Here is a 57,220-nt window from a genome sequence, read left to right as displayed (position 1 = left end):
TCGAGCGCGCTGACACGCACGTCAAGTTCCTGGCCCGCTGAGCAGCAGAGGAGCACACCCATGAAGACCAAGACGATCGCCACTCGCGGGCTGACCATGCTCGCCCTGGCCGGGACGCTGGCCGTGGCCGCGCCACAGGCCGCGGTGGCCGCGGAGTTCATCAACCCGTGCAACCTGGCGGAGAAGGTCGACGAGCTGCAGGGCTTCGGCTCGGACAAGTCCAAGAACATCCTGGTCTACAAGGCCACCGCCTGGGGTGGCGGGCACTTCAACGACATCGTCACCCAGGGCACCGCCAAGGCCGTGCCGTGCGGGAACGCCTTCCCACGCAACCACGACTACCACTGGGTGGTGTTCAAGGGCGACGGCGAGTTCACCCGCAAGGGCGACGGCGGTTTCCGGAACTGGGCCTTCTACGGCAGCTTCGACCGCGACGACAACCTGGTGAAGTTCCACCGCCGATGACCACCCGGGATGCGGGGTGGGGCACCGGGCGCCCCCACCCCGCATCCGGCCGTCAGTTCCCTGGCAGCCGCACCGAGGTGTGCAGGCGCAGGTCCCGGGAACTCGCGCCCACCATGATCTTGTGCTCGCCGGGCGCCACCCGCCAGCGGTGCCTGCCGGTGTCCCAGTAGCTGAACGAGCGGGCGTCCAGGGTCAGCTCGACCCGCTTGGCCTGCCCCGCCTCCAGTGCCGCCTTGGCGAAGCCCTGCAGCTGGGACGGCGGTTCCGGCGCGCTCGCCGTACCCGGATCGCCGACGTAGAGCTGCACGGTCTCCACCCCGGCCCGGCTGCCGGTGTTGCGGACCTCCACGCTCACCCGCACCTTGTCCCCGTCCCGCCGGGCGGTCAGGCCGCGGTAGTCGAAGCTGGTGTAGGACAGGCCGAAACCGAAGGGGAACAACGGCTGCACACCCTTGGCGTCGTAGTGCCGGTAGCCGACGAAGATCCCCTCCGAGTACCGGACATCCACGCCGATCCCCGGATACCGCTCGGGCGTGCTGGCTGGGACGTCGCCCTCGGCCCGTGGGAAGGTGATCGGCAGCCTGCCCTCCGGGTTGACCGCGCCGAAGAGCACATCGGCCACCGCGTTGCCGTCCTCCTGCCCCGGATACCAGGCCTGCAGCACCGCGGGCGCCTGGGCCAGCCAGGGCATCAGCACCGGGCCGCCGGACTTGACCACCACCACGGTGCGCGGGTTGGCCGCGGCCACCGCCTTGACCAGCGCGTCCTGCTGACCTTCCAGGGACAGGTTCGGTTTGTCCCTGCCCTCGGTCTGGTTGTCCCCGACCATCACCACCGCCACCTGGGCGGCGCCGGCCGCGGCGGTCGCGGCGGCCAGGTCGGCTCCGTCGTGCAGGGTGACCTTGGCGTCGGCGGACAGCTTGGCGCGCAACCCGTCCAGGGGCGGCACCGTGTAGAGCGGTTTGACCTTGGAGCTGCCGCCACCGCCGGTCTTGGCCTCGGTGGCGAACGGCCCGATCAGCGCCACCGAGCGCAACTCGTTGGCGGACAACGGAAGCAGCCCACCTTCGTTGCGCAGTAGCACCATGCCGCGGGCGGACAGGTCGCGGGCGATCGCGCCGTGCTCGCGCGCCGGGATCGGCGTGACGGTGGCCGGTCGGTCGAACAGCCCGGCCCGGATCATGGTGGTGTAGCGGCGGATCAGCTTGTCGTCGAGGGTCGCGGTGGCCACCTGACCGGCCTGCACCGCCTTCTTCAGCTCCGCGCCGAAGAACTTGCCGGTGGGCATCTCCACGTCCAGCCCGGCGTTGGCGGTGGGCACGGTGGAGTGCACCGCGCCGAAGTCGGAGGTGACGAAGCCCTGGAAACCCCACTCCTGCTTGAGGATCTTGGTCAGGAACAGGTGGTTCTCACAGCTGAAGGTGCCATTGATCCTGGGGAAGGCGCACATCACCGAGTCGACCCCGGCCTCCTTGACCGAGGCCTCGAACGCGGGCAGGTAGATCTCCCGCAGGGTGCGCTCGTCGATGATGTCGTTGACCTTGAACCGGTTCTGCTCCTGGTTGTTGCCCAGGTAGTGCTTGACGTTGCCCATGGGCGCCTCCATCAGGTTCCGGCCGATGTGCCTGGTCTCCTTGCCGAGCAGGTCGCCGTAGCGGTGCGCGGCCGCGGTGTCCCAGGTGGCCGCCAGGGAGATCGGCGCGGGCAGCGCGGTGGCCGAGGGCTGCACCACGTCACCGGGTCCGACCCCGGCCGGTCCGTTGGTCACCAGCAGCGGCGGGCAGGGTGGCGGTCGCGGACAGGGTGAGCGCCAGGGCCAGTCGAAGCGTTCGCATCACTGCGCTCCCGAGGTCGAGTGGTACAGCTGCGTGCGCGGCACGATCTGTTGCGGCTGGTTCGGGCTGGACCACAGCAACTTGGCGAAGGCCTCGCCGGTCTGCTCCCGGTACTCGATCCGGATGGCGTGTCGCTGCCCGGCCGTCAGCGCGAGGCTGGTCTTGTCCACCCTGGTCTCGTGCGGGCTGTTCGCCTCGATCACCAGTTTCCCGTCCACCCAGACCCGGATCGCCTCATCGGAGACCGTGCGCAGGGTGTAGGTCTCGGAGAACCGCGGCTGCAGGAAACCCTGCCACCGCACCGAGAACCGGTCCCCGGCGAACCGCCAGGCGAAGTTGACCTCCGGGTCGATCCGGCGCAACTCTGGCGGGCCGGCGAGGTCGGGATTGCCGAAGTACTCCGCACTCAGCCCGGTGCCATTCCCTGGTGGCGCAGGCGATTGCGGGCGGATGCGCAACTCGATCACGGTGGCCGAATCGTTGGTGAACTTGCCGCTGGGCGTGAGGTCGTAGCCGTCGCCGGACGGGGTCACCCGGACCGGTTGCGGACTGCCCAGCACCCGGGCGCCGAGCACGGTGAACGGCGCGATCGCCTTGAGGTGCAAGGACTTCCCTGGCTGCGGCCACTGGTAGACCGCGGCGTGCAGGGTGTCGCCGGTGCGGCTCACCGCGCCCCAGTCCGGATCGGCCACCACGCCCGGTTCACCCGCGCCCAGCACGGCCGCGCCCTGACCCGCGGTGCGCAGCCAGTTCCCCATGGCGCGCAACCGGTCCGCGGCGATCGTCGGCACCACGCCGTGGCGATCCGGGCCGACGTTGAGCAGGTAGTTGCCGCCGCGACCGGCGATGTCGGTCAGGTTGCGGACGAGCTGGGTGTGGTTCTTCCAGTTGGTGTCCCAGCGGGCGAAGCCCCACTTCGAGGCGATGGTCATGCAGGACTCCCACAGCTGGGCGTCCACCGTGCCGGTCGGGAAGGTCTGTTCCGGGGTGCCGAAATCACCGTCGACCACCCGCCGCTCCTTGACCCCGGCCGGGCGGTAGCTGATCCGGTTGTTGATCAGCAGGTTCGGCGACTTCGCCCGCAGGTAGCCCTCCAGCTCGGCGCCGTCGCGGCGGGTCCAGTGCAGGGTCGGGCTGTCCGCGGCCCAGTCGCCGTCGAACCACAGCACCGCCGGGTCGTAGCGGTCGACCAGCTCGGTCAGCTGGGCCCGCATCCGCGCCTTGTACTTCTCGTAGCTGGCGAGCTGGGCGGCGTCCGGGTCGTGCCAGTCCCAGATCGAGTAGTACAGCCCGAACTTGATGCCCTGCCGGTCCGCCTCGGCCTTGAGTTCGGCCAGGATGTCCCGGTTCTTGTCGAACGCGGAGTGCTCACGCAGGTTCCACTTGTTCACCGCGGTGGGCCACATCGCGTAGCCGTCGTGGTGCTTGCTGGTGATCACGATGTACCGCTGGCCAGCGGCCTTGGCCAGGCCGACGATTTCCTTGGCGTTGAACCGGGACGGGTTGAACGCCTTGGCCTGGCGCTCGTACTCGGTCACCGGCACCTTGCACTTGCGCATGATCCACTCGGCGTCCTGGCACAGCGAGCCGTCCGGCCTGCGGTACTCGCCCTCCAGCTGCGAGTACGCGCCGAAGTGGATGAACATGCCGAATCGGGCGTCCCGCCACCACTGGGTGCGGGCGGCGGTGAACGGGTCGTCGGCGGCTGCCCCCGGCGGTGGGGCGGGCGGTGCGGCTGAGGTGATCGGGCTCGTGCTCAGCAGCGCCGCCAGGATCACGGCGCACAGTGCGGCCATCCGGCGCATCGCTCCTCCTTGAGCTTGGCTGACCTCGACGCTAGGAGCGGCATACATCGGACGTCAATCGGCCTTCGGTGGGGAACCTGCCGATGAAAGCGTTCATCATCCAGTCATAGATCGGATCTATTTCCGGCGGCTGCTGGCCCTATGCTCAGCCCGTGCGACTGGGTGGATGGACACGGCGGATCGGGGTCACCGCGGGCGTGCTCGCGGTGCTGGGCAGCGTTCTCGCGTCACCGGAGGTCTCGGCGGCGGAGGCGGAACCAGGGCAGCCGGTGCTGCCGCACGTGGTGGTCGGCAAGGCGGGCCCGCTGGGCGCCTGGCAGGCCGAGCGCGCGGTGCGGCAGGCAGGCGGCACCGTGGTCGCGGCCTACCCGCGGATCGGCGTGGTGGTGGCCTACTCGGCCAGGGACGACTTCGCCGCTACCGTGCGCAAGGCCCGCGGCGTGACCGAGGTCGGCGCCACCCGCACCACCAAGCTGCCGCTCGACTACTTCAAGCCGCGCCGCGACCTGCGCTACACCGGCCCGGGTTCACCCACCAGCGCCCAGGTCCCGCCGGAGGGCACCGCCTGGGACGTGCCCGCGCTCGGCCTGGACGAGGCGCACCGGGAGACCACCGGCAGCAGGCAGGTCGTGGTCGGCGTGCTGGACACCGGCGTGGACGACACCCACCCCGACCTGCGGCACGCGGTGGACACCCGGAAGTCGGTCTCCTGCGTCTCCGGCTGGGCCGACCGCAGCCCCGGCGGCTGGCGGCCCACCCTGGACGGCCACGGCACGCACGTGGCGGGCACCATCGCCGCCGCCCGCAACGGATCCGGCGTCGTCGGCGTCGCGCCGGGGGTGCGGCTGGCCGCGGTGAAACTGGCGGAGCGGGACGACACCGAGACCGCGGAGAGCATGATCTGCGGCTTCATGTGGGCCGCCGAGCACAACTTCCGCATCACCAACAACAGCTACCGGGCCACCCCCTGGCGCTACCACTGCCCCGGCCAGGCCGACCAGTCCGCGATCCGCACCGCGGTGGGCCGCGCGGTCGCGCACGCCCAGTCCCGCGGCGTGCTGGTGGTCGCCTCCGGCGGCAACGGCGCGCTCGACCTGCACAACCGCACGGTCGACACGGAAAGCCCGGCCGACGGCACCCCGGCCCGCCGGGAGATCAGCAACGACTGCATCCGGCTGCCGCACGAGCTGCCCGGCGTGCTCGGCGCTGGCGCGGTGGACGAGAAGCTGGTCAAGGCCCGCTTCTCCAACCACGGCATCGGCCCGATCGGCCTGGCCGCCCCCGGTGTGCGGGTCTGGTCCACGGTCCCCAACGGCGAGTACGCGGCCTACAGCGGCACCTCGATGGCCGCCCCGCACGTCAGCGGGGTGGCCGCGCTGCTGGCCTCCCGGCACCCGTTCTGGCGCGGCGACCGGCTGGCCGCCGAACTCCAGGAACGGGCGATGTCCTTGCCCTGCCCCGAGTTCTACGACCCCAACGGCGACGGCAAACCCGATGCCACCTGTGTCCCTGGCGAGGACCGCAACAGCTTCTACGGCACCGGCCTGACCCACGCCGGGGCGGCGCTCACCCGCTGACGCAGTCGAACCGCTCGCGCAGGTCGGCCATGAACTGAACCAGCTGATCCCGGCTGGTCACCAGGTCGTCGATGCGCGCGTTGATAGTGCTGAGCTGGGTGTCCAGCATCTTCATCAGCGGCGGGCAGTCCTCGGCCGTGACCGGGTACTCGGGCTGCTCGCCGTGCAGGGCCTGCAACACCGGCGCGACCAGGTGCGAGGGCAGCGCCGAGGAGATCATGCAGCGGATCTTGCCGACCCGGTCCACATCGGCCTCGGCGTAGACCCGGTAGCCGGACTCGGTCCGGTCCGGGCGCAACAGCCCCTGCTCCTCGTAGTATCGGAGCATCCGGATGCTCACCCCGGTGCGCTGGCTCAGTTCGCCGATCCGCATCTGACCTCCGGTTATTCCCATCGCGACGGAAGAGAGCGATGGGTCACCCGCAGGTTGACCCTCACACTCATGTCAGACTTTAGCGTCTTCCCGTGATCGCTTTCGTCCTGATGTTGTGCGCGTTTGCTGTGGGGACCTCCGAGTTCGTCGTTGTCGGCGTGCTGCCGGAGGTCGCGTCCGACCTGGGCGTCCCCCTGTCCGTGGCCGGATTGCTGGTCACGGGCTATGCCATCGCCGTCGCTGTCGGTGGCCCCGTGCTGACCGTGTGCACCCGCCGCCTGCCCCGGCGGCCCTTGCTGATCGCGGTGATGGCCCTCGGTGTCGCGGGCAGCCTGCTCTCCTCCCTCGCCGAGAACTACACCGTGCTGATGGGCGCCCGGATGGTGGCCGCGCTGGCCCAGGGCCTGTTCTTCGCGGTCGCCTCCCAGGTGGCCACCGCCTCGGTGCCGCCGGAACGCCAGACCGCGGCCATCGCCAAGGTGGTCAACGGCGTCGCACTGTCCACTGTGGCCGGTGTGCCGGTGGGCACGCTGGTCGGCCAGGCCTATGGCTGGCGGGCTTCCTTCGTGCTGGTGACCGCGCTGGCCTTCATCGGCATGCTCGGCGTGATCCTGGCCTGCCCCAAGGTGGAACACGCGCCGGACGCCGGTTTCCGGGCCAGCATGCACGTCTTCGGCCGCCGTTCCATCCTGCTCGGCCTGACCACCACCGTGCTGGCCTTCACCGGCATGATCACCACCTTCACCTACGTCACCCCGGCGCTGCGCGAGATCACCGGGTTCTCGCCCGGCTGGGCCACGGTGGTGCTGCTGGTCTACGGCCTGGGCACGGTGGTGGGCAGCAACATCGCCGGCCGGGTCCGGCCCGAGCTGATCCCCAGGGTGCTGCCGTTCACCATCGGCGCGCTCAGCCTGGTGCTGCTGGTGCAGGGATTGGCCATGCACACCAAGGCGACCAGCGTGCTCGCGCTGTTCCTGCTCGGCGCCTCGGCCTTCGCCACCGGTCCGCTGCTGCACACCTGGCTGATGCGGCAGGCCGAACCGGCGGGCGGGCTGGTGGCCTCGGTGAACATCTCCGCGTTCAACGTGGCCGCCGCGTTCGGTCCGGTGCTCGGCGGCGCGGTGATCACCGGCGGGTTCGGGCTCGACCTGGTCGGCCCGGTGGCCGCGCTGCCCGCGCTGGCCGGACTCGGGGTCGCCTTCCTGGTGCGTGGCTGGGCCCGGCGGCAGGACCAGGCCGGGCAGCCGGACGGGGCGGCCCGCCCGGTCCCGGTGGCTGCCTGATTTGTCCTGATTCTCGCTGGGCGGAAACTCCCGCGTTGACCGTCGGCGTCGCCGGTGCCCACGATCAGGACCATGCCCAAGGTCCTGATCGTCACCGGCGACGCCGCCGAATCGCTGGAGGTCCTCTACCCCTACCAGCGGCTGCGCGAGGAGGGCTACGACGTGGACATCGCGGCGCCCTCGGCCAAGCGGCTGCAGTTCGTGGTGCACGATTTCGTGGACGGGCACGACACCTACACGGAGAAGCCCGGCTACACCTGGCCCGCCGACCTGGCCTTCCGCGAGGTGGATCCGGCCGGGTACGTGGCGCTGGTCATCCCGGGCGGGCGGGCGCCGGAGTACCTGCGCAACGACGAGCACGTGCGACGGATCGTGACCCACTTCTTCGAGGCGGGCAAACCGGTCGCGCACCTGTGCCACGGCGCGCTCGTGCCTGCCGCCGTGGGGCTGCTGAAGGACCGGCGGACCGCGGCCTACCCGGAATGCGCGCCGGACGTGCTGGCCGGTGGCGGGGAGTTCGTCGACGACGAGGTGGTCGTGGACGGTCCGATGATCACCGCCCGCGCCTGGCCGGACCACCCGGCCTGGATGCGTGAGTTCGTGGCTGTTTTACGGGCCAGGGCGCCCATCGCGTAACCAGGTAATGCCCGGAAGGTCCTTGTGCCAGGCCGGGTCGGACGGCAACCCTGTCGGGCATGCCTGACCCCGGACCACCGCCACTGCCTGCGCCCGCCGGGCTGCTCGGCTCGGTGCGCCGCGCCCTGCAGGTGCTGGAGGCGGTGGCCGACTTCGGCGACGGCGTCACCGCCAAGGCGGTCGCCCGGCGGCTCGGACTCAACCTGTCCACCACCTACCACCTGCTGAACACGTTGGTGTACGAGGGATATCTGGTCCGGCTCAACCAGCAGCGGGGTTACGGCCTCGGCTACAAACTGACCACTTTGGACAGAGCGCTGCGCAGCCAGCTGGAGGTCTGCCCCGAGGTCTCCGGGCTGCTGCGCGAGGTGCACGAGCTGGCCGGGGTGCCCGCCTACTACACCGTGCTGCGGGACAACGACATCGTGGTGGCCGAGATCGCCGACTCGGTGGCGGCGCCCCGGGTCGAACCCCTGGACGTCGGCTTCCACGAGGCGGCGCAGGGCACCGCCTTCGGCAAGGTGCTGCTGGCCGCGATGAGCCCGCAGCGGCGCCGGGAGTACTTCGCCGGGGCGGGCATGCGGCGGGCCACCGAACGCACGCTGACCTCGCTGCCGGAGCTGGAGGAGCAGCTGCTCGCGGTCCGGCACACCGGGGTGGCCGCCGAGATCGAGGAGTTCCGCCAGGAGCTGGCCTGCGTGGCCGCGCCGGTGCGGGACTGCGCCGGGCGGATCAGCGGGGCGCTGGCCTTCTCGGTGCCGCTGGCCGAGTTCGGCCTCAGACGTGCCGAGCTGACCGAACAGGCCAGGGCGGGCGCGGCCCGGTTAGGGCACCTGCTCGCCCTGCGGGCCACCCTGGGCTGACCCGCCGCGCGGCACCCGCACGGTCGGATTGGTGTCCGCGGGCGAGCTGACCGGCGGCAGTTCCACGGTCGGTCCCAGCGGCGACACGCCCGGACCCGGCGGCGGACCGGGTGGTTCCGGCGCAGGCCGGACCGGCCCGTCCTGATCCGGCTCGTTCTCCTGCGCGACCTGCCGCCACGCCTCCTGCTCGGCCTGACTGCGCAGCTTCTCCGCGGTGCGCACCATCTCCAGCCGCCGCCAGCGCCGCCGCTCCCGGCGGGTCATGCTGGCAGGCCACAGCTCCTGGATGGCCGCGTTGAAGTGCGCGCCGAGCACGATCGCGATCCCGATCACGAAGGCGAACAGCAGGAAGGCGATCGGGGTGGCCAGCGCGCCGTAGGTGAACCCGGTGCTGGTCACCCAGGAGATGTAGAGCCGCAGCCCGTAGCTGGAGATCAGGAAGAACACCATGGCCAGCGCCGCGCCCGGCAGCCCGCGGTGCCAGGGCAGTTTGCGCGGCAGCGCGACCTTGTACAGCGTGGCCAGCGCGAGCACCAGCAGCAGGCCGGTGCCCGGGTAGTAGAACCGGTTCACCCACAGGCTGACCGTGGGTTTCCAGCTCTCCGGGAACACCTCCGGCAGCAGTTCAGGGCCCAGGGCCAGCACCGGCAGCCCGATGATCAGCAGCACCAGCGTGACCAGGTAGAGCAGCAGGGACAGGATCCGCTGCCAGACCAGGTTGCGGGCGCCGTACTGGCCGTGCGCCACGGTGATCGCGTCCACGAAGGAGGCGGTGGCCGAGGAACCCGCCCACAGCGAGATCAGGAAGCCGACCGAGACGATCTCGCCCTGGCCCTTGGTCAGGATGTTGCTGACGGTGTCGCCGATCACCCCGTCCACCACGTTCGCGGTGAACACCTTCCCGGACAGCTCGATGATCCGGCTCTGCACGATGCCGATCACGTCCGGGCCGATCCAGTCCGCGATGAAGCCCAGCGAGCCCAGCAGCCCGAGCAGCAGCGGCGGCAGGGACAGCGTCTGCCAGAACGCGGCCTCGGCGGCCTCACTGAAGATGGAGTCGTCCCAGGCCTTTTGCAGGGTGCGCGCCAACAGCCGCAGCGGCCCGCGTCGAGCACGCTTCGGCTTCGCGGCGCTCGTACCGCGTTCGTCCGGGTCTTCCTGCGGCGAAGTCATCGCACCGCCAAGCATGCTGCATGGCCCGCCGTGGTGATGCGGAACCCCGCAAAACGGGTGTGTCGTCACCCTCATCGGTTACCCGCCGGCCGGGTCGTGGAGCGGAGCACCCCCGTCGGCGGGGTAGGCTCGCAGGGCCCTCGGGGACCACTGTCGCGGAGGGCTTTCGCATGTGACCCAATGGGTGTGGATCTTCGAGCGGCGAGGGGAGCGCGAGAGTGACCGAGGCCCTGGAAGCCCCACCGAAGGTCGCCACTAGACCCCTGCGCGCCTGGCAGCGCCGCGCGCTGACCAAGTACCTGGCGGCGAAACCGCAGGACTTCCTGGCCGTGGCGACCCCCGGCGCTGGCAAGACCACCTTCGGGCTGCGGGTGGCGCTGGAGCTGCTGGCCGACCGCACGGTCGAGTCGGTCACCATCGTCACGCCGACCGAGCACCTCAAGCACCAGTGGGCGCAGGCGGCCAGCGAGGTCGGCATCGCCATCGACCCGAACTTCCGCAACACCACCGGCGTCACCTCGCGGGACTACCGCGGCGTCGCGGTCACCTACGCCCAGATCGCCGCGCACCCCACGCTGCACCGGGTGCGCACGGAGAACCGCAAGACGCTGGTCATCCTGGACGAGATCCACCACGGCGGGGACGCCAAGAGCTGGGGCGACGCCGTCCGGGAGGCGTTCACCCCCGCCGTGCGGCGGCTGTCGCTGACCGGGACGCCCTTCCGCAGCGACGACTCGCAGATCCCGTTCATCACCTACGAGCACGGCGGCGACGGGTTCCAGCGCAGCCGGGCCGACCACTCCTACGGCTACGCCGACGCGCTGCGGGACGGCGTGGTCCGGCCGGTGATCTTCCTGGCCTACTCGGGCGAGGCGAGCTGGCGGAACAACGCCGGCGAGGAGTTCAGCGCCCGCCTGGGCGAGCCGCTGACCCAGGAGCAGACCGCGCGGGCCTGGCGCACCGCGCTGGACCCGGCGGGCGAGTGGATGCCCGCGGTGCTCAAGGCCGCCGACCGCCGACTCACCCAGAAGCGGGGCGAGGTGCCCGACGCGGGCGGCCTGGTCATCGCCACCGACCACGTCACCGCCAAGGCCTACGCGAACATCCTGCACCAGGTCACCGGCACCGAGCCGACCATCGTGCTCTCCGACGACCCCAAGGCGTCGGGCCGGATCAGCCAGTTCGCCCAGAGCGAGGACCGCTGGCTGGTCGCGGTGCGGATGGTCTCCGAGGGCGTGGACGTGCCCAGGCTGGCCGTGGGCGTCTACGCCACCAGCGCCTCCACCCCGCTGTTCTTCGCCCAGGCCATCGGCCGCTTCGTGCGGGCCAGGCGGGCGGGGGAGACCGCGAGCGTGTTCCTGCCCAGCGTGCCGGTGCTGCTGGGCCTGGCCAGCGAGCTGGAGGCACAGCGCGACCACGTGCTGGGCAAGCCGCACCGGGAGAAGGACGGCTGGGACGACGAACTGCTCCAGCAGGCCAACCAGCAGCAGGACGAGCTGGGCGAGGACGAGAAGGCCTTCACCGCGCTGAGCGCCTCGGCCGAACTGGACCAGGTGATCTACGACGGTTCCTCCTTCGGCACCGCCGCGATGGCGGGCACCGAGGAGGAGCAGGAGTACCTGGGCCTGCCCGGCCTCCTAGAGCCCGACCAGGTCCGCACCCTGCTCCGCCAGCGCCAGGAACAACAACTGGCCAACGCCACCAAGCGCAAGAACGCCCAGCCGGCAGCCGTACCCCCACCCCCGCGCGCGGTGTCGGTCTCCGAACGCATCCACAGCCTGCGCAAAGAACTGAACACCCTGGTCGCGATGATCCACCACCGCACCGGCAAACCCCACGGCGTGATCCACAACGAACTCCGCCGCCAATGCGGCGGCCCGCCAACCCCGATGGCCAGCATCGAGGAACTAGAAGAACGAATAGTCACCCTCCGAACCTGGTGAGGCCACCCCTCGCCGCGCGTGTTGGCCGTTGTCGTACGCCACGTTGGCCGTTGTCGTACGGGGTGTTGGCCGTTGTCGTACGGCACGCTGGCGAATCGGCGACGTGATCCGCACCCCCGCACCACTTGGCCCAACTGGTACGCCCACTTGGGCCAACTCGACGTACCAGTTGGCCCAACTCGCCGGATAACAGCGGCGAGCAGTCCCGGTGGCGACCGGTCTCGCGCGTCCACAACCGCCAAACCGGTGTCCCATACCGGCCAACACGCCGTCCCACAACGGCCAACACTCCGTCCGTAACGGCCAACACGCCGTGCTGGCGCGGTCCGGGGGTGTGACGCGATTGGGCGTAAGCGCTGCTACCTCTGCGAACGCGCTCTCACGACGGTTACGGGCCGGTTATCAGGCCGTGCCACCATCGTGTCTCTTCTGTCCTTCTGTATGGATTCAGAAGGCTTCCGAATCGCCTATCCGAGGCATACGTTGTGACCCACAACATTTCCGGGTCGTGACGCTCGTCGCGGAGTGTCACGACCACGGCAGTAGGAGGAACGGGCGGATGCGGAGCAAGACGCTTGGCCTGATCGCCGTCGGCTCGGGGCTGGCCCTGGCCCTGTCGGCGTGCGGAGCGAACAGCACGGGTGGTGGCGGTAGCACCACCGGCGCGAGTGGGTCCGAAGGCAGCGGACCCAAGGTCGGTGTGATCCTCCCCGACACCAAGACCTCGGCCCGGTGGGAGGGCTTCGACAAGCCCCTGCTGGAGAAGGCGCTCAAGGAGGCGGGAGTCACCCCGCTGATCCAGAACGCGGAGAACGATCCCGGCAAGTTCTCCACCATCGCCGACTCGTTCATCACCCAGGGCGTCAAGGTCCTGATGATCGCGCGCCTGAGCAACGAGGGTGGCGCGGCGGTGCAGAAGAAGGCCAAGGCCGCAGGCATCCCGACCATCGACTACGACCGCCTGACCCTGGGCGGTTCGGCGGACTACTACGTCTCCTTCGACAACACCAAGGTCGGCGAGCTGCAGGGGCAGGGGCTGGTGGACTGCCTCAAAGGCAAGGCCACCCCGAACATCGTGCAGATCAACGGCGGTCCCGAGGACTACAACGCCACCCTGTTCAAGAACGGCGCGGACAAGATCCTCAAGCCGCTCTACTCCTCGGGCCAGGCCAAGCTCGGCGGCGACCAGTGGGTGCAGAAGTGGGACAACCAGCTCGGCAACACGATCTTCGAGCAGGAGCTGACCCGCAACAACGGCAAGGTTGACGGCGTGCTCGCTGCCAACGACGGCCTCGCCTCCGCGGTGATCACCGTGCTGAAGAAGAACGGCCTCAACGGCAAGGTCCCGGTCACCGGCCAGGACGCCGACCCGGCCGCGCTGGCCAACATCCTGCGTGGCGACCAGTGCATGACCGTGTTCAAGCCGATCGCCGAGGAGGCCGGCAACGCGGCCAAGATCGCGATCGCGCTGGCCAAGAACGACAAGGCCTCGGCCGACGCGCTGGCCACCGGCATCGAGAAGGACCCGGAGGGCAAGCGCGACGTGAAGTCGGTGCTGCTGTCCGCGCAGACCATCACCAAGGCCAACGTCAAGGTCGTGGTGGACTCGGGCTTCGTCAAGGCCACCGAGTTCTGCAAGGACGACCTGGTCGCGAAGTGCAAGGAAGCCGGTATCACCGTCGGCTGATCGACGGATGAGACTCAGCCGGGCAGATCCGGCTGGTTGATCGCCACGGCAGGGCGGCGCCCCCCGACCCGCCCTGCCGTTGGCTCATGCCTGAGCACTTTCTTCTCAACCTGGAGTTCCAGCAGTGAGCAACATTCTCGAACTGCGTGGCGTGAACAAGAGCTTCGGTCCGGTGCACGTGCTGCACGACGTGGACCTGGCGGTCAAGGCCGGTGAGGTCACCGCGCTGGTCGGTGACAACGGCGCGGGCAAGTCCACGCTGGTCAAGTGCATCGCCGGGATCCACCCGATCGAGTCGGGCGAGATCCTGTTCAACGGGGAGCCGGTGCACATCGGCAGCCCGCGGGACGCGGCCGCGCTGGGCATCGAGGTCGTGTACCAGGACCTCGCGCTCTGCGACAACCTCGACATCGTGGACAACATGTTCCTCGGCCGGGAGAAGACCAACGGGCTCACCCTGGACGACGCGGCCATGGAGCAGGCGGCCCGCCAGGTGCTCGCCGACCTGTCCGTGCGCACGGTGAAGTCGGTGCGCACCCCGGTGGCCTCGCTCTCCGGTGGGCAGCGGCAGACCGTGGCCATCGCCAAGTCGGTGCTGTGGGACAGCAAGGTGGTGCTGCTCGACGAGCCGACCGCCGCGCTGGGCGTGGCCCAGACCCGCCAGGTCCTGGACCTGGTGCGCAGGCTCGCCGACAACGGTCTCGGCGTGGTGCTGATCAGCCACAACATGAACGACGTGTTCGAGGTCTCCGACACCGTGGCCGCGCTCTACCTGGGCCGCCTGGCCGCCCAGGTGCCGACCAAGAGCCTGACCCACGGCCAGGCGGTCGAGCTGATCACCGCTGGCCGCACCGGCGACATCGGTATCGCCAAGCCGGAAGCCGCCACGATCTGACGATCGAGGCCCAGCCCGCCTGAAGACCTTCCCGCGCACTTTTTCACCCAAGGAACTCCAGATGACCGAGACCCAAGCCGACACCGGGGCCGCCAAGCCCGATGGCGGCTCGACCGCCGTCGCCGACTTCGGCATCGACAACACGCAGCGCAGCTTCGGCCAGTCCGTTGGCGACTACGGCGCCCGGCTGCGCGGCGGTCAGCTCGGCGTGCTGCCCGCACTGGGCGGACTCGCCGTGCTCTTCGTTTTCTTCGCCAGCCAGTCCAGTGACTTCCTCACCCTGGGCAACCTGTCCAACCTGCTCGCCCAGGGCGCCGGCACCGTGGTCATCGGCATGGGCCTGGTGTTCGTGCTGCTGCTCGGCGAGATCGACCTGTCCGCGGGCACCGCCTCCGGGGTCACCGCGGCGATCTTCGCGCTGCACCTGTCCACCGGCGGCAACCTGCTCGGCAAGATGGGCCTCGCGGTCTTCATCATCACCATCCTCGGCCTGCTGCTGGCCGCGGTGATGGCCGTGCTGACCAGGCTCTGGGTGGCCGCCATCCCGGCCGTGCTGGCCGCCGGGATCATGATCGTCGGCGTGCCCGCGAACCCGTGGGTGGAGATCCTGCTCGCGATCTGCTTCGGCACCGCGATCGGCTGCCTCACCGGCTTCCTGGTCGCCAGGGTGGGCATCCCGTCCTTCGTGGTGACCCTGGCCCTCTTCCTCGCCTGGCAGGGCGTGGTGCTGCAGTACATCGGCGAGGGCGGCACCCTCGGCGTCGGCGACGGCGTGCTGTTCGAGGTGGCCAACGGCAACCTGTCCACCGGGCTGAGCTGGCTGCTGCTGGTGCTGGCCGTCGGCGGCTACGCGGTGGCCGTGCTGACCAGGCACTTCGGCAGGCTGAAGAAGAAGCTGGTGGCCCCGCCGACCTCGCTGGTGCTGGTCAAGGTCGGCGCGGTGGTGGTGCTCGGCGCGATCGGCACCTACCTGCTCACGCTCAACCGCAGCCTGAACGAGGCGATCACCATCTCCGGCGTGCCCTACGTGGTGCCGATCGTGCTGTTCCTGCTGGTCATCGGCACCTTTGTGCTCGACCGCACCCGCTACGGCCGGCACGTCTACGCCGTGGGCGGCAACGCCGAGGCGGCCCGCCGGGCCGGTATCGACGTGCGCAAGATCCGGATGTCGGTGTTCGTGATCGCCTCCACCGTCGCCGCGATCGGTGCGATCATCTACTCCTCGAAGGTCGGCTCCGTCGACCCGCAGGCCGGTGGCGGCAACACCTTGCTGTTCGCCGTCGGCGCGGCGGTCATCGGCGGCACCTCGCTCTTCGGCGGCAAGGGCCGGGTCCGGGACGCGGTCGTCGGCGGCGCGGTGATCGCGACCATCGAGAACGGTCTGCGACTGCTCGGCGAGCCCGCCGCGGTGGTCTCCATCGTCACCGGGCTGGTGCTGTTGCTGGCGGCCAGCGTGGACGCGCTGTCCCGGCGGCGCGCGCCTGCCGGGGTGCGCTGAGCTGACGCGAGTCGGACCGGGTTCGGCGGGGGCCGAGGACGTCCCCCGCGTGCGTCGAGCAGGGGAGTGACGTTGAGCAGCGCGCCCACCGCGGGCACCAGACCGGACGAGGTCCGCAGGCACAACCGGGCCGCGCTGCTCCGACGGCTGCATGTGGACGGCCCGAGCACGCGAGCCGAACTGGCCACCGAACTCGGGCTGAACCGCAGCACGATCAAGGCACTGGTGGACGAGCTGACCGCGCTCGGCCTGGTCACCGAACAGGTCCCCACGCACCGCCAGGGCGCCGGACGGCCCTCGCTGCTGGTGCTGCCCCAGGCGCGGGCGGTGCCGGTGCTGGCGGTGGACGTGGGCGTCGAGCAGGTGACCGTGGCCGCGGTCGGCATCGGCGGCGTGGTGCTCGGCGGCAGGCACTGGGCCCAGGCCAGGGGCGGAGCCGATCCGGAGACGGTGCTGGCCAAGGTGGCCGCCGCCTGCCGGGAACTGGCCACCGAACTGGGCAGGCCGCCGGTGCGCATCGGCGTGTCCGTGCCCGGCGTGGTGCGACGCGCCGACGGCCTGGTGCACGAGGCGCCCAACCTGCACTGGACCGGGGTGCCCTTCGGCCGGATGCTCTCCACCGAACTACGGCTCCCCGTCCAGGTCGGCAACGACGCCGATCTGGGTGGGCTGGCCGAGCACATCCGCGGGGCGGCCAGGGACGCCGCGGACATCGTCTTCCTCTCCGCGGAGGTCGGCGTCGGCGGCGGGGTGATCGTCGGCGGCGCGCCGTTGCGCGGCACCGGCGGCTACGTCGGCGAGCTGGGGCACATGGTGGTCAACCCGCAGGGCCGGTCCTGTTACTGCGGCTGCCGGGGCTGCTGGGAGACCGAGATCGGCGAGGACGCGCTGTGCCGCGCGCTCAACCTCACCGGGGGCGCCGCACGATCGGAGATCGCGGCTGAACTGGCCTCGCTGGCGCTGCGGCCCGAGGACGCCAGGCACCGGCTCGAGGGGTTCGCCGGGTGGCTCGCCCTTGGTCTGACCAACGTGGTCAACGTGGTCGCGCCCGAACTGGTGGTGCTGGGAGGACTGCTGGCCGTGCTGCCGCCCGTGGTGGTGACCGAGGTGGCCGAGACGGTGTCCCGGCGCAGTCTGGTCGGGCGGGCCGCGGGCCGGCTACGGATGGTGACGTCCACGCTGGGCGCGGACGCCGCGCTGGTGGGCGCGGCCGAACTGGCGTTCGAGCAGGTGTTCGCCAACGGCTGAATCAGCGGCCCGCGCTGATCCGGTGCCAGTCCCGCGCACCGCCGTCCGTCAACACCTGCTCGTGCAATGGCAACCCTGCTGTCGGCCGCCGTTGGCCCGTTGCGTGTTCGCTGAGAGCTGAAAAAGATCCGGGATGTGTCACGGGCGGAGATCCCGGTCAAAGGATCTCCGCCCGTGGGGCTCGTCGGATCAGGGACTGTGCGCCGATCACCCTTCCTGGATGTTCGCCGCAAGCTCCTTCAGCTTGGTCTCGTGTTCCCTGGCGTGGTGACCGCAGAACAGGAGCTCGCCCCCGGACTGCAGAACGGCACGAACTCGAGCAGCGGCCCCGCAACGGTCGCAACGGTCGGCAGCGGTCAGCTCGGGGCGGGTGAGTGTTCCAGGCATGTGAATCTCCCTCCGTCCCGGCACCGGCTCATCCGGTGCCCGTTGTTGCCAGCGAGACTCCGAGGCGGTGTGGCTGCTGCCGCGGTGTCGCGCTGGTTCCACTCTATGCAGACGTCCGGCGGTTCGTTAGTGTTCCCGACCTCGTGGCGATGCCGGTCACGTCCGAACTACCCGGTTGTCGCAGGGTTGAACACTACGAGTGTGCATGGGCGGTTGTGAAGATCGCCCACCGACATCCAGATGCCTTATCAAGTTGCCGCCGTTCGTCCTCAATAACCGTGACATGGCGGCAACTCGTGCCCAGGCTAGGGCTGACCTTGTGAAACTGTGGTGGAGTCACCGTTGCTGTGGGTAACCGGGCTGGTCAGCGCTGCGGCAACCAGTGGGCTCCGGTTGGCCTGATGCGGTTCGAAGTCCAGTACGTGTCTGTTTTGTTGTACTGCGCCGGAGTATGGGTTCCCGAATTCTGGGAATCAGACCGCGACCGGCTGGCGGGCGATCCCGTTCGGCACCGGCATCATGGCCATCCGCATCGAGGGCTGCTCGGCCAGCGGCTGGAAGAACGCGTGCAGATCGTTCTGGGTGCGGATGGTCGAGTTGTGCGGCCACAGCGCCGAGTTGAGCCGGATGTCCACGCCGGCGGCGCCCACGGTGAAGCCGAGGCCGCGCAGGTGGGTCAGCCAGGCGTCGTTGCCCATCCGGCACTGCCCGAACACCCACTGGAACCCGGCCTCGCGGTAGTGCTTGGCCATCCCGCTCAGCAACCGGCCGACCAGGCCGTGCTGGACCGTCTGCGGCAGCACCGCGACCCCGTTGACCGCGATCAGCGAGCGCACCAGCAGCCGGTTGGCCTCCGCGGGCAGCCCGAGCCCGCCGATCAGCGTGCGCGGCACCCCGGCCGCGGCCATCCCGACCAGCTTCTCCTCGTGCCGCCGGTCGGCCGCCACCAGCACCAGCCCGTGCGAGCCGTCGGTGCCGTCCGCGCGGTCGGCGTCCACCGAGGCCCGCAGCGCCTTCCCGGTGGCCGGATCCGACACCAGAAGCTGCTCGACCTGGCGGCCCTCACCGGGACGCGCGGGCCGGAGCCACACCGAACTACCGAGGGGGCGGTCACTCCGCCGAGTCTGCGTCTTCCGTTTCGTCACGCGGAGTACGGTAGCGCTCACCGGTCGTGCACCTCCGAGTGGGGGTACGGGTACCGCCGTTCGCCCCGGTCACTCCCTAGGGGACGAAATCCGGGGCGTCTCAGGTGCCACCCGTCCCCACGCGTCCCCGCCGCTGGGCAGCCTGGAGGGTGAGTCCCCGAGCCCCGCCCGAGGAGCGCCCCGTGTCCTGCCGCGACTGCCGCACCTGCACCGACCCCGGCTTCGTCTGGCTGGTGAAGCGGCTGTTCATCGCCGCCGTCTACCTGGCCACCCTCGGCCTGCTGTACCTGCTCAAGCACTTCCTGCGCCGGCACTGCCCGCAGTGCGGCCACATCCTGGCCAACCACCGCCGCCGCGCCGACGGCTCGTTCAAGGACTGAGCACCCGGGAACTGAGACCGGCACGGCAGAGGCCGCCGAACCCTGGAGGGAGGGGTCGGCGGCCTCGTGGTGTCCGTGCCGGAACTCAGTCGAGGTAGTCGCGCAGCACCTGCGAGCGCGACGGGTGCCGCAGCTTGGACATCGTCTTGGACTCGATCTGGCGGATCCGTTCCCTGGTCACGCCGTAGACCTGGCCGATCTCGTCCAGGGTGCGCGGCTGGCCGTCGGTGAGCCCGAACCGCAGCCGGACCACGCCGGCCTCGCGCTCGGACAGCGTGGCCAGCACGGACTGGAGCTGGTCCTGCAGCAGGGTGAAGGAGACCGCGTCGACCGCGATCACGGCCTCGGAGTCCTCGATGAAGTCGCCCAGGTGCGAGTCGCCCTCGTCGCCGATGGTTTGATCCAGCGAGATCGGCTCTCGCGCGTACTGCTGGATCTCCAGGACCTTCTCGGGCGTGATGTCCATTTCCTTGGCGAGTTCCTCGGGAGTGGGTTCGCGGCCCAGGTCCTGGAGGAGTTCGCGCTGTATGCGGCCGAGCTTGTTGATGACCTCGACCATGTGCACCGGGATGCGGATGGTGCGGGCCTGGTCGGCCATGGCCCTGGTGATGGCCTGCCGGATCCACCAGGTCGCGTAGGTGGAGAACTTGTAGCCCTTGGTGTAGTCGAACTTCTCGACTGCCCGGATCAGGCCCAGGTTGCCCTCCTGGATCAGGTCCAGGAAGGCCATGCCGCGGCCGGTGTAGCGCTTGGCCAGGCTGACCACCAGGCGGAGGTTGGCCTCCAGCAGGTGGTTCTTGGCGCGTTCGCCGTCCCGGATGATCCAGCGCAGGTCGCGGCGCATCTGGGTGGAGAGCTGGGTGCCCTCCTCCTCGATCTGGCGGTAGCGCTCGGCGGCGTAGAGACCGGCCTCGATCCGCTTGGCCAGGGCCACCTCCTCCTCGGCGTTGAGGAGGGCGACCTTGCCGATCTGCTTGAGGTAGGCGCGGACCGAGTCGGCCGAGGCGGTGAGTTCAGCGTCCTTGCGGGCCTGCCGCAGCGCCTCGGACTCCTCCTCGTCCCAGACGAAGCTGCCGGTCTTCTGCGGCTCCTCCTCGGCGGGCTCCGGCTCGTCGGCGACGACAAGATCGGCCTCGAGTTCGAGGTCCTCCTCGATGTCCTCCAGGACCGGCTCGTCGCCGTCGGTCGGCTTGGCCGCGGCCTTGCCTGCCGGACCGGCCTTCTTCGCCGGGGCCTTGGCGGCCGGGGTCTTGCCCGTGGCGGCCTTGGTGGTCCGGGCGGCGGGCTTCTTGGCGGCAGGCTTGGCCGCCGTCTTGGCCGGGGCCTTGCGGGCCGGGGTCGCCTGCTCGTCGGCCTCCAGCGCGGGGGAAGGCCGGGTAGCGGTGTCTGCGGTGGCCACGTACGCCCTTTCGCGGGGATCGTTCACTGGCAGGCCAAGGGCGCGAACCTAGGCCGCCGGAGTGTTCGGGGGAGCGCCCCCGGCGCAGAGTGCCGCGGGCGTCCACCATTGTAACGACGGGCCTGGCCCGTCCGTTGCGGGCCGGGAAAGGGAAATCAGCCGCGCAGCCCGGCCGCGGCACTGGCCGCGCCGACGATGCCCGCGTCGTTCTTCAACGTCGCCGCCACCACCTCGGTGCGCACCTCCAGCAGCGGCAGCCACTTGTGCGCCTTCTTGCTGACCCCGCCGCCGGCGATCACCAGGTCCGGCCACACCAGGTCCTCCAGCACCCGCAGGTACCGGGTGACCCTGGGCGCCCATTCCTCCCAGGACAGGTCCAGGTCCTCCTTGACCGAGGCCGCGGCCTGCTTCTCCGCGTCGTGCCCGTCCACCTCAAGATGGCCGAACTCGGTGTTGGGGACCAGCTTGCCGTCCAGGAACACCGCGCTGCCGATACCGGTGCCGAAGGTCAGCAGGACCACCGTGCCGTCCTTGCCAAGGCCCGCGCCGAAGCGCATCTCGGCCAGGCCGGCCGCGTCGGCGTCGTTGAGCACGACGACCTCGGAGGTGGCCCGGCCCAGCTTGCCCGCGAACAGGGCGGCCGCGTCCGTGCCGATCCAGCCGGGGTCGACGTTGGCGGCGCTGTGCGCGACGCCCCGCTTGACCACGCAGGGCAGGGTGACGCCGACCGGCCCCTCCCAGCCGAACTTCCCGACGATCTCCGCGACGACCTCGGCCACCGCCTCGGGCGTGGACGGTTGCGGAGTGGGGATGCGTAGCCGCTCGCCTTCGAGCACGCCGGTCTCAAGGTCCACGACACAGCCCTTGATGCCGGAGCCGCCGATATCGACTCCGAACCCGCGGGTAGCGCTCATCCCCGTGGTCCTTCCTGTTCGATTCAGAAACGTGGTGCGCAGACCATAACGGTCATGTGGTCGTATGGTCCCGTGGGTCTGGCTGATGAGGTACCGACGTTGGTGGATCCGGCCCGGTTGCGCACCGTCGCGATCGAGGTGGCGAGCGCGGCAGGCGAACTGGTCGCGGCCATGAGAGGTGGTCAGCGGCGGTTTTCCGGCGCGGTGGACACCAAGAGCACGGCGACGGACGTGGTCACCGCGGCCGATCGCGCGGCCGAGGACCTGATTCGGTCCCGGCTGGCGGAACTGCGTCCCGCCGACGGCGTGCTCGGCGAGGAAGCAGGCGATGACGCCGCGGGCGCCCGGGTGCGCTGGGTGGTCGACCCGATTGACGGCACCGTGAACTACCTCTACGGCCTGCCGCAGTACGCGGTCTCGGTGGCCGCCGAGGTGGACGGGATCGCGGTGGCCGCCTGCGTGGTCGAGCCCGCGGCGGGCCGGGTGTGGAGCGCGGCGCGTGGTCAGGGGGCCACCCTGGACGGCGAGCCGCTGCGGGCCTCGGCCACCGTCGAACTGCCGCTGGCGCTGGTCGCGACCGGGTTCGCGTACCAGGTCGAGCGGCGCGGCAGGCAGGCCGACCTGGCCGCGCGGCTGGCCAGGGGCGTGCGCGATCTGCGGCGCAGCGGCTCGGCCGCGATCGACCTGTGCTCGGTGGCGGCGGGCTGGGTGGACGCCTACTTCGAGCACGGGCTCGGGCACTGGGACTGGGCGGGCGGCGGCCTGATCGCCGAGGAGGCGGGCGCGGTGCTGCGCCGCCCGAACACCGACGGCGCCGACCCGGACGGCCTGGGCGCCGACCTCACCCTCGCCGTGACCCCCGGCGTGGCGGCAGAACTGACAGAACTACTCCGCCGCTCCGGCGCCGCCGAGATCTGAGAATGCCGAGTTGGCCCAACCGGGACGCCCGGTTGGGCCAACTTGGTGTACCACTTGGGCCAACTCGGTGTACGAGTTCGGCCAACACTCGGTGATCAGCAGTGCACGTTGCGTGCGCTGGCGAGCTGTTCGGCGTCGAGTTGCGGGGGCGGCGGAGCGGCCTGCTGGCCGCCCTTCTCGGGCTGCTGCTCGGCCCATTCCTTGAGCTTGTCCAGCAGCTGCCGGGTGCTCGGGGCCGGCTTGATCCCGTCGAACTTCTTGCCCAGCACCACATCGACGGTGGAGTCCTGGCGCTCGTCCCTGACCAGCTGCACACACGGGGCCAGCAGGCTCATCGTGCGCGCCGCGCCTGCCCCGTTCGGGCCGTAGCGGAGCTGGCCGTGGCAGCTGAGCTTGTCCGCGTAGACCGGGTCGTCGCCCGGCTCGCCTGCCTTGTTGAAGCCGAAACCGATCAGCTCCTCGTTGACCAACTTGGCCTGTCCGCGCAGGCCACCGCCGTTGAGCACGCGGATCTTCACATCGCTGGCAGGCCACGGGTCGGTCTTGTCCAGGGCGTCCCTGGCCTGGCCCTGGCCGTTGTAGGGGGTCTTGCCCGCCTCCACCGCGGGGGGACCGTCACAGCGGACCGCGGCCTCCACATCGTCGACGTTGCGGAAGACCTTGCTCCACACGAACGTCGCTATCACACCCAGCAAGGCCAGGATGATCAGCGCCGGTAGCGGGCGTCGCCTCCGATAACGTCCGAGGCCCTGCCTCACGCTCCCCGCTGCCACGTCCTCCGCCCTCCCCGGCGTTGTCCGCCATCGCCTGAACCCACGTCGACGATCAGCCTAGGCGGTAACGGCTCGGCATGCGTGACCAGTTTCGTCTTCCTTGTCGGCCGATGGGGTGCTACTGGCCACATCGGCCGCGCTTATGGGTGACCCAGTGAATGCGACACGCCGCGATGGGCTATCCTCTCGGCGCTCCGGCCCGCCGGTAAGCCGATTTACCTGATCGACTTCTCCGGCGGCACCGCGTTCTCGAAGAGAGACGGCCGTCACTGGGGACGGCGGGCACAAAACGGTGCGCTGGAACGTTAACCAGCGGCACGAACCACCATCTTGAGCAAAACGCAGGGGTGACTACACGATGGCGACCGACTACGACGCACCGCGCCGTGGCGAGACCGACGACCTCGCCGAGGACTCGCTTGAAGAGCTGAAGGCGCGGCGTAACGAGACGCAGTCCGGGGTGGTCGATGTCGACACCGACGCGCCGGACGAGAACTTCGAGCTGCCCGGCGCCGACCTGTCCGGCGAGGAGCTGACCGTCAAGGTGCTCCCGAAGCAGGACGACGAGTTCACCTGCTCCCGCTGCTTCCTGCTGCACCACCGCAGCCGGTTGTCCCGGGAGAAGGCCGGGCAGTACATCTGCCGCGACTGCGACTGAGCGGGCACGGGCACCAGCCTGGGGATGGCTGGTGCCCGGACCGACGGTCGCGAGGGCAGCGTGCTCGACGCCGCCCTCGGACACTATTGGGCGGACTTGGCCGCCAGTTCGCGCAGCAGTCCGGCCAGCTTCTCCGCCTGCCGGACGCTGAAGATCCAGTACGGGGTGGGGTCGTCCGGGTCGGTCAGCTCGACCAGCACCGCGGGTCCGACCCAGCCCTGGTGCGCCACGAACGCGGCCGGGTCCAGGTCCCGGCCCAGCGCCGGGCGCTTCTCCTCGGCGTCCAGCACGGTGACCCTGCCGACGAACTCCAGCGGCAGGTGGGCCTCGCCCACCCACAGCTCGCCGTCCTTGACCTGCACCTGCCGCCTACCCAGCCACAGCATGGTCACCACGACCAGCGGCACCAGCAGCAGGTACGGCAGCCAGGAGCGCACCCCCGGGTAGCCCATGTGGATCTCCGCGGCCAGCAGCACCGCGCCGGCCAGTGGTAGCGGCCAGCCCCACCACGGAAGGTAGAGCCGCTCACTGAAGTGGACATCCCCGGCCGTATCGACCGCGCGCGCGTTCCTGCTCACGGGCATCAGGGTAATGTCGCCCGCCGTGCCCAGCGTTGAGGTGCTCCTGACCCGGCTTGATCCGGATGTGCCCGTCCCGTCCTACGCCCGTCCCGGCGATGCCGGCGCCGACCTGGTGACCACCAGCGACCTGGTGCTGCCACCGGGAGAGCGTGCGGTGGTCGGCACCGGGGTGGCGATCGCGCTGCCCATCGGGTTCGCCGCCTTCGTGCACCCCCGTTCCGGGCTGGCGGCCAGAGCCGGGCTCAGCGTGGTCAACACACCTGGCACCATCGACGCGGGATACCGCGGCGAGATCAAGATCTGTCTGGTCAACCACGACCTGCGCGAACCGATCAAGCTGCTCCGCGGCGACCGGATCGCGCAGCTGGTCATCCAGCGGGTCGAACAGGCCGAGTTCCGCGAGGTCGCCGAGCTGCCCGGGTCCGTGCGCGGTGCGGGCGGCTACGGGTCGACCGGGGGAGCCGCGGCACTGGCCGGGCAGCGAGCCGGGCAGCACGGCGGTTCGCCTGATGTGACGGAGGTCTGAGGGGATGTTCGGGTTCGGGCGGCGCGGCAAGCGGCGCAAGGCGGCCGGCGAGCAGGCCGGCGGCGGGGAACACCTCGAGCACGGCGGCGAGTCGGCCGAGGAGGGCTTCGACGGGCCCTACGACGAGCGCGAGGCGCCCGCGGACCAGGTGTCCCGGCTGGACCTCGGCTCGATCCGGGTGCCGGTGCCCGACGGCACCCAGCTCCAGGTGGAGGTGGCGCCGGAGGGCGAGGTGCAGGCCGTGCACCTGGTGACCCCGGTGGCCCGGCTCACCGTGAGCGCTTTCGCCGCGCCCCGTTCGGGTGGGCTGTGGCAGGAGGTCAGCAAGGAACTGGCCGAGCAGCTGCGCAACGACGGCGCCAGGGTGGTGCTGGAGGGCGGGGACTGGGGCACCGAGCTGGTGGCCTCCTCGCCGGAGATGTCGCTGCGTTTCGTCGGGGTGGACGGGCCGCGCTGGATGCTGCGCGCGGTCGCGGCCGGACCGACCGAGCACTCCGCCGCGGCCGGTGCGGCGCTGCGCGAGATCGTGCGCGGCACCGTGGTGGTGCGCGGTGAGTCGCCGCTGCCGGTGCGCACCCCGCTGCCGCTGGAGCTGCCGGACGCGATCGCCAAGCACCTGGCCCAGGAACAGGGCTAGACAAACCGCACCCGGGCCCGGAACCGGGTCCGGGTGTGATCTGGCCTGCTGTGCCCAAGCACACCCCCGCCGAGCAGCGTGAACGGGGCGGGAACTTTGTCCCGTTTGTAGGCGTTCTAAACGGTGAAACCGCCGGTCAGCCCGTCTGGAGTAAAAACAACCCCGGATGGTTACCCTGGCGGTATATCGGGGCCACAACGGAGGGCCCCTTTCGTATGGGGAGCGCCGGAATGAGTGGCAGCGGGGGCTACTGGCGGCGGATGGTCCGCAAGCTGACGAGTGATGTCAGCGAGCTGGACGCCGACGACCTGTCCCGAAAAGCCGAGGCACAGGGCGCCGTGAAGGCGTGCGACTGCCGATCCGGCGAAGAGGTCACCGTGCTGGGGCGGCTGCGCAGCGTGGAGCTGTGCCCGCGCGACGCGGTGGCGACCCTGGAGGCCGAGTTGTACGACGGCACCGAGGGGGTCACCCTGGTGTGGCTCGGCAGGCGCCGCATCCCCGGGATTGAGCCGGGCCGCACGATCAAGGCGCGGGGGCGGATCGCGGTGCGGGACGGGCGTAAAGTGCTCTACAACCCGTACTACGAGCTGCAGACCACCTCCTGATCGTGAGCGTATGAGCGAATCCACCACTCCGCAGGCCGGTCCGACCGCCGTGCCGGAGCAGCCCGAGTCCCCGGACCCCAGGTCCGCCGATCTCGAACCCGCCAAGGACGCCACAGCGGACGCCGCCACCGAGGACGCCGCGGCGGAAGTCGCGGAGCCCATGCCCACCATGTGGGAGCAGATGGGCGGCCTGGTCGGCTTCATCTCGGCCTCCGTGCCCGTCGCGGTGTTCGTCTTCGTCAACTGGGCCACCAGCATGTGGCCGGCGATCTGGAGCGCCCTTGGCGTGGCCGTGGCGATCGGCCTCTGGCGGCTGATCCGCAAGGAGAAGCTGATGCCTGCCGTCTCCGGCGTGCTGGGCGTGGGCATCGCCGCGTTCATCGCCTACCGGGTCGGCGAGGCCAAGGGCTTCTTCCTGTACGGCATCTGGGTCAGCCTGATCTTCGGCGGCCTGTTCCTGGTCTCCCTGCTGGTGCGCTGGCCGCTGGTGGGCGTCATCTGGTCCGGCCTCAACGGGCACGGCTTCGGCTGGCGCGAACACCCCAAGGCCCGCTTCGGCTACGACCTGGCCACGGTGTTCTGGACGCTGGTGTTCGCGGCCCGGTTCGTGGTGCAGAACTGGCTGTACGAGGGCGACCAGACCACGCTGCTGGGAATCACCCGGCTCGCCATGGGATATCCGCTGACCGCGGTCGCGCTGCTGGTCACGGTCTGGGCGGTACGCCGAGCCAAGCAGATCGAAGAGGCCCACGCCGAGCAGGAACCCGCGACAACCCCCAGCACCAACCCAGCCTGACCCTCGTCCACAACGGCCAACACCCGGTTCTGCACGAGTGTTGGCCGTTGTTGACGGCGAGTTGGCCGTTATGGACGGTGTGTTGGCCGTTGTTGTACGCCACGTTGGCCGTTGTGGGACGGCGGAGGGTCGGGGCGGAGGGGTGAAACCCCCACGACGAGGGTTCTCGCGTGTTCTCCGTACGGCCTGGAGCATGCAGACCACACCCCGATGAGCGGCCCCTGCAACACAAACCGCAGCCCGGCCAACCCAACGCGACGGGGGCCGCTCATCGGGGTGTGGTTGGCTGGCGGAAGGCCGTACGGAGAACACGCGAGCCCTCGGAGCCACGCTGGGTCTTAAGTCGGCAGCCCAAACCCCGCCCCGCAACCCGCTTGCCCCGGGTGTTGATCTGCCCCACCCCTCCGGTGGTCTGCCCGGCCGGCGAGGCCACCCTTTCTTGATCTTCGGGTTGAAAGTCAAGAGCGAAGATCAAGTTCGTCCTCGCCGGACGGGCAGGAATCAAAGGATGGGGGGAAGAACAAAGTCAAAGGCAAAGAGCAGTGCTCGTACGGTTCCCCATCCCCGTCAGCCCTCCGATACCAAACCACATCCTGGGCAAGCGGCCCGTTGCGGTTGGGAGGCTAGGGCCAAGCAGGTTGCAGGCCGCTTGCCCAGGATGCGGTGTGTCCTCTCCAGGCTGACGGGGATGGGGAACCGCTCGGGGAAGGTTTTCGAAAAGCCACCCCCGCCGCCCGCCCCGGGCTTCGCCCGACCGCAGCTGCCTATGGCGTCCCACAACGGCCAACGTGCCGTACGACAACGGCCAACTCGGCGTCCATAGCAGCCAACTCGGCGTCCATAACGGCCAACTCGGCGTACGACAACGGCCAACACTCGGTCAGATCCGAGTGTTGGCCGTTGTGGGTCAGCTCAGGAGGGCTTGCTGGACTTCGTTTTCCACGTCGCTGGTGGCTACGAAGAGGAGTTCGTCGCCGGCTTCCAGGGTGTCGTCTGGTTGCGGGACGATGACCCGGCCGCCGCGCAGGATGGTGACCAGGGCGGCGTCGCGGGGGAGGCGGAGGGCCTTGACGGCGCGGCCGGAGAGGGGGGTGTCCTCGGGGAGGGTCACCTCGACCAGGTTGGCGCCGCCCTGGCGGAAGGTCAGCAGGCGGACCAGGTCGCCCACGGTGACGGCTTCCTCGACCATGGCGGCGAGCATGCGCGGGGTGGAGACCGCGACGTCGACGCCCCAGGCCTCGGTGAACAGCCATTCGTTGCGGGGGTCGTTGACCCTGGCGACCACCCGGCGGACCGCGAACTCGGTCTTGGCCAGCAGGGCCACCACCAGGTTGACCTTGTCGTCGCCGGTGGCGGCGATGACCACGTCGCACAGTTCCATGCCCGCCTCCTCAAGGGAGGAGAGTTCGCAGGCGTCGGCGTGCACCCACTCGGCCTGTTCGACGGCGTGTGGGTCGAAGTGGTTGCGGTCCCGCTCGATCAGCATGACCTGGTGCTCGGAGTCGAGCAGTTCGCGGGCGATGGACCGGCCGACCGCCCCGGCCCCGGCGATGGCGACGCGCATCAGTTGTTCTCCTCGGGAGCCTGGGCAGCGGCCGCGCTGACATCGGTGACGGTGCCGGAGAGGGCGGCGACGTAGACCTGGTCGCCGGACTGCACCACGGTGTCCCGGTCCGGGAGCACGCCGGTGCCGAAGCGCATCACGAAGGACACCCTGGCGCCCACCGCCTCCTCGACCTCGCGCACCTCGCGGCCGACCCAGCCCTCGTGCAGCGGCAGCTGGAAGACCGCCACCGTGCCGGAGGGGTCGCGCCAGGCGGTGGCCACGCCGTCGGGCAGCAGCATCCGCAGGAACCGGTCGGTGGTCCAGGGCACGGTGGCCACGGTGGGGATGCCCAGGCGCTCGTAGACCGCGGCCCGCTTGGGGTCGTAGATCCGGGCGACCACGTGCTCCACGCCGAAGGTCTCGCTGGCCACCCTGGCGGAGATGATGTTGGAGTTGTCGCCGTTGGAGACCGCGGCGAAGGCCCCGGCCCGCTCGATCCCGGCCTCGATGAGCACCTGCCGGTCGAAGCCGATGCCGACCACCTGCTGGCCGTGGAAGTCCCCGCCGAGCCTGCGGAAGGACTGCACGTTCTTGTCCACCACCGCGACGGTGTGGCCGAGCCGTTCCAGCCCCTTGGCCAGCGAAGCCCCCACACGGCCGCAGCCCATGATGACCACGTGCACTAAGTTCCTCCTCCAAGCACGGCGGTACATCTAACCTTCCCCCAAACGGGGGATGGCCGCGACCCGTGTTCCGACTTTGCCAACATACCGACGGCTGACCGGGCCCGGTGCTGGTGGCCCCGTCTACGCTGCGTCCCGTGTCCAAGTTCGCCACCGCGGCCAAACGCCTCCTGGTGGGGCGGCCGTTCCGCAGTGACCGGCTCTCCCACACGCTCCTGCCCAAGCGCATCGCGCTGCCGGTGTTCGCCTCCGACGCGTTGTCCTCGGTGGCCTACGCGCCGGAGGAGATCTTCCTGGTGCTCTCCATCGCCGGGCTCTCGGGCTACGTGTTCGCGCCGTGGATCGGGGTGGCGGTGGCGGTGGTCATGATGACCGTCGTCTTCAGCTACCGGCAGAACGTGCACGCCTACCCCTCCGGCGGCGGCGACTACGAGATCGCGAACGCGAACCTGGGCCGCTACGGCGGCCTGACCGTGGGCAGCGCGCTGCTGGTGGACTACATCCTCACCGTGGCCGTGTCGATCTCCTCGGCGATGGCCAACATCGGCTCGCTGATCCCGTACGTGGCCGAGCACAAGGTGATCTTCGCGGTGGTGGCCATCGTGCTGCTCACCGCGGTCAACCTGCGCGGCATCCGGGAGTCCGGCAGCGCCTTCGCCATCCCGACCTACGCGTTCATGATCGGCATGATCCTGATGATCCTGTTCGGGATGTTCCGCGGGTTCATCCTGGGCGAGAGCATGCCAGCGGAAAGCGCCGGGTTCACCCTGAACGCCGAGCACGACGAACTCATGGGCCTGGCGCTGGCGATGATCGTGCTGCGCTCCTTCACCCAGGGCTGTGCCGCGCTGACCGGGGTCGAGGCGATCAGCAACGGCGTGCCAGCCTTCCGCAAGCCGAAGTCGCGCAACGCGGCCACCACGCTGCTGCTGATGGGCCTGATCGCGGTGATCATGCTGATGGGCCTGGTGGTGCTGGCCCAGCTGACCGGGGTCAAGATCGCCGAGCACCCGGCGACCCAGCTCGGCGGCGCCCCGGCGGACTACCACCAGAAGACCATGGTGGTGCAGATCGCCAACGCGGTCTTCAACGGCTTCCCGGTGGGCGCGGTGTTCATCGCCGCGGTCACCGCGCTGATCCTGGTGCTGGCCGCCAACACCGCGTTCAACGGCTTCCCGGTGCTCGGCTCGATCCTGGCCCAGGACCGCTACCTGCCGCGCCAGCTGCACACCCGCGGCGACCGGCTGGCCTTCTCCAACGGCATCGTCTTCCTCGCCGGGTTCGCCATCCTGCTGGTCATCCTCTACGAGGCCGAGGTCGGCAGGCTGATCCCGCTCTACACCGTCGGCGTGTTCGTCTCCTTCACGCTCAGCCAGGCAGGCATGGTCCGGCACTGGAACAAGCTGCTGCGCGGCGAGCAGGACACCGCGGTGCTCACCAGGCTCAAGCGGTCCCGGCTGATCAGCGGCTTCGGCATGGTCATGACCGGCGTGGTGCTGATCGTGGTGCTGATCACCAAGTTCACCCTGGGCGCCTGGGTCGCGATCGCGGCGATGGCCGCGGTGTTCGCGCTGATGACCGGCATCCGCAAGCACTACGACCACGTGGCCCAGGAGCTGGAGGCGGCCGAGGCGGACCGCTCGCACACCTTGCCCGCGCGCAACCACGCGGTGGTGCTGGTCTCCAAGCTGCACATGCCGACCCTGCGCGCGATCAGCTACGCCAGGGCCACCCGGCCGGACGTGCTGGAGGCGGTCACGGTCAACGTGGACGACACCGACACCCGCAAGCTGGTCACCGAGTGGGAGCGGCAGGACATCCCGGTGCCGCTCAAGGTGGTCGAATCGCCCTACCGCGAGATCACCAAGCCGGTGCTGGACTACGTGAAGCGGATCCGCACCAGCAACCCGCGGGACGTGGTGACCGTGTTCATCCCGGAGTACGTGGTCGGCCGCTGGTGGGAGCATGTGCTGCACAACCAGAGCGCGCTGCGCCTGAAGGGCAGGCTGCTGTTCCAGCCCGGTGTGATGGTGGTGTCGGTGCCCTGGCAGCTGGTCTCCTCCGAACGCCGGGTCGCCGAGGCCCCGGTGGTCGTGCCCGGCGCCATCCGCCGCGGCTTCGACCCGGTCCACGCCACGCGCAAGGCCGCTGAAGATCGCCGCAAGAAGGCGGCCGCCAAGGCCGCCGCCAAGAAGGAGAGCAGCAAACCGTGACGCAGGACCGCCTGGACTGGACCGGCCGCCGCCTGGAGGTCGAGATCGGCCCGGTGGCGCACGGCGGCCACTGCGTCGCCCGGCACGAGGGCAGGGTGCTCTTCGTCCGGCACGCCCTGCCGGGGGAGAAGGCCCTGGTCCAGGTCACCGAGGACAACGGCGGCTCGTTCTGCCGCGCCGACGCGATCACCGTGCACACTCCGTCCCCGGACCGGGTCAGCCCGCCCTGCCCACTGGCCGCGCCCGGTGAGTGCGGCGGCTGCGACTGGCAGCACGCCAGCCCCGCCGCCCAGCGTGCGCTCAAGGCCGCCGTGGTCATGGAGCAGCTGCAGCGGATCGCCGGCCTGGACCGCAAGGTGACGGTGGAGGAACTGCCCGGCGGCTCCCTGGACTGGCGCAGCCGGGTCCGGCTGGCCGTCGGCCAGGGCGGCCGCGCGGGCCTGCGGGCGCACCGCAGCCACCGGGTGATCCCGCTGCGGGACTGCGCCATCGCCCTGCCAGGGGCCCTGGAGCCGGTGCTGAACCGGAGCTGGAAGCCCGGCACGGAGCTGGAGGTGGCCAAGGACAGCACCGGCCAGGTGCACATCGCGGAGATCCGCAAGGACCGCCCGCCCAGGGTGATGGCGGGCGACGGCCTGGCCCACGAACACGCCGCGGGCCGGGACTGGCGGCTGGCCGCCAGCGGCTTCTGGCAGGTCCACCCGGCCGCCGCGGACACCTTCGCCCAGGTCGTGGACGACTGGGCACAGGCCCCCGTCGGCGGGACCGCCTGGGACCTCTACGGCGGGGTCGGGCTCTTCGGCGCGGTGCTGGCCCGCCAGGTCGGCCCGGCCGGCTCGGTGCTGGTGATCGAGTCCTCGAAGCGGGCCGTCGTGGACGGCACGGCGAACCTGGCCGACCTGCCCCAGGTGCGGCTGCGGGTGGGCCGGGTGGAGCGGGTGCTGGGCTCGGCGGAACTGCGCGCGGAACGGCCCGACGTGGTGGTGCTGGACCCGCCGCGCAAGGGCGCGGGCAAGGACGTGGTGGCCGCGGTGGCGGCGGCCGGGCCTGATCGGGTGGTGCACATCGCCTGCGATCCGGCGGCGCTGGCCCGGGATGTCGGACTGTTCGCCACGCACGGTTACCAGCTGGCGGAGTTGCGTGCGTTTGACGCCTTCCCGATGACCCACCATGTTGAGTGCATAGCTCTGCTGACCCGCTGACCGGGGCAAGGCCCAGGAGGTAGCCATGAGCGATGCCAAGTCCGAGTGCCCACCGCATGACTGGAGCGGGGGTGACGAGGCGACCGGCCGGTATTGCGTCAAGTGTGGCGAGGGCCTGCACTGAGCGTGTGCGGAAGCGTGAAACCTGTTGCCACCCAGTGTTTCTCCGCGATTTGTGGTCGAAGCCAGAGCATGATGGGATCGCAGTCCGACGGGTCGTTCCCCTGTCGGTGATCATGTGATCCTGGGAGGTTCTGGCCGGTGTCTGGCGACTCATTCGTCCACCTGCATGTGCACACCGAGTACTCCATGCTCGATGGGGCGGCCAAGATCGCTCCGTTGTTCGCGGAGGCCAGTCGGCTGGGTATGACCGCGGTCGGCATGTCCGACCACGGCAACATGTACGGGGCGGACGAGTTCTTCCAGACGTCCAGGAAGCACGGCATCAAGCCGATCATCGGCATCGAGGCGTATGTCGCCCCCGGCAGTCGTCTGCACAAGAAGCCGCTCTTCTGGGGTGACCCCGGGCAGCGGAGCGACGACGTGTCCGGTGGTGGCGCGTTCACGCACATGACCATGTTCGGCCGCAACTCCACCGGTGTGCGCAACCTCTTCAAGCTGTCCAGCATCGCGAGTATGGAGGGCCTGTACTACCGGCCCCGGATGGACCGGGAGATCATCGCGGAGAACGCCGAGGGGATCATCGCGACCACCGGCTGTCCCTCCGGCGAGGTGCAGACCCGGCTCCGCCTGGGCCACGAGGCTGAGGCGTTGCAGGCCGCGGCGGACTACCGGGACATCTTCGGCGCGGACTACTTCTTCCTCGAACTCATGGACCACGGGCTGTCCATCGAGCGGCGGGTGCGGGAGGGGCTGCTGGAGATCGGGCGCAAGCTCAACATCCCGCCGCTGGCCACCAACGACTCGCACTATGTCACCAAGGACCAGGCCGACGCGCACTCGGCGTTGCTGTGTGTGCAGTCCGGCAAGATGCTCTCCGACCCGAACCGGTTCAAGTTTGACGGTGACGGCTACTACCTGAAGTCGGCCGCGGAGATGCGCGAGCTGTGGGACGGGCAGGTGCCCGGCGCCTGCGACTCCACCCTGGTGATCGCGGAGATGGTCGAGTCCTACGACGACGTGTGGGCGCACCGGGACCGGATGCCGGTCTTCCCGGTGCCCGAGGGCGAGACCCAGGAGTCCTTCCTCTTCAAGCAGGTCATGGAGGGGCTGCACCGGCGGTTCCCGGAGGGCATCCCGGAGGGCTACGCCGAGCGGGCCGAGTTCGAGCTGAACGTCATCTCGGGCAAGGGGTTCCCGGCCTACTTCCTGGTCGTTGGCGACCTGGTGGACTACGCCAAGTCGGTGGGCATCCGGGTTGGGCCCGGTCGTGGCTCGGCCGCGGGCGCGCTGGTCGCCTACGCGCTGGGCATCACCAACATCGACCCGATCCCGCACGGCCTGCTGTTCGAGCGGTTCCTCAACCCCGAGCGCACCGCCATGCCCGATATCGACATCGACTTCGACGACCGCCGCCGCGGCGAGATGGTCCGCTACGCCACCGAGAAGTGGGGCAGCGACCGGGTCGCCCAGGTGATCACCTTCGGCACCATTAAGACCAAGGCGGCCATCAAGGACTCGGCGCGCGTGCACTACGGGCAGCCAGGGTTCGCCATCGCGGACAAGATCTCCAAGGCGCTGCCGCCGCCGATCATGGCCAAGGACATCCCGCTCTCCGGCATCGTCAACCCCAAGCACGAGCGCTACGGCGAGGCCGCCGAGGTCCGCACCCTGATCGAGAACGACCAGGACGTGGCCAAGATCTTCGAGACCGCGCGTGGGCTGGAGGGCCTGATCCGCAACGCGGGCGTGCACGCCTGTGCGGTGATCATGTCCTCCGAGCCGCTGATCGAGTCCATCCCGCTGTGGCGGCGCGACGACGGTTCGATCATCACCGGCTGGGACTACCCGTCGTGTGAGAACCTCGGCCTGCTGAAGATGGACTTCCTCGGTCTGCGCAACCTCACCGTCATGGGCGACGCGATCGACAACGTGCGGGCCAACCGCGGCCAGGACATCGACCTGGACACGCTCGCCCTGGACGACAAGGCCACCTACGAGCTGCTCTCCCGAGGTGACACCCTCGGTGTGTTCCAGCTCGACGGCGGCCCCATGCGCGACCTGCTGCGCCGCATGCAGCCCAACGCCTTCGGGGACATCGTCGCGGTCGGCGCGCTGTACCGCCCCGGCCCGATGGGCATGAACGCGCACAACGACTACGCCGACCGCAAGAACAAGCGGCAAGAGGTCAAGCCGATCCACCCGGACCTCGAGGAACCGCTCAAGGACATCCTGTCCGAGACCTACGGCCTGATCGTCTACCAAGAGCAGATCATGTTCATCGCGCAGAAGGTCGCGAACTACTCGATGGGCCGCGCGGATGTGCTGCGCAAGGCGATGGGCAAGAAGAAGCAGGAGGTCCTGGAGAAGGAGTACGAGGGCTTCCGGGATGGCATGCGGAACCACGAACTCCATTTCAAGGACGAGGCGGTCAAGGCGCTGTGGGACACCATCCTCCCGTTCGCCGGGTACGCGTTCAACAAATCGCACGCGGCCGCCTACGGCCTGGTCTCCTACTGGACCGCCTACCTCAAGGCGAACTACCGCGCCGAGTACATGGCCGCGCTGCTCACCTCGGTCGGTGACAACAAGGACAAGTCCGCGGTCTACCTCTCCGAATGCCGCAGGCTGGGCATCAAGGTGCTGCCGCCGGATGTCAACGAGTCCGCGCTGCGCTTCGCCGCGGTCGGCACCGACATCCGCTTCGGCCTCGGCGCGATCCGCAACGTCGGCGCCAACGTGGTCGAGTCGATCATCGCCAGCCGGGAGAAGAAGGGCAAGTACGGCTCCTTCACCGACTTCCTGGACAAGTCCGAACTGGTCTGTTGCAACAAGCGGGTCATCGAATCGCTGATCAAGGCGGGCGCCTTCGACTCCTTCGGGAGCACCCGGCTCTCCCTCATGCAGGTGCACGAGGAGGCGGTGGACGCCGTCGTCGGGCTCAAGCGCCAGGAGGCGATGGGCCAGTTCGACCTCTTCGGCGGCGGCGATGCCAGCGCGGACGCGGAAAGCTCCTCCCCGCTGGCACACCTGAAGTTCGGCGCCGAGGAGTGGCCGCGCAAGCAGATGCTCGGCTTCGAGCGGGAGATGCTCGGCCTCTACGTCTCCGCGCACCCGCTCGACGGCGCCGAGCGCATCCTGCGCAAGAACGCGCAGAAGACCATCGCCGAACTGCTCAACGACCCGCCCAAGGAGGGCGAGGTCGTCATCGCCGGGATGATCTCCGGCCTGGAACGCCGGGTGAACAAGAACGGCGAGCCCTGGGCCATCGCCACGGTGGAGGACCTGGACGCCGCGATCGAGGTGCTGTTCTTCCCCAAGAGCTACAGCGTGCTCTCCGCCGACCTGGTCGAGGACGCCGCGGTGGCGATCAAGGGCCGGGTGAACTGGCGCGAGGACAAGATGTCCATCTTCGGCGGCGGGGTGATCCCCCTGGACATCGCCGACGCGGAGAACAACCCGGGCATGGACCCGCCGTTCGTGCTGGCCTGCAACCCGGAGAAGCTCAGCGAGGAAGTGCTGCTGGAGCTGAAGCGGACGCTGTCCATGCACAAGGGCGACACCCCGCTGCACCTCAAGCTGTGCTTCCGCCGGGAGGCCACCCTGATGGCCGTGGACGACTACCCGATCAAGGTCAGCCCGGCCTTCCTCGGCGAGATCAAGGCCCTGCCCGGGATCGCCGTCGGCGCCTGACCCCGCCGGCGCCTGGGTCGAGTTGTCCAGTCAAGACTCGTAATCTGGCAGACGTTCACCCGTTCGAGTGGCGGGTGGCGTCCTGCCCTGGGTCTTGAGTGGGAGGCCGGAAGTTTTAGGACCCGGCAGGAGTGGTGGCCGGACGCGATCAGGCCGTGACCACTCCGGCCGTCTCCGTAGACTGGCCGAGCGCCGCCGAATGGGCGGCATTTCCCGTTGTGGAGCGGGATGACAGGCGAGCTACAGCGTAACGAGGGGTGTGAGGTGCAACTACTCGAATCCGTGCGTAGCCCGGCGGATCTGAAACGGATGAGCCAGGAGGAGCTGGCCCTGCTGGCCGCGGAGATCCGCGCGTTCCTGGTGGACAAGGTCTCGCGTACCGGCGGGCACCTGGGTCCCAATCTGGGCGTGGTCGAGATCACCCTCGCCATTCACCGGGTCTTCGACTCCCCGCACGATGCCGTGCTGTTCGACACCGGGCACCAGTCCTACGTGCACAAGATGGTCACCGGCCGCCTTGACGGCTTCGACAAGCTGCGCCAGCGCGGCGGGCTCTCCGGCTACCCGAGCCGCTCCGAGAGCGAGCACGACCTGGTCGAGTCCAGCCACGCCTCGACCGCGCTGTCCTACGCCGATGGCCTGGCCACCGCGTTCAAGCTCTCCGGCAAGCGGCGGCACGTGGTCGCGGTGGTCGGCGACGGCGCGCTCACCGGCGGTATGTGCTGGGAAGCGCTGAACAACATCGCGGGTGACAAGTCCCGGCCACTGGTGATCGTGGTCAACGACAACGGCCGGTCCTACTCGCCGACCATCGGCGGCCTGGCCGACCACCTCGCCTCCCTGCGGCTGCGGCCCGGGTACGAGCGCGCGCTGGAAAGCGGCAAGCGGACCCTGCAGAACACCCCGGTCGTCGGCAAGCCGCTCTACGCGGCCCTGCACGCGGCCAAGCGCGGCATCAAGGACGCGCTGAGCCCGCAGGTGATGTTCGAGGACCTGGGCCTGAAGTACTTCGGCCCGGTGGACGGGCACGACCAGCAGGCCTTCGAGGCCGCGCTGGAGCGGGCCAAGGCCTTCGGCGGCCCGGTCATCGTGCACGCGGTCACCCAGAAGGGCCGCGGCTACGCCCCCGCGGAGAACCACGTCGCCGACGTCATGCACGCCATCGGCGTGATCGACCCGGTCACCGGCAAGGCCACCAAGAAGAAGGCCGCCGACTGGACCGGCGTCTTCGCCAGCGAGATCGTCAAGATCGGCGCCGAGCGCGAGGACGTGGTGACCATCACCGCCGCGATGCTCGGCCCGACCGGCCTGGCCAAGTTCGCCGAGACCTACCCCGGCCGCTGCCTGGACGTGGGCATCGCCGAACAGCACGCGATGACCGCCGCGGCCGGCCTGGCCATGGGCGGCATGAAGCCGGTGTTCGCGGTCTACTCGACCTTCCTCAACCGGGCCTTCGACCAGCTGCTGATGGAGGTCGCGCTGCACAAGCAGCCGGTGTCCATCGTGCTGGACCGCTCGGGCGTCACCGGCGACGACGGCGCCAGCCACAATGGCATGTGGGACCTGTCCATCCTCGGCATCGTGCCGGGCATGCGGGTCGCGGTGCCGAGGGACGCGGTCACCCTGCGCGAGGAACTGCGCGAGTCGGTGGCCATCGACGACGGCCCGTCCGCGATCCGCTACGGCAAGGGCGCGGTGATCGAGGAGATCCCCGCACTCGAACGGATCGGCGTGGTCGACGTGCTGCGCCGCCCGGCCGAGGGCGAGGGCAAGGACGTGCTGCTGGTCGCGGTCGGCTGCTTCGCCGAGCTGGCCCTGGAAGCGGCGCAGCGGCTGTCCGATCAGGGCGTCGGAGTGACCGTCGTCGACCCGCGGTGGGTTGTTCCCGTTCCCACCGAACTGGTCGCGATGGCCGCCGAGCACCGCCTCGTGGTCACCGTCGAGGACGCGGGCCGCCACGGCGGCTTCGGCTGGGCGACCTCGGCCGCGCTGCGCGATGCCAACCTGGACGTGCCACTGCGCGACCTGGCCATCCCGCAGCGCTTCCTGGATCACGCCTCGCGTAACCAGGTGCTGGCCGACCTGGGGCTCACCGCCCAGGACGTGGCCCGCCGGGTGACCGAGTGGACCGCGGAGTACCTCGGCGAGGACGCCGAGCAGGACACCCCGGCCGAGGCGTCCGCGCCGCAGGCCAAGGAGTCCACTGTGGACAAGACCTCGGCCAGCCGGTCGCGCAAGCGCCCGCAGAGCTGAGTCTCCGCTCACAGCAACCATCGGCCCGTCCCCGCGTCCCGGGGGCGGGCCGATGGCGTGCTCAGCCAATCCTCAGCTCATCGACAGGGTGTCGACAGCCCAGGGCCGTGTCCGTGGCACCACGCCCGCGCTAGCCGCGCCGAAATGCCTGCTGGCGGCACGTCCGAAGCACCCGAATACGCCCGGTATGAGGGCGCTCCGGCCGCACCGCCAGCCGACATTTCGATCACGACTTTCGCAGACGCGGCGCCACGGACACGGCCCAAGCGTCCACAGTGGTCCGCGGCCGTGGCATCGTGGTGGGGTGCGGATCCTGATTGTGGAGGACGAACAGCCCCTGGCCGACGCCATCGCGCGCGGACTGCGCCGGGAGGGCATGGCCGTGGACGTGGCCTACGACGGGGAGTCGGGGCACGAGAAGTCCGCGGTGACCAGGTACGACGTCGTGGTGCTCGACCGGGACCTGCCCGGCATGTCCGGCGACGAGCTGTGCAGGCAGATCGTCGACTCCGGCGCGCTCACCCGGGTGATCATGCTGACCGCGAGTGGCACCGTGCAGGACCGCGTTTCCGGCCTGTCTCTCGGCGCCGATGACTACCTGGCCAAGCCCTTCGCCTTCCCCGAACTGGTCGCCAGGGTCCGGGCGCTGGGCCGCCGGGCCACCCCGGCCATGCCGCCGGTGCTCACCGTGGCCGACGTGGTGCTCAACCCGGCCCGGCGCAGCGTGCAGCGGGCCGGTGCGCCGGTCGAGCTGACCCGCAAGGAGTTCGGCGTGCTGGAGGTCCTGCTCGCCGCGGGCGGGGCCGTGGTCAGCAGCGAGGAGTTGCTGGAACGGGTGTGGGATGAGAACGCCGACCCGTTCACCACCACCGTGCGGGTCACCGTGATGACGCTGCGCAAGAAGCTCGGCGAACCGGGCATCATCGAAACCGTGGTCGGCTCCGGCTACCGGGTGCCGGTCAACGCCGGAGCGGAGCCCGCTGATTCCTGACACCCAGCCGGCCGCCGAGGCCGGGGCGCTGCGCCGCCGCCGCGGCCCGGGGCTGCGGGTGCGGCTCACCCTGCTGGCGACCTCCCTGGTGGCGGCCGTCAGCCTGCTGCTGCTCTGGCTGGGCTGGATGCTGGTCGGCGGGGTGGTGGACCAGTACCCGACCTTCCCGCCGAACGCCAAGATCCGGGTGCTCGGCCAGGACCTGCCGCCCTCCCAGGTGCACGAGATCCTCAAGGACAACGCGCGTGACGTCGTGCTCAACTCCGGCGCGATCGCCTTCGTGTGCATGGTGCTGGCCACCGCGATCCTGGCCTGGGCGCTGACCGGCCGGGTGCTGCGGCCACTGCACGAGGTCACCCACACCGCGCACCGGCTCTCCGTGGAGTCCATGGACGAGCGCATCGCGCTGCGCGGCCCCCGGGACGAGGTGGCCGAACTCGCCGACACCTTCGACGCCATGCTGGACCGGCTGCAGGCCGCCTTCGAGTCCCAGCGCCGCTTCGTGGCCAACGCCAGCCACGAACTGCGGACGCCGCTGGCCGTGGTGCGCACCGAACTCGACGTCACCCTGGCCGACCCGGACGCCGACGCAGCCGAGCTGCGCCGGATGGCGGGCGTGGTCCGCACCGCCACCCTCCGCGCCGAACACCTGGTCGAAGCCTTGCTGCTACTCGCCCGCACGGACGCGGTCGGCGTCTCCGTCCGCGAACCCGTCGACCTGTCCGCGGTCGTGCACAGCGCCTGGTCCGCCGCCCGCGCCGCCGCCCAGGACCGCGCCCTGCACACCGAGTTCCACACCCCCGCCGTGCAAGCCGTCGGCGACCCGGTGCTGCTGGAGCGGCTGGCGGGGAACCTGCTGGAGAACGCGGTCCGGCACAACGTGGACGGCGGCTGGATCAAGGTCCGCACCGAGGCCGACTCGAAGCGCGCGACGCTGCGGGTGACCTCCTCGGGCGGTCAGATCTCCCTGGAACGGGTGGCCGAGCTGTTCGAGCCGTTCCGCCGCGGCGGCGCCGAACGCACCGCCCACCGCGGCGCCGGGCTGGGGCTGTCCATCGTCCGCTCCGTGGTGCAGGCCCACGGCGGCGAGGTCACCGCCGACCCCGTCCCCGGCGGCGGCCTCGACGTCACGGTGACCCTGCCGATCGCGCCCTGACCACCAGTTGGGCAAACCGGGCGTACCAGTTGGGCCAACTCGGCGTACGACAACGGCCAACACTCGGGTGGGGTCAGCGGACGTCGATGAACACCGGGTTCGCGTAGCACCACAGGTCCTGCCACGGGTTGGCCTCGCCGCGCACGTCCTGGATCGGCTCGAGGCCGCCCGGGGTGTGCCGCCTGCCGTCGGTGCCGCGGGCCCGGAGGTAGAAGGACTCCCGGACATCGCGGAAGGTGTGCCGGAACCCGACCACGTGCCCGGCGCGGAACCGCGGCTCGAAGGAGCGGGCCACCGTGGTCTCCGGCGCGCGCAGGCGCTGCCGGTCGGCCGTCTTGCCGGTGACCGCGCCGCGGACCAGGTCCAGCCGGGCCAGTCTGGGCACCTCGCCGCCGGAGTGCGGGCGGGCGGCCAGCCGGGCCAGCACCACCACGGTGATGTCCGTGCCGCGCCGTACCCGCAGCCGTCCGCCCATCCCGACCGGCCAGGACAGCCGGTCCTCGGCGAAGACATGCGTCTCCAGCTGCTGCACCAGGCCGCCGTGGCTGACGAAGGTCCGGCCGGCCCGCAGGCCGTCCATGACGCCCCGGTAGCTGCGCTCGGTCGCGCCGACCACGGTGCGGCTGAACTCGCCGGGGTAGAAGTCGCAGTAGGGCGGCTGGGTCTGCACCGGGCCGCCGGGGAGCGGGTCCAGGTGCTTGCCGACCCGGTCGTACAGGTCTCCCGCCTCGGGCTGGCGGATGATGGTGTCGCGGAAGTTGAAGTGGCTGTCGGAGTTGCTGGTGATCCACCAGTTCCGGCCCTCGGCCAGCAGCGAGTCCCACAGGCCGCCCAGGGTGGCGCTCATCCAGTCGAAGCCGCCGAAGGTGCGGTAGGCCTCGGCCGGGAAACCGGGCCAGGAGTCGCCGCCGGGGGAGTTGCCGTAGCCGCCGCGGTGACCGCCGCTGCCCTCCGGCTTGGGGTGGCCGTCGCCCTGGGCGCCGGGCGCGCCCTCCATGCCGATCACCACTCCGGGGGCGGCGTCGTGCCAGTTGCGCAGCTCCGCGGGGGCGATCCGGCCGTTGCGGGACGGGTGGTTCACCACGACCAGTCCGCCGCGTTTGTCCAGCCAGTGCAAGGCTTCCAGCGCCTTGGCCTCGTTCGCGGGGGTGCTCGCGCCGGTGTTGGTCAGCCGGGAGTCGAAGGTGCGCTCGAACTCGCGCAGCAGCGCGGCCTCGTCCCGGCTGGGCGGCAGGAACACCGTGGCGTGCTCGGCCGCGGGCATGTTCCACTCCAGACCCTGCCACAGCAGCAGGCCGGGGTGCCTGCGCCGGGCGGCCACGATGTCGGCGTGCGCCGGTTCCACCGAGTTCGCCTCGTGCGCGACGTGCCCGTGGTCGGAGAAGACCAGCCACTCCGCGCCGTGCCGCCGCGCGCCCGCCACCACCTGGTCCACGGTGTACATCGCGTCGTTGGAGTACTGGGTGTGGATGTGGTGATCACCCACCAGCCAGCGGTGCGCGCCCGGCAGCCGGGGCAGCCCCAGGTCCAGCTCAAGATCGAGGTCGACGTTCAGGCCGACCCCCGCGTTCGCCGTGCCCGCGCCGAGCAGCGGCGCACCCACCGCGGCCGCACCCACACCGCGCAAAAACCCGCGGCGACCTACCTCACCCATCCTGACCTCCTGGTTGGCCCGGGTGACGGTAAACAGCCGAGATGACCGGCAGGTGGACTCGGTGGAAACGTTTAACCGGCGGCTCGGTGCACGGACGGACTGACCCCCCTGGTGCGCTTGAACGCCGAGCTGAAGGCGAACCCGTCCGCGTAGCCGACCCGCCGGGCCACCCTGGCCACCGTCTCGTCCGGATCACGCAGCAGGTCCGCGGCCAGCGCCATCCGCCAGCCGGTCAGGTAGGTCAGCGGCGGCTCGCCGACCAGTTCGGTGAACCGGCGGGCCAGCGTCGCCCTGGACACCCCGACCTCCCCGGCCAGCGCCGCCACCGTCCAGGCCCTGGCCGGATCGGCGTGCAGGGCGCGCAGCGCGGCCCCGGCCACCGGATCGCTCAGCGCCAGGTACCAGGCGGGCGGGTTGGCCTCGGGCATGGTGAACCAGCAGCGCATGGACAGCACCAGCAACAGGTCCAGCAGCCGGTCCAGCACCAGCTGCTGACCGGGCTCCTCGCTGTCAATCTCCAGTTCCAGGATGCGCAGCAGCGCGCACGGACCCTGGTCATCGGGCAGCACCACCAGCGGCGGCAACGCGCTGAGCAGCCGCTCGCTGATGTCCCCGTGCACCTGGTAGGCGGCGCTGATCAGCACCGCCGGACCGGTCGGCGCCTCGCCGAAGGTGCGCGGGCCCAGGCACAGCTGCTCGCAGAGATCGGTGCCGTCCGGGCGCACGCAGCGCTCCGCGTCCAGCACGATCACCCCGGCCGGGGTGTCCGGCTGGTCGGCCACCTTGTACACCTGTGGACCGCGCACCAGCGCCACGTCCCCGGCCCGCAGCAGCCGCGGCTCGCCGTGCTCGGGCACGATCCACGCCTCGCCGCTGAGCAGCGTGCACAGGGTCAGCCGGGCCGGGTTGCGGAACTCCAGCCCCCACGGCGGACTCATGATCGACCGGCTGAACAGCGCACCCCGCGCCCGCACTCCCTGCAACAGGTCAGCCAACGCGTCCATACCCTCACCTTAGACGGATGGACATGCGATCGAGCTTCCTGGCCATAGATCGTCTCAGTTTTCGCTGTTTGACTAGCGGACATGAGCAAGCAGACGATCTTGGTGCAGGCAGGGACCGGCAAGACCGGCAAGCGGGTGGCCCGGCTGCTGCGCGAACAAGGCCACACCGTGCGGGTGGCCTCCCGCTCGGGCGAGCCCCGGTTCGACTGGGCGGAGGAGTCCACCTGGGGACCGGCGCTGGCCGGGGTGGACGCGGTGTACGTGGTGCCGCTGGACGCCACCGGCGAGGAGCACGAGCAGCTGACCCGGTTCGTGCGCCAGGCCACCGCCGCCGGGGTGCGCAGGCTGGTGATGCTCTCCGCGCGGGACATCGACACCTTCGAGGGGGAGAACTCCCTCGCCGCCGAGCGCGCCGTGCGGGAGAGCGGGGTGGCCTGGACCATCCTGCGGCCGGGCTGGTTCAACCAGAACTTCGACGAGGACTACTTCGACGAGGCGGTGCGGGCCGGTGAGGTGCTGCTGGCCACCGGGGACGGCCTGGAGCCGTTCATCGACGCCGAGGACATCGCCGAGGTCGCGGTGGCCGCGTTCACCCAGGACGGCCACGACGGGCAGATCTACGACCTCTCCGGCGCCGAGCTGCTGACCTTCCCGCAGGCGGTGGGCATCATCGCCGCCGAGCTGGGCCGGGAGATCCGGGTGGTCGACCTGGCCCCGGCCGCCTACGCGGACAAGCAGGTCGAGCTGGGCATGCCGAGGGAGTTCGCGGAGCTGATCGCCGGGCTGTACCAGCGGATCCGGGAGGGCAAGGAAGCCCACCTCTCCGACGGCGTGCAGCGGGTGCTGGGCCGCGAGCCGCGTTCCTTCGCCGCCTACGTCAAGAACGCGGTCGCGGCGGGTTCCTGGAGCTGATCGCCGAAATGGGGCGCCCCCGCGACGGGAGGCGCCCCATTCGACGTACCGGGTCCTGGTCAGGCGGTGGGCACGCTGGCCACGCCGGGGGCCAGGAACCGCTTGCCGGTGACCTTCTCCGAGATGCCGGTCCGGTCCAGGTACGGCGTGATGCCGCCCAGCCAGAACGGCCAGCCCGCGCCGAGGATCATGCACAGGTCGATGTCCTGCGCCTCGGCCACCACGCCCTCGTCGAGCATGATCCGGATCTCCTGGGCCAGCGCCTCCAGGGCCCGGTTCTTGACCTCGTCACCGGTCAGCGGCTTGTCGCCGAACTCCCAGAGCGCGGTGACCTCGGGGTCCACGCTCTGCTTGCCCTGGGCGTCCCACTGCCAGACGGCGGCCTTGCCCGCGGCCACGAACTTCTTCATGTTCGCGCTGACGGTGAACCGGTCCGGGAACGCGTGGTGCATGGTCTCCGAGACGTGCAGCGCGACCGCGGAGCCCACCAGCTGCAGCAGGATCATCGGGGTCATCGGCAGGCCGAGCGGGTCGGTGGCCTGGTCGGCGACCTCGAAGGAGGTGCCCTCGTCCACGGAGTTGATGACCTCGCCCATGAACCGGGTGAGCAGCCGGTTGACCACGAACGCGGGCGCGTCCTTGACCAGCACGCTGGACTTCTTCAGCTCCTTGCCGACCGCGAAGGCGGTGGCCAGGGTCGCGTCGTCGGTCTGCTCGGCGCGCACGATCTCCAGCAGCGGCATGACCGCGACCGGGTTGAAGAAGTGGAAGCCGACGACCCGCTCCGGGTGCGCCAGCTTGCTCGCCATGTCGGTGATGGACAGCGAGGAGGTGTTGGTGGCCAGCACGCACTCGGCGGAGACGTGCTGCTCCACCTCGGCGAAGACCTGCTGCTTGACCGACAGCTCCTCGAAGACGGCCTCGATGACGAAGTCGGCGTCGGCGAAGGCGGCCTTGTCCAGTGAGCCGGAGACCAGCGCCTTGAGCCGGTTGGCCTCGTCGGCGGAGACCCGCTTCTTGCCAAGCAGCTTGTCGACCTCGCCGTGCACATAGCCGACGCCCTTGTCGACGCGGGCCTGGTCGATGTCGGTGAGCACCACCGGCACCTTGAGGCGGCGCGCGAACAGCAGCGCCATCTGGCTGGCCATCAGGCCCGCGCCGACGATGCCGACCTTGGTCACCGGGCGGGCCAGCTTGCGGTCCGGCGCGCCTGCCGGGCGCTTGGCCCGCTTCTGCACCAGGTTGAACGAGTACAGCCCGGCGCGCAGCTCATCGCTCATCACGACGTCCGCGAGGGCCTGGGTCTCGGCCGCGTAGCCCTTGGTCAGGTCGTTCTCGCGGGCCAGTGCCAGCAGCTCAAGGGCCTTGAGCGCACCGGGGGCCGCGCCCTTGGTCTTGCCGTGCACGATGGCCTTGGCCCGGGCCAGCGCCTGGTCCCAGCCCTCGCCGCGGTCGATCTCCTTGCGCGGCGGGGTGATCTCGCCGCCGAGCACCTTGGTCAGCCAGACCAGCGACTGCTCCAGGTAGTCCGCGGATTCCAGCACCACGTCCACGATGCCGAGCCCGGCGGCCTGCGCGGGCTTGAGCATCTTGTTCTGGTTCAGCGCGTTCTCGAAGATCACGGTGACCGCGTCGTTCGCGCCGATCAGGTTCGGCAGCAGCTGGGTGCCGCCCCAGCCGGGGAACAGACCGAGGAAGACCTCGGGCAGCGCCAGCGCCGCGGTGTTGCTGGACAGCGTGCGGTAGTGGCAGGACAGCGCCAGTTCCAGGCCGCCGCCCATGACCGCGCCGTTGACGAAGGCGAAGGTGGGGATCGCCGAGTCGGTGAAGCGGCGGAACACGTCGTGGCCGAGCTGGCCGATGGCCAGTGCCTGGTCCCGGGAGGTGGCCTTCTCCACCGCGGACAGGTCGGCGCCGACGGCGAAGATGAACGGCTTGCCGGTGACCGCGATGGCCGCCGGCCCAGCCTCGGTGGCCGCGGTGAAGGCGGCGTCCAGGCTGAGCAGGCTCTGCGGCCCGAAGGTGGACGGGCGGGTGTGGTCGTGCCCGTTGTCCAGGGTGATCAGCGCGACCGGCTTGTCCAGGCCGGGCACCCGCAGCAGGCGGGTGACCGCGTGCGTCACGACCTCGTCGGGGAAGAGGGCCTTGGCTTCCTCAAGGGTGAAGGTGCTCACTTTGCTTCCCCGTTCCACAGCGGGTTCTCCCAGATCACGGTGCCGCCCATGCCGATGCCGATGCACATGGTGGTGATGCCGTAGCGCACGTCGGGGCGCTCGGCGAACTGGCGGGACAACTGGGTCATCAGCCGCACGCCGGAGGAGGCCAGCGGGTGGCCGGTGGCGATCGCGCCGCCCCACTGGTTGACCCGAGGGTCGTCATCGGCGATGCCGAAGTGGTCCAGGAAGGCCAGCACCTGCACCGCGAACGCCTCGTTGACCTCGAACAGGCCGATGTCCTCGATGGACAGCCCGGCGATCCTGAGTGCCTTCTCGGTGGCGGGCACCGGTCCGACGCCCATGACCTCGGGCTCGACCCCGGCGAAGGAGTAGGCGACCAGGCGCATGCCGATGGGCAGGCCCAGCTCACGCGCGGTCTGCTCCTCGGCCAGGATGCAGCCGGTCGCGCCGTCGTTGAGCCCGGCCGCGTTGCCCGCGGTGATCCGGCCGTGCGGACGGAACGGGGTCTTCAGCTTGCCGAGGTCCTCGACCGTGGTGCCCGGCCGCGGCGGCTCGTCGGCCGAGGCCAGACCCCAGCCGTGCTCGGCGGAGCGGGTGGCGACGGTGACGAACTCGGGGCCGATCTTGCCGGCCTTGACCGCCGCGTCGTACTTGGCCTGCGAGGCCGCGGCGAAGGTGTCGGTGCGCGCCTTGGTCAGGTGCGGGAACCGGTCGTGCAGGTTCTCCGCGGTCTGCCCCATGACCAGCGCCGAGGTGTCGACCAGGCGGTCGGCCAGGAACCGAGGGTTCGGGTCCACGCCCTCACCCATGGGGTGCCGACCCATGTGCTCGACCCCGCCGGCGATGGCGATGTCGTAGGCGCCGAAGGCGATGCCGCCGGCGACCGTGGTCACCGCGGTCATCGCGCCCGCGCACATCCGGTCCACCGCGTACCCGGGCACCGACTTCGGCAGCCCCGCCAGCAACGCGGCGGTCCGCCCGATGGTCAGCCCCTGGTCGCCGATCTGCGTGGTCGCGGCGATGGCGACCTCGTCAACCCGCTCCGGCGGCAGCTCCGGATGCCGTCGCAGTAGTTCGCGGATGACCTTGACGACCATGTCGTCGGCGCGGGTCTCCGCGTAGATGCCCTTGGCACCGGCCTTGCCGAACGGCGTGCGAACGCCGTCGACGAAGACCACGTCCCGAACGGCGCGCGCGCTGGCGCTGCCGGGTTTCGCCGGCGCAGGTGCGACCACGGCGTGCTCCTCACTCAGTGCTGAACCCCTGACATCGGCCCGCGGCGGCTTCCGCTGCGCTGCTACCGGCCGGTAACACCACTCTAGCGCGTATTACTCACTGGTAACTACGGGGTTCGCGCTGTCGAGTGGGTCACACCGGTCTTTCGGCGCGGGCAGCTGTTCGCGTGCCAGGGGGCAGTGTGCAGGGGCTCCGCGAGAACCGCTGGTCGGCAGCTCGCGAACGCCGCCGAAAGTTGCTCGGGTGATCAGTGAGTGATCGATCGGTCACTGATGTGATCAGGGCATGAGCGGGAGGGCGACCCAGCTCACTGGCTGACCAGCAGCGCTACCTCGCGGCGTCGCTGCACGCCAATCCTCGCTAACATGAGGACACACCACCCGGTTCTCGTGCTTCACCGCACGGGGCCGGGTCTTTTTCTGCCCGGACTCAGACCGAGGTGGAGGCAGGCGCCTGCCCGCCCCCACCACCGCCTCAGTCCTGCTCCGTGGCCTTCTCCACTGCCTTCTCCGTCACCTTCGGCTGCGCCAGCAACGCCGTCGCCAGCAGCTCACCCACCTGCTCGATCTGCCAGTTCCGCGCCCCACCCGCGGCCAGCGCCGCGCGCACCGAGGCCAGGTCGATCTCCGCCGGTGGCTGCCAGCACAACCGGCGCACCAGGTCCGGCTGCGCCAGGTTCTCCACCGGCATCCGCAGTTGCTCGGCCAGCGTGGTCAGCGCGCCGCGCGCGGCCACCAGACGGGCCGCCGCGGCCGGGTCGCGCTCGGCCCAGCGGTTGGGGGGCGGCGGTCCGTCGTGCTGCGGGGAGGGGTCCGGGAGTTCGGACTTGGGGAGTTCGCGGGCCTCGTGCAGGGCGCCGGACCAGACGTCGGCCATCCGGCGCTGGGCACGGCCGCGGAAGACCGGCAGGGACAGCAGCTCGGCGTGGCCGGTGGGGTCGTGCAGGGCGGCCTCGACGATGGCGGAGTCCGGCAGGACGCGGCCGGGGGCGATGTCGCGTTGCTGGGCGATGGTGTTGCGGGCCTGCCAGAGCGAGCGGACCGCGGCGTACTGGCGCGGGCTGCGCAGGCGGTGGATGCCGGAGGTGCGGCGCCACGGTTCGGCGCGTGGCGGCGGCGGAGCGGCGGTGCGCACCGCCTCGAACTCCTCCAGGCCCCAGGCCAGCTTGTTCTGGCTGATCAGCTCGGCCTCCAGGGAGGCGCGCAGCTCCAGCAGCAGTTCGACGTCCAGGGCGGCGTAAGCCAGCCAGTCCGCGGGCAACGGCCTGCGGGACCAGTCGGCGGCGCCGTGGCCCTTCTCCAGCCGGAAGCCCAGCTGGCGTTCGACCAGGGCGCCGAGGGCCACCCGCTCGAACCCGGCCAGCCGTCCGGCCAGCTCGGTGTCGAACAGGGTCTCCGGACCCAGGCCAAGCTCGTGCAGGCACGGCAGGTCCTGGCTGGCGGCGTGCAACACCCACTCAGCGGGGTTGAGCACCTCGGCCAGCGCTTCCACCCGGCCATTGACCGCGACCGGGTCGATCAGCACCGTGCCGGCGCCCTCGCGGCGGATCTGCACCAGGTAGGCCCGCTGCGAGTACCGGTATCCGGAAGCACGTTCGGTGTCCACCGCGAATGGCCCCGTACCGGCGGCCAGCATCGCGGCGGCCCGCCTGACGCCATCGACGGTGTTGATGACATCAGGAACGCCACCGGAGGGGGTGGTGAGCAACGTCAGTTCCGGTTGCTCACCCGAGTCGTTGACAGCGGTTCGGCCTACATCCACGGCCGTGACCCTATGCGTCAACGGTGCGCTCAGACAGTCGAGATCCACTGAAGTAGGCTGACCGGCACGGTGCGCCAACCGGAAATTGCTGGTCAGAGGCTGATCCAACGCTTTCCGATCTTTCCGTACCGGCCAACCACACCCCGGTCGTCATGAGGTCCGGACTTCGTGTGCCGGGCGTGTCCGCGCTCTGCAACGCACCCGACCGCGAAACTCGAACCCCCTCGGCTGAGGAGTCAGCGGATAACGCCGGCACGCATGGCCAGCGCTACCATCTGAGCCCGGTCCCCGGTTCCCAGCTTGCGCCCTATCCGCGACAGGTGAGACTTCACCGTGAGCGCGGACAGGTTCAGTGCTTCGCCGATCTCCTTGTTCGAGCGGCCGTCGGCTACCAGCTGCAGCACTTCGACCTCTCGCGCGGAGAGTTCCCTCGGCGTGTTGTCCGTACCGGGCACCCTGGTTCCGGCAGCAAGCACCGGAGCCACGCTGGGATCGGCATAGACGCCACCCTCGAGGACCCTGCGCACCCCGTCGGTGACCACCATCGGCGAGGCGGACTTCAGCAGGTAGGCCTGAGCGCCTGCCTGGAAGGCCGCACGCACCGCGTACGGGTCATCGGAGGATGCCAGGACCACGATTCGTGGCCAGCCCTGGGCACGAAGTTCCGTGACCAGGTCAATGCCGCTCCCATCCGGAAGCCCGAGATCCAGTATCGCGAGATCGCATGGCCCCGTGGCCAGGGCACGCGCCCTCGCCTCGGCCACCGATGCGGCCTCGTGCACCGTGCCGGCTCCCATCTGCATCAGTCGAGCCGCAATGGCCTCCCTCAGCAATGGGTGGTCATCGACCACCAGCACCGAAAACAGCTCTTCCCGCGGGTGCGGGACCATGTTCGCCGGCAAAGTGCCGGCTGGCGTGGTTCGAACGGCCTGTCCTAAGCCGACGGCAGCCACGTCACTACCTCCCTGGAGTCGGTCGTGCCCCCCGACCGGCACCGGGACTTTCGACCGATCGGCCGCGCCACCGATCGACCGAAAGTGGTGTCGTCGGGAGGAGCGTAGCCGCCCAAGCGGGTCAGTGGGACGATCAATTGGGTATCTGTCCCGATCGGGTTGTCACTTTGACGTGGTCTGATCACACGATCGGGCGGTCCCTCGGATGGTGGTTAACGCCGGGCCGTACACAAACGACATGAAGGATTTGCACTATGCCGACCAGCGGGTCGTTAGGCCGTTCGCAGGAGCTTCTCCGGCGGGTTCCGCTCGTCGACGGGCACAACGATCTGCCGTGGGCGATCCGGGACAAAACGGGCGGGGACCTCACCGCGATCGAGCTGACCGTCGAGCAACCCGGTCTGCACACCGACCTCGTCCGGCTGCGCCACGGTGGCGTGGGCGCTCAGTTCTGGTCGGTCTACGTGCCGTGCCGCTTCCGCGAGCATCGCGCCGTGACGGCGGTGCTGGAACAGATCGAGCTGGTTCACGAGCTGGTCGAACGGTACCCCGAACAGCTCCGGCTCGCCCGGTCGGCGGCCGAGGTCCAGTCCGCCTTCGCCGACGGCCGGATCGCCTCCCTGCTCGGCGCCGAGGGCGGGCACTGCATCGGGGAGTCCCTCGGCGCGCTGCGGGCACTGTTTCGCCTGGGTGTGCGCTATCTGACGCTCACCCACAACGACAACACGCCGTGGGCCGACTCGGCCACCGACCAGCCCGCCGCGGGCGGTCTGACCGATTTCGGCCGCGAGGTCGTGCGCGAGATGAACCGCCTGGGCATGCTGGTCGACCTCTCCCATGTCGCGCCCAGCACCATGTGGCACGCGCTGGAGACCAGCGTCGCGCCGGTGATCTTCAGTCACTCCTCCTGCCGGGCGGTCACCGACCATCCGCGCAACGTGCCGGACGAGGTGCTGCGCGAGCTGCCCGGCAACGGCGGCGTGTGCATGATCACGTTCGTGCCCGCGTTCGTCTCGGCCGACCCGGTGCGCCGGGCCAGGCGGGCTGACGTCGTCGCACATCTGGAACACGCGCGCGAGATCGCGGGCATCGACCACATCGGATTGGGCGGCGACTACGACGGGACCGGCGAACTCCCGGACGGACTGGAGGATGTCTCCAGGTATCCGGAGTTGTTCGCCGACCTGATGGACCGCGGCTGGTCCGAGCCGGACCTGACCAAGCTGGCAGGCGGCAACGTGCTGCGGGTGCTGGAGCAGGCGGAGAAGGTCGCCGCCGAACTCCGCGGACCCGGCTGACGCCGCGCCGGCTGACTACCGGCTCCCGCCGCCGCCCGAGTGCTCGCGGTGGTCAGTCGCCCTTGCGCTGGCTGATCATCGCGATCCCCACCGGCGGCAGCCCGGCCGCGCTGGAGAGCAGCTCGCAGAAGGCCTCCGCGTGCGCGGCCAGCTCGGTGTCCCTCGCCGTCCAGGAAGCCCGTAGCTCCAGGTCATGGGTGCTGCTGGGCCCGGAGATGTCGCCGAAACGGGCCGAGGAGGTCTGGGTGACCGTGCCGCCCAGCGCGGTGAAGGCCGCCCCGGACAACTCCAGCGCCTCGGTCAGCCAGGACCAGCCGACCGCCGGTAGCAACGGGTCAGCGGCAAGCTCGGTGTCCAGCTCGGCCCGGACGTAGGCCACTAGTCGCAGCACCCCGTCCCAGGCTTCGGCCCCGTCCGGATCGTGCAACAGCACCAACCGGCCCGTGGCCAGCTCCCCGGCCGGTCCGTTGGCCTCGGCGCTGAGGGCGAAGCTCCATGGCGCGAGGCGTTGCGGGGCACGGACTTCGCCCAGCTCGACCTCGGGTCGTGGATGCATCGACCGCAACGCGGCAACAGCCTGCCGGAACACCTCGGGTTCACCCGATATCCCGGTCACGTTGGCGAACTCTAGGCCGCGCGGAGCGGGTGCGTCGGTAGCCACGCCGACGCCGGGCAAGAGCAGTCCTGAACCCGTGGGAACATGGGAGGCGAGATGACTAACGCTGCCCAGGTCTCGGCGCGTCGAGACCTTCCCGAAGCCCCGCTGCTGGTCGCCGCGCGTGGCGGCACGCCGAGCCGGACCCCGGTGTGGTTCATGCGCCAGGCCGGCCGTTCCCTGCCGGAGTACCGCAAGGTCCGCGAGGGCATTCCGATGTTGCGCTCCTGCTTCATGCCGGAGCTGGTCTGCGAGATCACCATGCAGCCGGTCCGGCGGCACGGGGTCGACGCGGCCATCCTGTTCAGCGACATCGTGGTGCCGCTGGCCGCCGCCGGGGTCGATCTGGACATCGTGCCCGGCACCGGCCCGGTGGTCGCGAACCCGGTCCGCTCGATCCACGACGTGGAGAAGCTGCCGGTGCTCGACCCCGAGCAGGTCGCCCCGGTCGCCGAGGCGGTCGGGCTGCTGACCGGGGAGCTGGGCGAGACGCCGCTGATCGGCTTCGCCGGCGCGCCGTTCACGCTGGCCTCCTATCTGATCGAGGGCGGGCCCAGTCGCAACCACGAGCGCACCAAGGCGCTCATGTACAGCGACCCGGCCGCCTGGCACGCGCTGCTCGGCCACCTCGCCGACATGGCGCTGACCTTCCTGTCCGTGCAGGTCCAGGCCGGAGTGGACGCGGTCCAGCTGTTCGACTCCTGGGCGGGCGCGCTCTCCGAACGGGACTACCGCGAGTTCGTGCTGCCGCATTCGGCGAAGGTCTTCGCCGGGCTGGCCGAGGCGGGCGTGCCGCGGATCCACTTCGGCGTGGGCACCGGTGAGCTGCTGGTGGCCATGCGCGAGGCGGGCAACGATGTGGTCGGCGTGGACTGGCGGGTGCCGCTCGACCAGGCGGTCAACCGCCTGACCAGCGCCCGGCCGGACCTGCCCAAGCCGGTGGTGCAGGGCAACCTGGACCCGGCCGTGCTCTTCAGCGGCGAGGACGTGCTCGCGCGCGAGATCAACCGGATCGGCGCCGAGGGCAGGGCCGCGGCCGGGCACATCTTCAACCTGGGCCACGGCGTGCTGCCGGAGACCGACCCCGGGAAGATCACCCGCGCGGTCGAGCTGGTGCACGGCCTGCGGCCATGACCAGCGTGCCGCAGCGGGTCGCGGTGATCGGCGGCGGCATCGCCGGGCTCACCGTGGCGCACCGGCTCCGCGGCCTGCTCGGCGAGCAGGTCCGGGTCACCGTGCTGGAGCAGACCGACCGGCTCGGCGGCAAGCTGCGCACCGAGGAGCTGGCGGGCGGGCCGGTGGATGTGGGCGCGGAGGCCTTCGTCACCCGCCGCACCGAGGGCCTGGAGCTGGTCACCGAACTCGGCCTGACCGAGGACCTGCGGCATCCGCTGCGGGCGGCCCCGACCATCCGGGCGGGCGGGGCCACCCGGCCGCTGCCGCCGCGCACCTTCCTGGGTGTGCCCGCCGAACCGGCCCTGCTGCGCGAGGTGCTCAGCGCGGACGGCTTCGCCAGGGCGATGGCCGAACCGGAGCTGCCGCCGCTGCGCCCGGACGGGCCCGGGTGGGACGCCACGGTCGCGGACCTGCTCGGCACCCGGTTCGGGCCGGAGGTGGTGGACCGGCTGGCCGAACCACTGCTCGGCGGGGTCTACGCGGGCCGCGCCGAGGGTCTCGGCGTGCGCGCCACGATGGCGCCGCTGGTCGACGCCCTGGAACGCGGCGCGGGCTCGCTGACCGCCGCGGCCGCCCAGACGCTCGGGCCGGGCCCCAAAGCCGGCGAGACCCGGCCGCCGGTGTTCGGCACCCTCACCGGTGGCCTGGGTGACCTGGTCGACCGGCTGGCCGAGACCTCGGGTGCGGAGCTGCGGCTGGGCGTGACCGTGCGCGGACTGCGCCGCAGCGCCGAGGGCTGGCGCCTCGAATTGGGTTCGGCGGCCAGTCCGGAATTCCTGGACGCCGACGCCGTGGTGCTGGCCGTGCCGGCCCCGGCCGCGCGCAAACTGCTCGCCGAGGACGTCCCGGCCGCCGCCGCGGCTTACGGGCGGATCGAGGTCTCCTCGATGGCGGTGCTCGCCCTCGCGCTGCCGCCGGGCACAGAACTGCTGACCGCGTCCGGAGTTCTGCTGGCCGTCGGCGAGAAACACGCGGACGGCACGCCGTTCACCGCCAAGGCGTTCACCTTCTCCAGCCGCAAGTGGGGCCACTTCGCCGAGCGCGGCACCCTGCTGCGCGCCTCGGTCGGCCGCTTCGGCGAGACCGCCACCCTGCAGCGCGACGATGACGAGCTGATCGCCGCGGTGCGCGCGGACCTGGCCGAACTGACCGGCGTGCGGGCCGGGCCGGTGGACGCGGTGGTGCGGCGCTGGGGCGGCGGACTGCCGCAGTACGCGCTCGGGCACACCGCGACGGTGGCCGCGATCGAGGCCGCCGTGGCCGAGGTGCCGGGGCTGGCCGTGGCGGGCGCGAGCCTGCACGGGGTGGGCATTCCGGCGTGCATCGCGACCGGGCAGGCCGCGGCGACCCGTGTCGCCACTCACCTGGCCGTCGCCCGCCGCCCGACTGGTGCGAGTATGGGGACATGGCCCGCCTGAACTACAACGAACTCAACGACACCATCCGGTACACCATGTGGTCGGTCTTCCGGATCCAGCAGGGCGCCCTGCCCGAGGACCGCGCGCAGGCCGGGGCGGCCACCGCGGAGTACCTGGAGTCGTTGGAGGGCAAGGGCGTTGTCGTCCGCGGCGTCTACGACGTCGCCGGGCTGCGCGCCGACGCCGACTTCATGATCTGGTGGCACGCCGAGGAGATCGAGCAGGTGCAGGAGGCCTACAACGGCTTCCGCCGCACCACTCCGCTCGGCCGCGCCAGCACCCCGGTGTGGAGCAACGTGGCGCTGCACCGGCCCGCGGAGTTCAACCGCAGCCACATCCCGGCGTTCCTGGCCGGGGAGGAGCCGCGCAAGTACATCTGCGTGTATCCGTTCGTGCGCTCCTACGAGTGGTACCTGCTGCCGGAGGAGGAGCGTCGCAAGATGCTCGCCGACCACGGCAAGGAAGCCCGCGACTACCCGGACGTGCGGGCCAACACGGTGGCCTCCTTCGCCCTTGGCGACTACGAGTGGATGCTGGCCTTCGAAGCGGATGAGCTGCACCGGATCGTCGACCTCATGCGGCACCTGCGCGGCACCGAGGCGCGGCTGCACGTGCGCGAGGAGATCCCGTTCTACACCGGCACCCGGCTTCCGGTCGCCGACCTGATCACCAACCTGCCCTAGCCCCTGGAAAGTGTTGATGCGCAAGGCAGTTCGCGTCGCCGTAGCCGCGGGAGCCTGGACGGCCCTCGCCGGTGCCACCTGGTTCGCGCTGGCCAGGCTGGCCACCGCGGTGAGCCTGCGGCGCGGCGCCGAACTGCAGCGCTGGCGCTGGCTACACGAGCTGCTGCCCCTGCATCTGCGCCGGTTCCTGCTGGTCACCGCCGGGGTGGACGAGTCGGTGCCCGCCCTGCGCAGTGTGCTGGCCCCCGCCCGCGGGTTGGTGGTGGACGTGATCGCGCACCGGCGGGCCGTGGTCAGCCTGCTCCGCCCCGAGACGGTGCGGGTGGTCCCGGCCCGCCCGGAATCGCTGCCCGGCAGGCCGGGTTCGGTGGATGTGGTGCTGGCCGTGTTCGCCGCGCACGAGCTACGCGAACCGGCCGAGCGTGAGGCGTTGTTCGCCGAGGCCAGGAGGCTGCTCAGCGCGGACGGCCGGATGGTGCTGATCGAACAGCACCGGACCGTGCGCACGCTGGCCGCGTTCGGGCCAGGGGCGTGGCAGTTCTACCCGAGCCAGGAGTGGCGGCGGGCGGCGGCGCTGGCCGGGCTGAAGGTGGTCGCCACGCGGCAGGTGAGCCCGTTCGTCACCGGCTGGGCCCTGGCCGCAGGCTGAGCCGCGCGCTCGGTCAGTAGTGCCGGATGCCCGCGGACAGGGTTTCCGCCCAGGGCGCGTCCACCTGCTCGGCGCCCATCGCCACCACCAGGTGGCAGAGGGCTCCGCGGGAGAAGAACTCCTGGACCTGGTGGCCGGTGCCGCCGGAGGCGTCCCGGACGTACTCGACCAGCTGCGCGTAGCCGCGCCGCACCGCTGCCCGCACGAGTTCGTCGGAGGCGGCCGCGGCCTGGGCGTGCAGCTGCAGCAGCAACAGGTCGCGGTCGGCGACCAGGCGGGCGTAGGCCTCGCCCATGGCGCTGAGCACGACTTCGGGCGCACTCGCCTCGACCGCGGCCGCGCCTTGGGTGAGGGCTTCCTGGATCTGGTCGAAGCATCGTTGGACGACGGCCACGAACAGCGCCTCCTTGTTGGGGAAGAGGCGGTAGATGTAGGCCTGGGAGATCCCGGCGAGCTTGGCGACCTCGGTGGTGGTGGTGCCGTAGTAGCCCTTGGCCGCGAACGCGCCGACCGCGGTGCGCAGTACGGTCTCCCGCCGTTCGTCGGCCGTGGAGAGGACTCGTCCGGTGGGGGTCATGTGAGTAATAAACCACTCACACTTGGCGTGGTCAAGTCGTGGATCAAGGGCAAGGGCAAGGGCGAGGATCAAGGGCGAAGGTCAAGATCAAGGGCGTCCTCGCCGGACGCTGGTGTTTTAACCCTGGGGTGGCCGGATTTTGACATGGGCACGACCACCACTTGATCATCTTCGGGTTCCTACCACAGAGCACGAAGACGAAAGCGATGG

Annotated in this window: 50 protein-coding genes (1 of these 50 cut by a window edge); 30 read left to right on the top strand and 20 right to left on the bottom strand. The window is 70.4% G+C overall.

Going from position 1 to position 57,220, the window contains the following annotated elements:
* Both ACTOWY_RS28600 and ACTOWY_RS28595 read left to right on the top strand, forming a co-directional pair.
* A protein-coding gene (locus ACTOWY_RS28600; RefSeq protein ID WP_441312704.1) for a hypothetical protein crosses the window boundary here: on the top strand, positions 1–41 show its end. The gene continues 358 nt to the left of window position 1, outside the view; the window shows 41 of its 399 coding nt (coding positions 359–399); its start codon lies off the left edge, out of view; its stop codon occupies positions 39–41.
* A 19-nt stretch (positions 42–60) separates the two neighbouring features.
* Entirely contained in the window at positions 61–465 is a 405-nt protein-coding gene (locus ACTOWY_RS28595; protein WP_441312703.1) for a hypothetical protein, read from the top strand.
* A 52-nt stretch (positions 466–517) separates the two neighbouring features.
* On the opposite strand, the gene ACTOWY_RS28590 is transcribed toward ACTOWY_RS28595, so the two are convergent.
* Positions 518–2,233 (bottom strand): glycoside hydrolase family 3 C-terminal domain-containing protein, encoded by a 1,716-nt coding sequence (locus tag ACTOWY_RS28590; RefSeq protein WP_441312702.1) that lies wholly within the window; start codon positions 2,231–2,233, stop codon positions 518–520.
* A gap of 66 nt (positions 2,234–2,299) precedes the next feature.
* Positions 2,300–4,105: an alpha-L-fucosidase gene (locus ACTOWY_RS28585; RefSeq protein WP_441312701.1), complete on the bottom strand. Its 1,806-nt coding sequence runs from the start codon at positions 4,103–4,105 to the stop codon at positions 2,300–2,302.
* Between the two features lie 152 nt (positions 4,106–4,257).
* Between ACTOWY_RS28585 and ACTOWY_RS28580 the strand changes: the two genes are divergently transcribed.
* Positions 4,258–5,682 (top strand): S8 family peptidase, encoded by a 1,425-nt coding sequence (locus tag ACTOWY_RS28580; RefSeq protein WP_441312700.1) that lies wholly within the window; start codon positions 4,258–4,260, stop codon positions 5,680–5,682.
* On the opposite strand, the gene ACTOWY_RS28575 is transcribed toward ACTOWY_RS28580, so the two are convergent.
* Positions 5,672–6,055, bottom strand: coding sequence for a MerR family DNA-binding transcriptional regulator (locus tag ACTOWY_RS28575; protein WP_247758605.1), 384 nt, complete (start codon positions 6,053–6,055; stop codon positions 5,672–5,674). The two genes, ACTOWY_RS28580 and ACTOWY_RS28575, sit on opposite strands and share 11 nt — an antisense overlap.
* Positions 6,056–6,147: 92 nt before the next feature.
* Between ACTOWY_RS28575 and ACTOWY_RS28570 the strand changes: the two genes are divergently transcribed.
* From ACTOWY_RS28570 to ACTOWY_RS28560, 3 genes are all read left to right on the top strand, one after another.
* Positions 6,148–7,338 carry an MFS transporter gene (locus ACTOWY_RS28570; protein ID WP_441312699.1) on the top strand — a complete coding sequence of 397 codons (1,191 nt, stop codon included), beginning with the start codon at positions 6,148–6,150 and terminating at the stop codon, positions 7,336–7,338.
* A 72-nt stretch (positions 7,339–7,410) separates the two neighbouring features.
* Positions 7,411–7,974, top strand: coding sequence for a DJ-1/PfpI family protein (locus ACTOWY_RS28565; protein WP_441312698.1), 564 nt, complete (start codon positions 7,411–7,413; stop codon positions 7,972–7,974).
* 59 nt (positions 7,975–8,033) lie between these two features.
* On the top strand, positions 8,034–8,837 hold the full coding sequence (locus ACTOWY_RS28560; protein WP_441312697.1) for an IclR family transcriptional regulator: 804 nt from the start codon (positions 8,034–8,036) through the stop codon (positions 8,835–8,837).
* Here the strand turns inward: ACTOWY_RS28560 and ACTOWY_RS28555 are convergent.
* Positions 8,799–10,010, bottom strand: coding sequence for a YihY/virulence factor BrkB family protein (locus tag ACTOWY_RS28555; RefSeq protein WP_441312696.1), 1,212 nt, complete (start codon positions 10,008–10,010; stop codon positions 8,799–8,801). The two genes, ACTOWY_RS28560 and ACTOWY_RS28555, sit on opposite strands and share 39 nt — an antisense overlap.
* A 218-nt stretch (positions 10,011–10,228) precedes the next feature.
* Between ACTOWY_RS28555 and ACTOWY_RS28550 the strand changes: the two genes are divergently transcribed.
* The 5 genes from ACTOWY_RS28550 to ACTOWY_RS28530 all read left to right on the top strand — a co-directional run bounded on the left by ACTOWY_RS28550 (position 10,229) and on the right by ACTOWY_RS28530 (position 17,281).
* Complete coding sequence (locus ACTOWY_RS28550) at positions 10,229–11,953, top strand: DEAD/DEAH box helicase (protein WP_441312695.1); 1,725 nt, start codon at positions 10,229–10,231, stop codon at positions 11,951–11,953.
* Positions 11,954–12,512: 559 nt separating this feature from the next.
* Positions 12,513–13,640, top strand: a complete 1,128-nt coding sequence (locus tag ACTOWY_RS28545; protein WP_441312694.1) for a sugar ABC transporter substrate-binding protein — start codon at positions 12,513–12,515, stop codon at positions 13,638–13,640.
* Between the two features lie 124 nt (positions 13,641–13,764).
* The gene (locus ACTOWY_RS28540) at positions 13,765–14,535 is read left to right on the top strand and encodes an ATP-binding cassette domain-containing protein (RefSeq protein ID WP_441312693.1); all 771 of its coding nucleotides are present in this window, start codon (positions 13,765–13,767) and stop codon (positions 14,533–14,535) included.
* A gap of 61 nt (positions 14,536–14,596) precedes the next feature.
* The gene (locus ACTOWY_RS28535) at positions 14,597–16,033 is read left to right on the top strand and encodes a sugar ABC transporter permease (RefSeq protein WP_441312692.1); all 1,437 of its coding nucleotides are present in this window, start codon (positions 14,597–14,599) and stop codon (positions 16,031–16,033) included.
* 72 nt (positions 16,034–16,105) lie between these two features.
* A complete protein-coding gene (locus tag ACTOWY_RS28530; protein ID WP_441312691.1) occupies positions 16,106–17,281 on the top strand; it encodes an ROK family protein in 1,176 nt (391 codons plus the stop codon).
* Positions 17,282–17,488: 207 nt separating this feature from the next.
* Here ACTOWY_RS28530 and ACTOWY_RS28525 read toward each other — a convergent pair whose 3' ends face one another.
* Positions 17,489–17,668, bottom strand: coding sequence for a DUF7455 domain-containing protein (locus ACTOWY_RS28525; protein WP_246492521.1), 180 nt, complete (start codon positions 17,666–17,668; stop codon positions 17,489–17,491).
* Between the two features lie 473 nt (positions 17,669–18,141).
* Positions 18,142–18,813 (bottom strand): hypothetical protein, encoded by a 672-nt coding sequence (locus ACTOWY_RS28520; protein WP_441312690.1) that lies wholly within the window; start codon positions 18,811–18,813, stop codon positions 18,142–18,144.
* Between the two features lie 182 nt (positions 18,814–18,995).
* Here ACTOWY_RS28520 and ACTOWY_RS28515 point away from each other — a divergent pair, with 182 nt between their 5' ends.
* Positions 18,996–19,193, top strand: a complete 198-nt coding sequence (locus ACTOWY_RS28515; RefSeq protein ID WP_185002789.1) for a hypothetical protein — start codon at positions 18,996–18,998, stop codon at positions 19,191–19,193.
* A gap of 85 nt (positions 19,194–19,278) precedes the next feature.
* On the opposite strand, the gene ACTOWY_RS28510 is transcribed toward ACTOWY_RS28515, so the two are convergent.
* Entirely contained in the window at positions 19,279–20,619 is a 1,341-nt protein-coding gene (locus tag ACTOWY_RS28510; protein WP_441312689.1) for an RNA polymerase sigma factor, read from the bottom strand.
* Between the two features lie 128 nt (positions 20,620–20,747).
* On the bottom strand, positions 20,748–21,506 hold the full coding sequence (gene ppgK, locus ACTOWY_RS28505) for a polyphosphate--glucose phosphotransferase (RefSeq protein WP_441312688.1): 759 nt from the start codon (positions 21,504–21,506) through the stop codon (positions 20,748–20,750).
* A 54-nt stretch (positions 21,507–21,560) separates the two neighbouring features.
* Between ppgK and ACTOWY_RS28500 the strand changes: the two genes are divergently transcribed.
* The gene (locus ACTOWY_RS28500; RefSeq protein ID WP_441312687.1) at positions 21,561–22,424 is read left to right on the top strand and encodes an inositol monophosphatase family protein; all 864 of its coding nucleotides are present in this window, start codon (positions 21,561–21,563) and stop codon (positions 22,422–22,424) included.
* A 95-nt stretch (positions 22,425–22,519) separates the two neighbouring features.
* On the opposite strand, the gene cei is transcribed toward ACTOWY_RS28500, so the two are convergent.
* Positions 22,520–23,182: an envelope integrity protein Cei gene (gene cei / locus ACTOWY_RS28495; protein WP_308302096.1), complete on the bottom strand. Its 663-nt coding sequence runs from the start codon at positions 23,180–23,182 to the stop codon at positions 22,520–22,522.
* Positions 23,183–23,555: 373 nt separating this feature from the next.
* Between cei and ACTOWY_RS28490 the strand changes: the two genes are divergently transcribed.
* Complete coding sequence (locus ACTOWY_RS28490; RefSeq protein WP_185002796.1) at positions 23,556–23,855, top strand: DUF4193 domain-containing protein; 300 nt, start codon at positions 23,556–23,558, stop codon at positions 23,853–23,855.
* Between the two features lie 83 nt (positions 23,856–23,938).
* On the opposite strand, the gene ACTOWY_RS28485 is transcribed toward ACTOWY_RS28490, so the two are convergent.
* On the bottom strand, positions 23,939–24,439 hold the full coding sequence (locus ACTOWY_RS28485; protein WP_441312686.1) for a DUF3093 domain-containing protein: 501 nt from the start codon (positions 24,437–24,439) through the stop codon (positions 23,939–23,941).
* 19 nt (positions 24,440–24,458) lie between these two features.
* On the opposite strand from ACTOWY_RS28485, the gene dut reads away from it, so the two are divergent.
* From dut to ACTOWY_RS28465, 4 genes are all read left to right on the top strand, one after another.
* On the top strand, positions 24,459–24,962 hold the full coding sequence (gene dut / locus ACTOWY_RS28480; protein ID WP_441312685.1) for a dUTP diphosphatase: 504 nt from the start codon (positions 24,459–24,461) through the stop codon (positions 24,960–24,962).
* A gap of 4 nt (positions 24,963–24,966) precedes the next feature.
* Positions 24,967–25,599: a DUF3710 domain-containing protein gene (locus ACTOWY_RS28475; protein ID WP_441312684.1), complete on the top strand. Its 633-nt coding sequence runs from the start codon at positions 24,967–24,969 to the stop codon at positions 25,597–25,599.
* A 230-nt stretch (positions 25,600–25,829) separates the two neighbouring features.
* Positions 25,830–26,204: an OB-fold nucleic acid binding domain-containing protein gene (locus ACTOWY_RS28470; RefSeq protein ID WP_185002801.1), complete on the top strand. Its 375-nt coding sequence runs from the start codon at positions 25,830–25,832 to the stop codon at positions 26,202–26,204.
* Positions 26,205–26,214: 10 nt separating this feature from the next.
* Positions 26,215–27,000 carry a DUF3159 domain-containing protein gene (locus tag ACTOWY_RS28465; protein ID WP_441312683.1) on the top strand — a complete coding sequence of 262 codons (786 nt, stop codon included), beginning with the start codon at positions 26,215–26,217 and terminating at the stop codon, positions 26,998–27,000.
* 907 nt (positions 27,001–27,907) lie between these two features.
* Here ACTOWY_RS28465 and ACTOWY_RS28460 read toward each other — a convergent pair.
* Complete coding sequence (locus tag ACTOWY_RS28460; RefSeq protein ID WP_185002805.1) at positions 27,908–28,564, bottom strand: potassium channel family protein; 657 nt, start codon at positions 28,562–28,564, stop codon at positions 27,908–27,910.
* Entirely contained in the window at positions 28,564–29,229 is a 666-nt protein-coding gene (locus ACTOWY_RS28455) for a potassium channel family protein (protein WP_185002806.1), read from the bottom strand. Before ACTOWY_RS28455 ends, ACTOWY_RS28460 begins: the two co-directional genes overlap by 1 nt.
* A 137-nt stretch (positions 29,230–29,366) precedes the next feature.
* Here ACTOWY_RS28455 and ACTOWY_RS28450 point away from each other — a divergent pair, with 137 nt between their 5' ends.
* The 6 genes from ACTOWY_RS28450 (at position 29,367) to ACTOWY_RS28425 (ending at position 40,857) form a co-directional block, all read left to right on the top strand.
* On the top strand, positions 29,367–31,442 hold the full coding sequence (locus ACTOWY_RS28450; RefSeq protein WP_441312682.1) for an APC family permease: 2,076 nt from the start codon (positions 29,367–29,369) through the stop codon (positions 31,440–31,442).
* Positions 31,439–32,644, top strand: a complete 1,206-nt coding sequence (locus tag ACTOWY_RS28445; RefSeq protein ID WP_441312681.1) for a class I SAM-dependent RNA methyltransferase — start codon at positions 31,439–31,441, stop codon at positions 32,642–32,644. The genes ACTOWY_RS28450 and ACTOWY_RS28445 overlap by 4 nt, the downstream gene beginning before the upstream one ends.
* Before the next feature lie 261 nt (positions 32,645–32,905).
* Entirely contained in the window at positions 32,906–36,457 is a 3,552-nt protein-coding gene (gene dnaE, locus ACTOWY_RS28440) for a DNA polymerase III subunit alpha (protein WP_441312680.1), read from the top strand.
* A 264-nt stretch (positions 36,458–36,721) separates the two neighbouring features.
* On the top strand, positions 36,722–38,710 hold the full coding sequence (gene dxs / locus ACTOWY_RS28435) for a 1-deoxy-D-xylulose-5-phosphate synthase (RefSeq protein ID WP_441312679.1): 1,989 nt from the start codon (positions 36,722–36,724) through the stop codon (positions 38,708–38,710).
* 304 nt (positions 38,711–39,014) lie between these two features.
* The gene (locus tag ACTOWY_RS28430) at positions 39,015–39,701 is read left to right on the top strand and encodes a response regulator transcription factor (RefSeq protein ID WP_247758584.1); all 687 of its coding nucleotides are present in this window, start codon (positions 39,015–39,017) and stop codon (positions 39,699–39,701) included.
* Positions 39,702–39,753: 52 nt separating this feature from the next.
* Entirely contained in the window at positions 39,754–40,857 is a 1,104-nt protein-coding gene (locus tag ACTOWY_RS28425) for a sensor histidine kinase (protein WP_441312845.1), read from the top strand.
* Between the two features lie 73 nt (positions 40,858–40,930).
* On the opposite strand, the gene ACTOWY_RS28420 is transcribed toward ACTOWY_RS28425, so the two are convergent.
* On the bottom strand, positions 40,931–42,511 hold the full coding sequence (locus ACTOWY_RS28420; RefSeq protein WP_441312678.1) for a CehA/McbA family metallohydrolase: 1,581 nt from the start codon (positions 42,509–42,511) through the stop codon (positions 40,931–40,933).
* Positions 42,512–42,582: 71 nt separating this feature from the next.
* Complete coding sequence (locus ACTOWY_RS28415; RefSeq protein WP_441312677.1) at positions 42,583–43,515, bottom strand: AraC family transcriptional regulator; 933 nt, start codon at positions 43,513–43,515, stop codon at positions 42,583–42,585.
* A gap of 81 nt (positions 43,516–43,596) precedes the next feature.
* Here ACTOWY_RS28415 and ACTOWY_RS28410 point away from each other — a divergent pair, with 81 nt between their 5' ends.
* Positions 43,597–44,427 carry an NAD(P)H-binding protein gene (locus tag ACTOWY_RS28410; RefSeq protein WP_441312676.1) on the top strand — a complete coding sequence of 277 codons (831 nt, stop codon included), beginning with the start codon at positions 43,597–43,599 and terminating at the stop codon, positions 44,425–44,427.
* A gap of 59 nt (positions 44,428–44,486) precedes the next feature.
* On the opposite strand, the gene ACTOWY_RS28405 is transcribed toward ACTOWY_RS28410, so the two are convergent.
* The 4 genes from ACTOWY_RS28405 to ACTOWY_RS28390 all read right to left on the bottom strand — a co-directional run bounded on the left by ACTOWY_RS28405 (position 44,487) and on the right by ACTOWY_RS28390 (position 50,554).
* Complete coding sequence (locus tag ACTOWY_RS28405) at positions 44,487–46,601, bottom strand: 3-hydroxyacyl-CoA dehydrogenase NAD-binding domain-containing protein (protein ID WP_441312675.1); 2,115 nt, start codon at positions 46,599–46,601, stop codon at positions 44,487–44,489.
* Positions 46,598–47,839: a thiolase family protein gene (locus tag ACTOWY_RS28400; protein ID WP_441312674.1), complete on the bottom strand. Its 1,242-nt coding sequence runs from the start codon at positions 47,837–47,839 to the stop codon at positions 46,598–46,600. The genes ACTOWY_RS28405 and ACTOWY_RS28400 overlap by 4 nt, the downstream gene beginning before the upstream one ends.
* A gap of 475 nt (positions 47,840–48,314) precedes the next feature.
* On the bottom strand, positions 48,315–49,601 hold the full coding sequence (locus ACTOWY_RS28395) for an HRDC domain-containing protein (RefSeq protein ID WP_441312673.1): 1,287 nt from the start codon (positions 49,599–49,601) through the stop codon (positions 48,315–48,317).
* Between the two features lie 236 nt (positions 49,602–49,837).
* Positions 49,838–50,554: a response regulator gene (locus ACTOWY_RS28390; RefSeq protein WP_185002827.1), complete on the bottom strand. Its 717-nt coding sequence runs from the start codon at positions 50,552–50,554 to the stop codon at positions 49,838–49,840.
* A gap of 254 nt (positions 50,555–50,808) precedes the next feature.
* On the opposite strand from ACTOWY_RS28390, the gene ACTOWY_RS28385 reads away from it, so the two are divergent.
* Positions 50,809–51,852, top strand: a complete 1,044-nt coding sequence (locus tag ACTOWY_RS28385; RefSeq protein WP_441312672.1) for a dipeptidase — start codon at positions 50,809–50,811, stop codon at positions 51,850–51,852.
* Positions 51,853–51,904: 52 nt separating this feature from the next.
* Here ACTOWY_RS28385 and ACTOWY_RS28380 read toward each other — a convergent pair whose 3' ends face one another.
* The gene (locus tag ACTOWY_RS28380) at positions 51,905–52,468 is read right to left on the bottom strand and encodes a DUF3000 domain-containing protein (RefSeq protein ID WP_247758574.1); all 564 of its coding nucleotides are present in this window, start codon (positions 52,466–52,468) and stop codon (positions 51,905–51,907) included.
* A 96-nt stretch (positions 52,469–52,564) separates the two neighbouring features.
* Between ACTOWY_RS28380 and hemE the strand changes: the two genes are divergently transcribed.
* The 4 genes from hemE to ACTOWY_RS28360 are packed head-to-tail and all read left to right on the top strand — an operon-like array spanning position 52,565 to position 56,433.
* Positions 52,565–53,641, top strand: coding sequence for a uroporphyrinogen decarboxylase (gene hemE / locus ACTOWY_RS28375; protein ID WP_441312671.1), 1,077 nt, complete (start codon positions 52,565–52,567; stop codon positions 53,639–53,641).
* Positions 53,638–55,101, top strand: coding sequence for a protoporphyrinogen oxidase (gene hemG / locus ACTOWY_RS28370; RefSeq protein WP_441312670.1), 1,464 nt, complete (start codon positions 53,638–53,640; stop codon positions 55,099–55,101). Before hemE ends, hemG begins: the two co-directional genes overlap by 4 nt.
* A complete protein-coding gene (gene hemQ / locus ACTOWY_RS28365; protein ID WP_247758571.1) occupies positions 55,089–55,784 on the top strand; it encodes a hydrogen peroxide-dependent heme synthase in 696 nt (231 codons plus the stop codon). Before hemG ends, hemQ begins: the two co-directional genes overlap by 13 nt.
* A 16-nt stretch (positions 55,785–55,800) precedes the next feature.
* A complete protein-coding gene (locus ACTOWY_RS28360; RefSeq protein ID WP_441312669.1) occupies positions 55,801–56,433 on the top strand; it encodes a methyltransferase domain-containing protein in 633 nt (210 codons plus the stop codon).
* Positions 56,434–56,446: 13 nt separating this feature from the next.
* Here the strand turns inward: ACTOWY_RS28360 and ACTOWY_RS28355 are convergent, their stop codons facing one another.
* Positions 56,447–57,010, bottom strand: a complete 564-nt coding sequence (locus ACTOWY_RS28355; RefSeq protein ID WP_441312668.1) for a TetR/AcrR family transcriptional regulator — start codon at positions 57,008–57,010, stop codon at positions 56,447–56,449.
* Positions 57,011–57,220 lie beyond the last annotated feature (210 nt).

The sequence above is a fragment of the Crossiella sp. CA198 genome, from assembly GCF_052078295.1.
GTDB lineage: Bacteria > Actinomycetota > Actinomycetes > Mycobacteriales > Pseudonocardiaceae > Crossiella.
Note: the sequence above shows the minus strand (reverse complement) of the source record. Positions and strands in the feature narration are given on the sequence as shown.

What these genes read in the sequence shown, in the direction of transcription:
- ACTOWY_RS28595 (WP_441312703.1), top strand. Translation starts at nt 61, where the DNA reads ATGAAGACCAAGACGATCGCCACTCGCGGGCTGACCATGCTCGCCCTG.
- ACTOWY_RS28585 (WP_441312701.1), bottom strand. Translation starts at nt 4,105, where the DNA reads ATGCGCCGGATGGCCGCACTGTGCGCCGTGATCCTGGCGGCGCTGCTG.
- ACTOWY_RS28575 (WP_247758605.1), bottom strand. Translation starts at nt 6,055, where the DNA reads ATGCGGATCGGCGAACTGAGCCAGCGCACCGGGGTGAGCATCCGGATG.
- ACTOWY_RS28565 (WP_441312698.1), top strand. Translation starts at nt 7,411, where the DNA reads ATGCCCAAGGTCCTGATCGTCACCGGCGACGCCGCCGAATCGCTGGAG.
- ACTOWY_RS28560 (WP_441312697.1), top strand. Translation starts at nt 8,034, where the DNA reads ATGCCTGACCCCGGACCACCGCCACTGCCTGCGCCCGCCGGGCTGCTC.
- ACTOWY_RS28555 (WP_441312696.1), bottom strand. Translation starts at nt 10,010, where the DNA reads ATGACTTCGCCGCAGGAAGACCCGGACGAACGCGGTACGAGCGCCGCG.
- ACTOWY_RS28545 (WP_441312694.1), top strand. Translation starts at nt 12,513, where the DNA reads ATGCGGAGCAAGACGCTTGGCCTGATCGCCGTCGGCTCGGGGCTGGCC.
- ACTOWY_RS28535 (WP_441312692.1), top strand. Translation starts at nt 14,597, where the DNA reads ATGACCGAGACCCAAGCCGACACCGGGGCCGCCAAGCCCGATGGCGGC.
- ACTOWY_RS28525 (WP_246492521.1), bottom strand. Translation starts at nt 17,668, where the DNA reads ATGCCTGGAACACTCACCCGCCCCGAGCTGACCGCTGCCGACCGTTGC.
- ppgK (WP_441312688.1), bottom strand. Translation starts at nt 21,506, where the DNA reads ATGAGCGCTACCCGCGGGTTCGGAGTCGATATCGGCGGCTCCGGCATC.
- ACTOWY_RS28500 (WP_441312687.1), top strand. Translation starts at nt 21,561, where the DNA reads ATGTGGTCGTATGGTCCCGTGGGTCTGGCTGATGAGGTACCGACGTTG.
- ACTOWY_RS28490 (WP_185002796.1), top strand. Translation starts at nt 23,556, where the DNA reads ATGGCGACCGACTACGACGCACCGCGCCGTGGCGAGACCGACGACCTC.
- ACTOWY_RS28485 (WP_441312686.1), bottom strand. Translation starts at nt 24,439, where the DNA reads ATGCCCGTGAGCAGGAACGCGCGCGCGGTCGATACGGCCGGGGATGTC.
- ACTOWY_RS28475 (WP_441312684.1), top strand. Translation starts at nt 24,967, where the DNA reads ATGTTCGGGTTCGGGCGGCGCGGCAAGCGGCGCAAGGCGGCCGGCGAG.
- ACTOWY_RS28470 (WP_185002801.1), top strand. Translation starts at nt 25,830, where the DNA reads ATGAGTGGCAGCGGGGGCTACTGGCGGCGGATGGTCCGCAAGCTGACG.
- ACTOWY_RS28465 (WP_441312683.1), top strand. Translation starts at nt 26,215, where the DNA reads ATGAGCGAATCCACCACTCCGCAGGCCGGTCCGACCGCCGTGCCGGAG.
- ACTOWY_RS28460 (WP_185002805.1), bottom strand. Translation starts at nt 28,564, where the DNA reads ATGCGCGTCGCCATCGCCGGGGCCGGGGCGGTCGGCCGGTCCATCGCC.
- ACTOWY_RS28420 (WP_441312678.1), bottom strand. Translation starts at nt 42,511, where the DNA reads ATGGGTGAGGTAGGTCGCCGCGGGTTTTTGCGCGGTGTGGGTGCGGCC.
- ACTOWY_RS28415 (WP_441312677.1), bottom strand. Translation starts at nt 43,515, where the DNA reads ATGGACGCGTTGGCTGACCTGTTGCAGGGAGTGCGGGCGCGGGGTGCG.
- ACTOWY_RS28410 (WP_441312676.1), top strand. Translation starts at nt 43,597, where the DNA reads ATGAGCAAGCAGACGATCTTGGTGCAGGCAGGGACCGGCAAGACCGGC.
- ACTOWY_RS28385 (WP_441312672.1), top strand. Translation starts at nt 50,809, where the DNA reads ATGCCGACCAGCGGGTCGTTAGGCCGTTCGCAGGAGCTTCTCCGGCGG.
- hemE (WP_441312671.1), top strand. Translation starts at nt 52,565, where the DNA reads ATGACTAACGCTGCCCAGGTCTCGGCGCGTCGAGACCTTCCCGAAGCC.
- hemG (WP_441312670.1), top strand. Translation starts at nt 53,638, where the DNA reads ATGACCAGCGTGCCGCAGCGGGTCGCGGTGATCGGCGGCGGCATCGCC.
- hemQ (WP_247758571.1), top strand. Translation starts at nt 55,089, where the DNA reads ATGGCCCGCCTGAACTACAACGAACTCAACGACACCATCCGGTACACC.
- ACTOWY_RS28360 (WP_441312669.1), top strand. Translation starts at nt 55,801, where the DNA reads ATGCGCAAGGCAGTTCGCGTCGCCGTAGCCGCGGGAGCCTGGACGGCC.
- ACTOWY_RS28355 (WP_441312668.1), bottom strand. Translation starts at nt 57,010, where the DNA reads ATGACCCCCACCGGACGAGTCCTCTCCACGGCCGACGAACGGCGGGAG.